The organism is Bacillus sp. HY001, assembly GCF_007558965.1.
Taxonomy (GTDB): domain Bacteria; phylum Bacillota; class Bacilli; order Bacillales; family Bacillaceae_G; genus Bacillus_A; species Bacillus_A mobilis.
This window is the reverse complement of the sequence record NZ_VLTE01000054.1, coordinates 1-56,757: the sequence shown is the minus strand read 5'-3', so window position 1 is coordinate 56,757 and position 56,757 is coordinate 1. Positions and strand designations below refer to the sequence as shown.

Annotated in this window: 66 protein-coding genes, 1 pseudogene and 1 other annotated feature (1 of these 68 only partly in view); of the genes and pseudogenes, 24 read left to right on the top strand and 43 right to left on the bottom strand. The window is 36.9% G+C overall.

What is annotated here, in order from left to right:
• Positions 1-301: the 3' portion of a hypothetical protein gene (locus FOT98_RS22600; RefSeq protein ID WP_063260722.1), read on the top strand. The gene continues 125 nt to the left of window position 1, outside the view; only the last 301 of its 426 coding nucleotides appear in the window; its start codon lies beyond the left edge, outside the window; it ends in the stop codon at positions 299-301.
• A gap of 51 nt (positions 302-352) precedes the next feature.
• On the opposite strand, the gene ald is transcribed toward FOT98_RS22600, so the two are convergent.
• Entirely contained in the window at positions 353-1,486 is a 1,134-nt protein-coding gene (gene ald, locus FOT98_RS22595) for an alanine dehydrogenase (protein WP_061677019.1), read from the bottom strand.
• A gap of 213 nt (positions 1,487-1,699) precedes the next feature.
• Positions 1,700-2,491: an SDR family oxidoreductase gene (locus tag FOT98_RS22590; RefSeq protein WP_063260730.1), complete on the bottom strand. Its 792-nt coding sequence runs from the start codon at positions 2,489-2,491 to the stop codon at positions 1,700-1,702.
• A 147-nt stretch (positions 2,492-2,638) separates the two neighbouring features.
• Here FOT98_RS22590 and FOT98_RS22585 point away from each other — a divergent pair, with 147 nt between their 5' ends.
• Entirely contained in the window at positions 2,639-3,097 is a 459-nt protein-coding gene (locus FOT98_RS22585; protein ID WP_063260721.1) for a universal stress protein, read from the top strand.
• A 203-nt stretch (positions 3,098-3,300) separates the two neighbouring features.
• Here FOT98_RS22585 and FOT98_RS22580 read toward each other — a convergent pair whose 3' ends face one another.
• Together FOT98_RS22580 and FOT98_RS22575 are read right to left on the bottom strand one after the other, a co-directional pair.
• Positions 3,301-3,723, bottom strand: coding sequence for a VOC family protein (locus FOT98_RS22580; protein ID WP_063260720.1), 423 nt, complete (start codon positions 3,721-3,723; stop codon positions 3,301-3,303).
• 69 nt (positions 3,724-3,792) lie between these two features.
• Positions 3,793-4,488, bottom strand: a complete 696-nt coding sequence (locus FOT98_RS22575) for a hypothetical protein (protein ID WP_063260719.1) — start codon at positions 4,486-4,488, stop codon at positions 3,793-3,795.
• Between the two features lie 94 nt (positions 4,489-4,582).
• Between FOT98_RS22575 and FOT98_RS22570 the strand changes: the two genes are divergently transcribed.
• Positions 4,583-4,762 (top strand): ProA domain protein, encoded by a 180-nt coding sequence (locus FOT98_RS22570; RefSeq protein ID WP_144291151.1) that lies wholly within the window; start codon positions 4,583-4,585, stop codon positions 4,760-4,762.
• A gap of 76 nt (positions 4,763-4,838) precedes the next feature.
• Here the strand turns inward: FOT98_RS22570 and argH are convergent, their stop codons facing one another.
• Both argH and FOT98_RS22560 read right to left on the bottom strand, forming a co-directional pair.
• On the bottom strand, positions 4,839-6,227 hold the full coding sequence (gene argH, locus FOT98_RS22565) for an argininosuccinate lyase (RefSeq protein WP_063260718.1): 1,389 nt from the start codon (positions 6,225-6,227) through the stop codon (positions 4,839-4,841).
• Positions 6,224-7,429: an argininosuccinate synthase gene (locus FOT98_RS22560; protein ID WP_061679881.1), complete on the bottom strand. Its 1,206-nt coding sequence runs from the start codon at positions 7,427-7,429 to the stop codon at positions 6,224-6,226. Before FOT98_RS22560 ends, argH begins: the two co-directional genes overlap by 4 nt.
• 475 nt (positions 7,430-7,904) lie before the next feature.
• Between FOT98_RS22560 and FOT98_RS22550 the strand changes: the two genes are divergently transcribed.
• Together FOT98_RS22550 and FOT98_RS22540 are read left to right on the top strand one after the other, a co-directional pair.
• Positions 7,905-9,260 carry an RNA-guided endonuclease TnpB family protein gene (locus FOT98_RS22550; RefSeq protein WP_063260717.1) on the top strand — a complete coding sequence of 452 codons (1,356 nt, stop codon included), beginning with the start codon at positions 7,905-7,907 and terminating at the stop codon, positions 9,258-9,260.
• 323 nt (positions 9,261-9,583) lie between these two features.
• The gene (locus FOT98_RS22540) at positions 9,584-9,901 is read left to right on the top strand and encodes a hypothetical protein (protein WP_063260716.1); all 318 of its coding nucleotides are present in this window, start codon (positions 9,584-9,586) and stop codon (positions 9,899-9,901) included.
• 28 nt (positions 9,902-9,929) lie between these two features.
• Here FOT98_RS22540 and FOT98_RS22535 read toward each other — a convergent pair whose 3' ends face one another.
• Positions 9,930-10,124: a hypothetical protein gene (locus FOT98_RS22535; protein WP_000910292.1), complete on the bottom strand. Its 195-nt coding sequence runs from the start codon at positions 10,122-10,124 to the stop codon at positions 9,930-9,932.
• A gap of 854 nt (positions 10,125-10,978) precedes the next feature.
• Here FOT98_RS22535 and FOT98_RS22525 point away from each other — a divergent pair.
• Positions 10,979-11,641 (top strand): YitT family protein, encoded by a 663-nt coding sequence (locus tag FOT98_RS22525; protein WP_063260715.1) that lies wholly within the window; start codon positions 10,979-10,981, stop codon positions 11,639-11,641.
• A gap of 31 nt (positions 11,642-11,672) precedes the next feature.
• Here the strand turns inward: FOT98_RS22525 and FOT98_RS22520 are convergent, their stop codons facing one another.
• Positions 11,673-12,506, bottom strand: coding sequence for an EcsC family protein (locus FOT98_RS22520; RefSeq protein WP_063260714.1), 834 nt, complete (start codon positions 12,504-12,506; stop codon positions 11,673-11,675).
• A gap of 137 nt (positions 12,507-12,643) precedes the next feature.
• Here FOT98_RS22520 and FOT98_RS22515 point away from each other — a divergent pair, with 137 nt between their 5' ends.
• Together FOT98_RS22515 and FOT98_RS22510 are read left to right on the top strand one after the other, a co-directional pair.
• Positions 12,644-13,279 carry a DUF1796 family putative cysteine peptidase gene (locus tag FOT98_RS22515; RefSeq protein WP_063260713.1) on the top strand — a complete coding sequence of 212 codons (636 nt, stop codon included), beginning with the start codon at positions 12,644-12,646 and terminating at the stop codon, positions 13,277-13,279.
• 72 nt (positions 13,280-13,351) lie between these two features.
• Positions 13,352-13,786, top strand: coding sequence for an NUDIX hydrolase (locus tag FOT98_RS22510; protein ID WP_063260712.1), 435 nt, complete (start codon positions 13,352-13,354; stop codon positions 13,784-13,786).
• 25 nt (positions 13,787-13,811) lie between these two features.
• On the opposite strand, the gene ackA is transcribed toward FOT98_RS22510, so the two are convergent.
• The 5 genes from ackA to FOT98_RS22485 form a co-directional block, all read right to left on the bottom strand.
• Positions 13,812-15,005, bottom strand: a complete 1,194-nt coding sequence (gene ackA, locus FOT98_RS22505) for an acetate kinase (protein WP_063260711.1) — start codon at positions 15,003-15,005, stop codon at positions 13,812-13,814.
• Between the two features lie 299 nt (positions 15,006-15,304).
• Positions 15,305-16,291 (bottom strand): class I SAM-dependent methyltransferase, encoded by a 987-nt coding sequence (locus FOT98_RS22500; RefSeq protein WP_000084362.1) that lies wholly within the window; start codon positions 16,289-16,291, stop codon positions 15,305-15,307.
• Between the two features lie 199 nt (positions 16,292-16,490).
• Entirely contained in the window at positions 16,491-16,991 is a 501-nt protein-coding gene (tpx, locus tag FOT98_RS22495) for a thiol peroxidase (protein ID WP_000024525.1), read from the bottom strand.
• Between the two features lie 134 nt (positions 16,992-17,125).
• Entirely contained in the window at positions 17,126-17,518 is a 393-nt protein-coding gene (gene ytfJ, locus FOT98_RS22490; protein ID WP_063260710.1) for a GerW family sporulation protein, read from the bottom strand.
• A gap of 12 nt (positions 17,519-17,530) precedes the next feature.
• A complete protein-coding gene (locus FOT98_RS22485) occupies positions 17,531-18,169 on the bottom strand; it encodes a DUF2953 domain-containing protein (RefSeq protein ID WP_063260709.1) in 639 nt (212 codons plus the stop codon).
• 204 nt (positions 18,170-18,373) lie between these two features.
• Here FOT98_RS22485 and FOT98_RS22480 point away from each other — a divergent pair, with 204 nt between their 5' ends.
• Positions 18,374-19,177, top strand: coding sequence for an NAD kinase (locus tag FOT98_RS22480; RefSeq protein ID WP_063260708.1), 804 nt, complete (start codon positions 18,374-18,376; stop codon positions 19,175-19,177).
• A gap of 104 nt (positions 19,178-19,281) precedes the next feature.
• Here the strand turns inward: FOT98_RS22480 and FOT98_RS22475 are convergent, their stop codons facing one another.
• From FOT98_RS22475 to FOT98_RS22440, 8 genes and pseudogenes are all read right to left on the bottom strand, one after another.
• Positions 19,282-20,850, bottom strand: a complete 1,569-nt coding sequence (locus FOT98_RS22475; protein WP_063260707.1) for an amidohydrolase — start codon at positions 20,848-20,850, stop codon at positions 19,282-19,284.
• 70 nt (positions 20,851-20,920) lie between these two features.
• Positions 20,921-21,352: a VOC family protein gene (locus tag FOT98_RS22470; RefSeq protein WP_063260706.1), complete on the bottom strand. Its 432-nt coding sequence runs from the start codon at positions 21,350-21,352 to the stop codon at positions 20,921-20,923.
• A 91-nt stretch (positions 21,353-21,443) separates the two neighbouring features.
• A complete protein-coding gene (mbcS, locus tag FOT98_RS22465; protein ID WP_063260705.1) occupies positions 21,444-23,030 on the bottom strand; it encodes an acyl-CoA synthetase MbcS in 1,587 nt (528 codons plus the stop codon).
• Between the two features lie 329 nt (positions 23,031-23,359).
• Positions 23,360-23,557 carry an alpha/beta-type small acid-soluble spore protein gene (locus FOT98_RS22460; protein ID WP_000091640.1) on the bottom strand — a complete coding sequence of 66 codons (198 nt, stop codon included), beginning with the start codon at positions 23,555-23,557 and terminating at the stop codon, positions 23,360-23,362.
• A gap of 80 nt (positions 23,558-23,637) precedes the next feature.
• On the bottom strand, positions 23,638-24,852 hold the full coding sequence (gene thiI, locus FOT98_RS22455) for a tRNA uracil 4-sulfurtransferase ThiI (protein WP_063260704.1): 1,215 nt from the start codon (positions 24,850-24,852) through the stop codon (positions 23,638-23,640).
• 6 nt (positions 24,853-24,858) lie between these two features.
• On the bottom strand, positions 24,859-26,001 hold the full coding sequence (locus tag FOT98_RS22450) for a cysteine desulfurase family protein (protein WP_063260703.1): 1,143 nt from the start codon (positions 25,999-26,001) through the stop codon (positions 24,859-24,861).
• Between the two features lie 168 nt (positions 26,002-26,169).
• Entirely contained in the window at positions 26,170-27,882 is a 1,713-nt protein-coding gene (ezrA, locus tag FOT98_RS22445) for a septation ring formation regulator EzrA (protein ID WP_063260702.1), read from the bottom strand.
• A 216-nt stretch (positions 27,883-28,098) separates the two neighbouring features.
• Positions 28,099-28,932 (bottom strand): annotated as a pseudogene (locus FOT98_RS22440) (LysR family transcriptional regulator); the annotation flags it as partial.
• A 124-nt stretch (positions 28,933-29,056) separates the two neighbouring features.
• On the opposite strand from FOT98_RS22440, the gene FOT98_RS22435 reads away from it, so the two are divergent.
• Positions 29,057-30,001, top strand: a complete 945-nt coding sequence (locus FOT98_RS22435) for a DMT family transporter (protein WP_063260700.1) — start codon at positions 29,057-29,059, stop codon at positions 29,999-30,001.
• 11 nt (positions 30,002-30,012) lie between these two features.
• Here FOT98_RS22435 and refZ read toward each other — a convergent pair whose 3' ends face one another.
• A complete protein-coding gene (refZ, locus tag FOT98_RS22430; protein WP_063260699.1) occupies positions 30,013-30,651 on the bottom strand; it encodes a forespore capture DNA-binding protein RefZ in 639 nt (212 codons plus the stop codon).
• 147 nt (positions 30,652-30,798) lie between these two features.
• On the opposite strand from refZ, the gene FOT98_RS22425 reads away from it, so the two are divergent.
• On the top strand, positions 30,799-31,278 hold the full coding sequence (locus FOT98_RS22425) for a GAF domain-containing protein (RefSeq protein ID WP_061679866.1): 480 nt from the start codon (positions 30,799-30,801) through the stop codon (positions 31,276-31,278).
• A gap of 61 nt (positions 31,279-31,339) precedes the next feature.
• Here the strand turns inward: FOT98_RS22425 and megL are convergent, their stop codons facing one another.
• Positions 31,340-32,515 (bottom strand): methionine gamma-lyase, encoded by a 1,176-nt coding sequence (gene megL, locus FOT98_RS22420; protein ID WP_063260698.1) that lies wholly within the window; start codon positions 32,513-32,515, stop codon positions 31,340-31,342.
• A gap of 400 nt (positions 32,516-32,915) precedes the next feature.
• On the opposite strand from megL, the gene rpsD reads away from it, so the two are divergent.
• Positions 32,916-33,518 (top strand): 30S ribosomal protein S4, encoded by a 603-nt coding sequence (rpsD, locus tag FOT98_RS22415; RefSeq protein WP_000135322.1) that lies wholly within the window; start codon positions 32,916-32,918, stop codon positions 33,516-33,518.
• 54 nt (positions 33,519-33,572) lie between these two features.
• Here the strand turns inward: rpsD and FOT98_RS22410 are convergent, their stop codons facing one another.
• Entirely contained in the window at positions 33,573-33,701 is a 129-nt protein-coding gene (locus FOT98_RS22410) for a hypothetical protein (RefSeq protein WP_000050944.1), read from the bottom strand.
• Positions 33,702-33,851: 150 nt separating this feature from the next.
• On the opposite strand from FOT98_RS22410, the gene FOT98_RS22405 reads away from it, so the two are divergent.
• Positions 33,852-34,154, top strand: a complete 303-nt coding sequence (locus tag FOT98_RS22405) for a YjdJ family protein (RefSeq protein ID WP_063260697.1) — start codon at positions 33,852-33,854, stop codon at positions 34,152-34,154.
• A gap of 78 nt (positions 34,155-34,232) precedes the next feature.
• On the opposite strand, the gene tyrS is transcribed toward FOT98_RS22405, so the two are convergent.
• The 7 genes from tyrS to acsA form a co-directional block, all read right to left on the bottom strand.
• On the bottom strand, positions 34,233-35,489 hold the full coding sequence (gene tyrS, locus FOT98_RS22400) for a tyrosine--tRNA ligase (RefSeq protein ID WP_000512075.1): 1,257 nt from the start codon (positions 35,487-35,489) through the stop codon (positions 34,233-34,235).
• A gap of 70 nt (positions 35,490-35,559) precedes the next feature.
• Positions 35,560-35,789 (bottom strand) — a binding site (T-box leader).
• A 77-nt stretch (positions 35,790-35,866) separates the two neighbouring features.
• Positions 35,867-36,112: a hypothetical protein gene (locus FOT98_RS22395; protein ID WP_063260696.1), complete on the bottom strand. Its 246-nt coding sequence runs from the start codon at positions 36,110-36,112 to the stop codon at positions 35,867-35,869.
• Positions 36,093-36,638 (bottom strand): RNA polymerase sigma factor, encoded by a 546-nt coding sequence (locus tag FOT98_RS22390; protein ID WP_063260695.1) that lies wholly within the window; start codon positions 36,636-36,638, stop codon positions 36,093-36,095. Before FOT98_RS22390 ends, FOT98_RS22395 begins: the two co-directional genes overlap by 20 nt.
• Positions 36,619-37,074 carry a hypothetical protein gene (locus FOT98_RS22385; RefSeq protein WP_063260694.1) on the bottom strand — a complete coding sequence of 152 codons (456 nt, stop codon included), beginning with the start codon at positions 37,072-37,074 and terminating at the stop codon, positions 36,619-36,621. The genes FOT98_RS22390 and FOT98_RS22385 overlap by 20 nt, the downstream gene beginning before the upstream one ends.
• 66 nt (positions 37,075-37,140) lie before the next feature.
• Complete coding sequence (locus tag FOT98_RS22380) at positions 37,141-37,698, bottom strand: maltose acetyltransferase domain-containing protein (protein WP_063260693.1); 558 nt, start codon at positions 37,696-37,698, stop codon at positions 37,141-37,143.
• Positions 37,699-37,777: 79 nt separating this feature from the next.
• Positions 37,778-38,326 (bottom strand): GNAT family N-acetyltransferase, encoded by a 549-nt coding sequence (locus tag FOT98_RS22375; RefSeq protein ID WP_063260692.1) that lies wholly within the window; start codon positions 38,324-38,326, stop codon positions 37,778-37,780.
• A 66-nt stretch (positions 38,327-38,392) separates the two neighbouring features.
• The gene (acsA, locus tag FOT98_RS22370; protein WP_016130337.1) at positions 38,393-40,111 is read right to left on the bottom strand and encodes an acetate--CoA ligase; all 1,719 of its coding nucleotides are present in this window, start codon (positions 40,109-40,111) and stop codon (positions 38,393-38,395) included.
• A gap of 176 nt (positions 40,112-40,287) precedes the next feature.
• Here acsA and acuA point away from each other — a divergent pair, with 176 nt between their 5' ends.
• From acuA to FOT98_RS22350, 4 genes are all read left to right on the top strand, one after another.
• Entirely contained in the window at positions 40,288-40,920 is a 633-nt protein-coding gene (gene acuA / locus FOT98_RS22365; RefSeq protein ID WP_061680131.1) for an acetoin utilization protein acetyltransferase AcuA, read from the top strand.
• A gap of 17 nt (positions 40,921-40,937) precedes the next feature.
• Positions 40,938-41,582: an acetoin utilization AcuB family protein gene (locus tag FOT98_RS22360; protein WP_063260691.1), complete on the top strand. Its 645-nt coding sequence runs from the start codon at positions 40,938-40,940 to the stop codon at positions 41,580-41,582.
• Entirely contained in the window at positions 41,579-42,745 is a 1,167-nt protein-coding gene (acuC, locus tag FOT98_RS22355) for an acetoin utilization protein AcuC (protein ID WP_080467559.1), read from the top strand. Before FOT98_RS22360 ends, acuC begins: the two co-directional genes overlap by 4 nt.
• Before the next feature lie 175 nt (positions 42,746-42,920).
• On the top strand, positions 42,921-43,760 hold the full coding sequence (locus FOT98_RS22350) for an alpha/beta fold hydrolase (RefSeq protein ID WP_063260689.1): 840 nt from the start codon (positions 42,921-42,923) through the stop codon (positions 43,758-43,760).
• A gap of 220 nt (positions 43,761-43,980) precedes the next feature.
• Here the strand turns inward: FOT98_RS22350 and FOT98_RS22345 are convergent, their stop codons facing one another.
• The 3 genes from FOT98_RS22345 to FOT98_RS22335 form a co-directional block, all read right to left on the bottom strand.
• A complete protein-coding gene (locus tag FOT98_RS22345; RefSeq protein ID WP_063260688.1) occupies positions 43,981-44,253 on the bottom strand; it encodes a hypothetical protein in 273 nt (90 codons plus the stop codon).
• A 140-nt stretch (positions 44,254-44,393) separates the two neighbouring features.
• Positions 44,394-45,083, bottom strand: coding sequence for a response regulator transcription factor (locus FOT98_RS22340; protein ID WP_000821764.1), 690 nt, complete (start codon positions 45,081-45,083; stop codon positions 44,394-44,396).
• A 1-nt stretch (position 45,084) separates the two neighbouring features.
• Positions 45,085-46,539, bottom strand: a complete 1,455-nt coding sequence (locus tag FOT98_RS22335; RefSeq protein ID WP_063260687.1) for a sensor histidine kinase — start codon at positions 46,537-46,539, stop codon at positions 45,085-45,087.
• Between the two features lie 149 nt (positions 46,540-46,688).
• On the opposite strand from FOT98_RS22335, the gene FOT98_RS22330 reads away from it, so the two are divergent.
• From FOT98_RS22330 to mscL, 3 genes are all read left to right on the top strand, one after another.
• A complete protein-coding gene (locus FOT98_RS22330) occupies positions 46,689-47,369 on the top strand; it encodes an ankyrin repeat domain-containing protein (protein WP_063260686.1) in 681 nt (226 codons plus the stop codon).
• Positions 47,370-47,448: 79 nt separating this feature from the next.
• The gene (locus FOT98_RS22325) at positions 47,449-48,375 is read left to right on the top strand and encodes a Gfo/Idh/MocA family protein (protein ID WP_063260685.1); all 927 of its coding nucleotides are present in this window, start codon (positions 47,449-47,451) and stop codon (positions 48,373-48,375) included.
• A 128-nt stretch (positions 48,376-48,503) separates the two neighbouring features.
• Positions 48,504-48,902, top strand: coding sequence for a large conductance mechanosensitive channel protein MscL (gene mscL / locus FOT98_RS22320; RefSeq protein WP_063260684.1), 399 nt, complete (start codon positions 48,504-48,506; stop codon positions 48,900-48,902).
• 49 nt (positions 48,903-48,951) lie between these two features.
• On the opposite strand, the gene FOT98_RS22315 is transcribed toward mscL, so the two are convergent.
• Entirely contained in the window at positions 48,952-49,224 is a 273-nt protein-coding gene (locus tag FOT98_RS22315) for a DUF3917 domain-containing protein (RefSeq protein ID WP_063260683.1), read from the bottom strand.
• A gap of 300 nt (positions 49,225-49,524) precedes the next feature.
• On the opposite strand from FOT98_RS22315, the gene dhp61 reads away from it, so the two are divergent.
• The 3 genes from dhp61 to FOT98_RS22300 all read left to right on the top strand — a co-directional run bounded on the left by dhp61 (position 49,525) and on the right by FOT98_RS22300 (position 50,502).
• Positions 49,525-49,821, top strand: a complete 297-nt coding sequence (gene dhp61 / locus FOT98_RS22310) for a protein Dhp61 (protein ID WP_063260682.1) — start codon at positions 49,525-49,527, stop codon at positions 49,819-49,821.
• Between the two features lie 80 nt (positions 49,822-49,901).
• Entirely contained in the window at positions 49,902-50,138 is a 237-nt protein-coding gene (locus FOT98_RS22305) for a DUF3949 domain-containing protein (RefSeq protein WP_000637907.1), read from the top strand.
• 1 nt (position 50,139) lies between these two features.
• Positions 50,140-50,502 carry a DUF4288 domain-containing protein gene (locus FOT98_RS22300; RefSeq protein WP_002073192.1) on the top strand — a complete coding sequence of 121 codons (363 nt, stop codon included), beginning with the start codon at positions 50,140-50,142 and terminating at the stop codon, positions 50,500-50,502.
• A 34-nt stretch (positions 50,503-50,536) separates the two neighbouring features.
• Here the strand turns inward: FOT98_RS22300 and ccpA are convergent, their stop codons facing one another.
• From ccpA to FOT98_RS22275, 5 genes are all read right to left on the bottom strand, one after another.
• A complete protein-coding gene (gene ccpA / locus FOT98_RS22295) occupies positions 50,537-51,535 on the bottom strand; it encodes a catabolite control protein A (protein WP_001103291.1) in 999 nt (332 codons plus the stop codon).
• 405 nt (positions 51,536-51,940) lie between these two features.
• Positions 51,941-52,093 carry a hypothetical protein gene (locus FOT98_RS32505; RefSeq protein WP_161491767.1) on the bottom strand — a complete coding sequence of 51 codons (153 nt, stop codon included), beginning with the start codon at positions 52,091-52,093 and terminating at the stop codon, positions 51,941-51,943.
• 50 nt (positions 52,094-52,143) lie between these two features.
• Complete coding sequence (locus FOT98_RS22285; RefSeq protein ID WP_063260681.1) at positions 52,144-53,160, bottom strand: CamS family sex pheromone protein; 1,017 nt, start codon at positions 53,158-53,160, stop codon at positions 52,144-52,146.
• Between the two features lie 117 nt (positions 53,161-53,277).
• A complete protein-coding gene (gene ytxJ / locus FOT98_RS22280) occupies positions 53,278-53,604 on the bottom strand; it encodes a bacillithiol system redox-active protein YtxJ (RefSeq protein ID WP_001057490.1) in 327 nt (108 codons plus the stop codon).
• Positions 53,604-54,116 (bottom strand): DUF948 domain-containing protein, encoded by a 513-nt coding sequence (locus FOT98_RS22275; RefSeq protein WP_001197726.1) that lies wholly within the window; start codon positions 54,114-54,116, stop codon positions 53,604-53,606. Before FOT98_RS22275 ends, ytxJ begins: the two co-directional genes overlap by 1 nt.
• A 187-nt stretch (positions 54,117-54,303) precedes the next feature.
• Here FOT98_RS22275 and FOT98_RS22270 point away from each other — a divergent pair, with 187 nt between their 5' ends.
• On the top strand, positions 54,304-55,419 hold the full coding sequence (locus FOT98_RS22270) for an aminopeptidase (protein WP_000654740.1): 1,116 nt from the start codon (positions 54,304-54,306) through the stop codon (positions 55,417-55,419).
• Positions 55,420-55,458: 39 nt separating this feature from the next.
• On the opposite strand, the gene FOT98_RS22265 is transcribed toward FOT98_RS22270, so the two are convergent.
• The 3 genes from FOT98_RS22265 to FOT98_RS22255 are packed head-to-tail and all read right to left on the bottom strand — an operon-like array spanning position 55,459 to position 56,492.
• Positions 55,459-55,893: a hypothetical protein gene (locus FOT98_RS22265; RefSeq protein WP_063260680.1), complete on the bottom strand. Its 435-nt coding sequence runs from the start codon at positions 55,891-55,893 to the stop codon at positions 55,459-55,461.
• Between the two features lie 15 nt (positions 55,894-55,908).
• Positions 55,909-56,091 (bottom strand): hypothetical protein, encoded by a 183-nt coding sequence (locus tag FOT98_RS22260; protein ID WP_063260679.1) that lies wholly within the window; start codon positions 56,089-56,091, stop codon positions 55,909-55,911.
• Entirely contained in the window at positions 56,088-56,492 is a 405-nt protein-coding gene (locus FOT98_RS22255; protein WP_063260678.1) for a PH domain-containing protein, read from the bottom strand. Before FOT98_RS22255 ends, FOT98_RS22260 begins: the two co-directional genes overlap by 4 nt.
• Positions 56,493-56,757 lie beyond the last annotated feature (265 nt).

Below are 56,757 nucleotides of genomic sequence, written 5' to 3'. Positions count from 1 at the left end.
ATACATACTCTTAGCCTTGATACTATTCGTAGTGAAACGGATATTCTTTAAGAAAAAAAAGAGCGATTCCGAGAAGTATCCATTACCTGAAATGGATGAAAGAATCGAGAAGATGAGTTTAAAACTTATGGCGCAAATTTTCGGCCTCTCTCATTTAATCGGTTCTGCGATACTATTTATTTTATATATCACTGACAAAAATTCGATGATACGAGTTGAGTATGCCTTGTATTACTTGTTCGGCATTCTTTTCTTTACAATGATGTTCGGATTAAGAATCGTAAAGAAACTAGACAATTAGCTCAAATAAAAAGCCCCTCCTTATCAAAGGAGGGGCTTACATGTATTTCTATTATGATAAAGCAGGAGCTTTTTCAAGAAGCTCTTTCGCATCAGCATATTGTAAGCCGTGCGCTTCTGCAACTGCTTCGAATGTTACATATCCGTCTAATGTGTTAATACCTTTTAGTAATGCAGTATTGCCTAGGCAAGCATCTTTGTAGCCTTTGTTCGCAATTTGCACTGCATATGGTACTGTTACATTTGTTAATGCAAGAGTTGATGTACGTGGAACCGCACCTGGCATATTAGCAACTGCATAATGAACAACGCCATGTTTTTCGTAAGTTGGGTTGTCGTGAGTTGTAATACGGTCAGTTGTTTCGAAAATACCACCTTGGTCAATCGCGATATCTACAACGACAGAACCTGGTTCCATTGATTGAATCATTTCTTCTGTTACAAGTTTTGGCGCTTTTGCACCTGGAATTAATACCGCACCAATAACAAGGTCAGATTCTTTTACAGCTTCTGCAATGTTGTATGGGTTAGACATTAACGTTTTTACTTGGTTACCGAAAATGTCATCTAGTTGACGAAGACGTTCTGCGCTTAAGTCGATGATTGTTACATCTGCACCTAAACCTACTGCAATCTTCGCTGCGTTTGTACCAGCTTGACCACCGCCGATAATTGTTACTTTGCCGCGTTTTACCCCTGGAACGCCCGCAAGTAAAATACCTTTACCACCTTTGTTTTTCTCAAGGAATTGTGCACCGATTTGTGCAGACATACGACCAGCTACTTCACTCATAGGTGCAAGTAATGGTAGTGAACGATTGTCTAATTGCACTGTTTCGTATGCAATTGATACAACTTTGTTATCAATTAATGCTTTCGTTAATTCTGGTTCTGGAGCTAAGTGTAAGTATGTGAATAAAATTAAACCTTCGTGGAAATAACCATATTCACTTGCAACTGGCTCTTTTACCTTCATAACCATATCCTGATTCCATGCTTCTTCAGCAGTTTCAACAAGTTTCGCACCAGCTTGTACGTATTCTTCATCTGTAAAGCCTGATCCTATACCTGCTCCTTTTTGAACAAAAACTTCATGACCATTGTGTACTAAATGTACTGCTCCCGCTGGCGTCATTGCCACGCGGTTTTCATTGTTTTTAATTTCTGTTGGAATACCGATACGCATTATTAGTTCCCCCTTGAGTTATGAAATGACCCCTGAATCATTTTTTAAAGCGCTTTCTACGCTCTTATATTTTAACATAATATCTCAATATTTGACAAAAAATAATACAAGTTTTCCGATAGATTTAATTTTATATTAAAGGACAGTATTATCCGCACCTCTCAGCGTACAGGATAAACTGTCCAATTATTCGAAACTTCACTTCATTTCACTCTATCGATGTCTATGAATAACATCTACTGCACCAGTTACTTCAATAATTGTACCGGTAATCATATCGGAATCGTCCTCACATAAAAACGAAATCGTTCTTGCGATATCTTCACCTGTTCCAGATCTACCAATTGGTGTGTTCTGTTCTTTCAACTGACGTGCTTCTTGAATTGTCGCTTCTTTCATTTCACCAATAATATCACCAGGGCATACCATGTTTGCAGTGATACCATATTCTGCTTCTTCGTAAGCAACTGTTTTCGTTAATGAAACAAGTCCTACTTTCGCTGCTGCAAAAGCTGAACGATAAATCCAGCCCGGTGCGCTATCTGCTCCTTGGAATCCGTAATTAATAATACGACCAAAGTTCTGTTTTCTCATAACAGGAACGACAAGTTTCAACAAATGAAACACCGCTGTTAAATTACCCTGAATCATCTCATTCCATTCGTCTTCTTCATAATCGACTAACTTTTTCCGTTCAAATACATATGGACCAGCATTATTAATTAGAAAGTCAATTTTGCCAAAACGGCTTATCGCTGCTTCTACTATTTTATGTAAATCTTCCTTTTTCGTGACATCCGCTTGCACGAATTGTAGACGCTCTTCCATATTTTTATATGCTTCTTTCATCGTTTCCATAGCCGCTATATCGCTATGATATGTTACTGTTACTGAATATCCTTTAGCCAATAGCTTTTCTGTTACTTGCTTTCCTAAACCTTTCGTACCGGCTGTAATGAGCGCGTGTCTCACAAACATGCCTCCTTTTAAATTGCTATACTTCATATGTAACAAGTTCTCGCACCAATTACAACTAAAATGAATTGAAATAAAGTTTTCAAAATTCTGTAACGTTTCGGACAAGCACATTACCAAAATTTGTTTTATAATAAAGTTGTAAACGGTAATAAAAATGATTGGGAGGAATTTACTATGAATAATACATATACAAATATTTTAATCGCGGTGGACGGTTCTAAAGAAGCAGAAAAAGCCTTTAAAAAAGCAATTCAAGTCGCAAAACGAAACGATGCAACATTAACAATTGCTCATATCGTTGATGTAAAAGCATACTCAGCAGTAGAAGCTTATAGCCGTGCAATTGCTGAACGTGCAAATCTATTTGCAGAAGACTTATTAGAAGACTACAAAAAAACTGCGCTTGAAGCTGGCCTTGAAAAAATTGAAACTGTATTAGAATTTGGTAATCCTAAATCTAAAATTTCAAAAGAAATCGCTCCAAACCATAAAGTAGATTTAATTATGTGTGGTGCAACTGGTTTAAATGCTGTTGAGCGTTTCCTAATTGGTAGCGTCTCTGAACATATTATTCGCTATGCGAAATGCGATGTCCTTGTTGTTCGTGGTGATGAGGAGCAAGGTGATCTTTAATTCATAAATAAAACACCAAGTCCACTTGTTTTACTGAAGGATAAGGGAAATGAAGCTTGAGGCTCGAATGAACGATAAATACATGTTGTTAAACAATGATAAGAAAAGAAAAAAGGAGTGGGTAATTCACTCCTTTTTTTCACGACATGGATTTTAAAATCCTCATTTTTCAATTGATTGTTTAATCAAGTTTAAACTGTATTCTACTTAATTCTTTGAGCGATTGGATGGTTATCTTTTAGTTGTAATAAATCCCATAAATTACCATACAAATCCTTAAATACTGCAACTATTCCATATTCTTGCTCTTTCGGCTCTCTCACAAATTCTATTCCTCTTGAAATCATTTCATTATAATCTCTCCAAAAATCGTCAGTATTTAAGAAAAGAAAAACTCTGCCGCCTGATTGGTTACCGATAAAGGAATCTTGCTCAGGTTTAGATGCTCTAGCCAGTAATATTGTGGTGCCGACTGAACCAGGAGGAGATACCACTACCCATCTTTTGTTTTGCTCTGGCTGATATATATCTTGGACTAATGTGAAATTTAGTTTCTTTGTATAGAACTCTATTGCCTCATCGTAGTCTTTTACTACTAATGCAATATGAACTATTGATTGAACCATTATTATCCCTCCTATTATTACTGAATAAGCAAATTATAGTATAACATTAACACAGGCTCTTGTTTTTCTTCATTTCACATACTTCACTATAAATACAAGACAAACAACCACTACAACAGCTACTGCCAACACATATGGCGGTAAGAACTTCAAAGACCATAATGCCATCATGATAGTCGCAACCATTAAATACGATTGTCGTGCATCTTCTGTCATTTTTTTACGAAGCAAGAATACATACAAATAACCGATTGGCGGCGTAATAAAGCAAAGAACATATATAATTTTAGATTTCAAATACCATTTTTGTTCCCCGAGCTTCTGTATATCTTCTTCTATTCTCTTATGCTCTTGCTCTCTCGCTTCTTCTACAAGCGGATCTTCCTCTTCTCCTCGCTTTTCTTTCATATAAGGAAGAAAATGCATAAAAAAATAACATGCAAATACGATTGTCCAAAATTCAATATCCAATCTTTCTAGTAGAATATGCTCACTAAAAAATGCAGCAGCAATCGCTAAAGAAAAACAATACGTCGTCATCCAAAATGAACGTTTTCTCTTTTTCCGTTCCATTTCTTTTTTATCTTGTACATGTTTTCTTTTCGAAAGCCATATCGAAATACAGCAATCTACTACAAATAGAATAAAGATAAATATCCCAACGTGTACTGTTTCTACATCCTCAAATGAAAAGATATTTGGGAATGCAACATGTAATACAATTAGCGTGTACAAAATTATCCCTATAAAATAAATACGTCTCATTTTCCATTCCTTTCTTATTTCCTAACTTTAAGTTAACATACATTTTTCGGAAATAGACGGACAAAATATATATGTTAAAAAAGGAGGATGCTATATGAATGATTCTGAACGTATTATTTTAGATGTGAACGGGAAAGAGCTCGAAATGTTAGATACAATCCGGACACATTTTAAAGAGAAACATGGTGCGGAACTAAGTAATGGTGCATTACTTAGAGATTTGATGGATATTGAGTATATTCGAATTACGGAAGATCGACATAAGTATGATTAACTTTAAGTTATAAAAATCACAAAAAAGGTACGCTTCTCTCTACTAAGATTCGCGTACCTTCTGCCCTATAAATCAATCAACTTCCAACAAACTCTCCAACTAATCCCTTCGCCTTCTCCAAAGCTTTCTCAATTTGCTCAAACCCTGTCCCGCCAGCACTGTTACGACGCTTTACAGCTGCATATGGTGAAAGAACTTCATACAAATCTTCTTCAAATAATAAGCTCATTTCTTTATATGTTGCGAGTGGTACATCTAATAAATAAATTCCTTTTTGTGTACAGTGTAGCACTAGCTTCCCAACAATTTCATGAGCTTGACGGAATGGTAGTCCTTTGCTTGCTAAGTAGTCAGCAATTTCTGTTGCGTTTGAGAAATCTTGCGTTACAGCTTGCCCCATCTTTTCTTTGTTGACAGTCATCGTCTCTAGCATGCCTGCCATAATATGAAGGCAGCCTTCTACTGTTTTCACTGTATCAAACATTCCTTCTTTATCTTCTTGCAAGTCTTTATTGTAAGCGAGCGGTAATCCTTTCATGACTGTAAGTAAACTAAATAAATTACCGTATACTCTGCCTGTTTTACCACGAATAAGTTCCGCCATATCCGGATTTTTCTTTTGCGGCATAATGCTGCTTCCCGTTGCGTATTGATCGCTCATTTCAATAAATTGAAACTCTTGGCTACTCCATAAAATAAGTTCTTCGCAAAAGCGTGATAAGTGCATCATAAGCATAGATGAGTTACTTAGGAACTCCAGTATGAAATCACGATCGCTTACTGCATCTAAACTATTTTCATAGATTCCATTAAATCCAAGAAGCTCCGCACTATATTCTCGGTCAATCGGGAATGTTGTTCCTGCTAACGCTCCTGCCCCTAATGGCGAAATGTTAATACGCTTTAACGAATCTTCATAACGATTCACATCACGCTCTAACATCCAAAAGTAAGCAAGAATATGATGAGCAAATGAAATTGGCTGGGCGCGCTGCAAATGCGTATAACCAGGCATAATGGTTTCAATATTATTTTCTGCTTGATGAACAAGAACAGTTTGCAATTGTTTTGTAGCTTTTATAATATGTTCTACTTTTTCTTTCAAATATAAATGCATATCAGTCGCTACTTGATCATTACGACTTCGTCCTGTATGAAGTTTCCCTCCTACTTCACCAATTCTTTCAATTAACATCTTTTCAATATTTAAATGAATGTCTTCCGCTTCAACTGAAAATTGAAGCTTATTCTCTTTTGCTTCTTCTAATAAATACTGAAGACCTACCTTTATTTTCTCTGCTTCTTCTTTCGTAACGATGCCTTGCTTCGCTAGCATCGTTACGTGTGCAATACTCCCGTTTATATCTTGATTTACTAATTGTTGATCGAAGGAGATGGACGCTCCGAACTCTTCAACCCATGCTTCCGCTTCTTCTGTAAAACGTCCGCCCCAAAGTTTGCTCACGCTTCCACCTTCTTTTGATTCACTTGGCTGTATACTTTCGTCGGTAAACCGAATAATGAAATGAACCCAACTGCTGCATCATGATTAAATTCGTCCTGGGCAGTATATGTTGCTAGTTTTTCATCATATAAAGAGTACTCAGATTTACGTCCTTCAACAATCGCATGGCCTTTAAATAATTTTACACGTACTGTACCTGTTACATTCTTTTGCGTTTCTTGTAAGAATGCATGAAGTGCTTGTTTTAAAGGAGAGAACCATAAACCGTTATAAATAAGTTCTGTTATTTTCTGCTCAATCACCGGTTTAAAATGCGCTACTTCTTTTACGTGCGTTAAATCTTCCAGCTCTTTATGTGCTGTGATTAACGTCATTGCAGCTGGACATTCGTATACTTCACGCGATTTAATACCCACGAGACGATTTTCTACGTGATCAATACGTCCAACGCCATGCTTTCCAGCAAGTGCATTTAACGTTTTAATTAGTTCTGAAAGTGAATATGCAGTACCATTTAAAGTCGTTGGTACGCCTGCTTCAAATCCAATTTCTACAAACTCTGGTTTATTCGGTGTATCTTCTAAAGCTAATGTCATCTCATATGCATCTTCTGGCGGTGCTGCCCATGGATCTTCTAAAATTCCACATTCGTTGCTGCGTCCCCATAAATTTTGATCAATTGAAAACGGGCTATCTAAATTAATCGGAATTGGTACATTGTTTTCTTTTGCATAGGCAATTTCTTCTTCACGTGACCATTTCCATTCACGTACAGGCGCAATCACTTCTAAGTAAGGATTTAACGCTTGAATAGAAACTTCAAAACGAACTTGATCATTCCCTTTTCCTGTACATCCATGTGCAACTGCAGTCGCTCCTTCTTGTTCTGCAATTTCAACTAATTTCTTCGCGATAAGTGGGCGTGATAACGCTGAAACGAGAGGGTATTTCCCTTCGTATAACGTGTGCGCTTGCATCGCCATCAATGCATATTCATTTGCAAATTCTTCTTGAACATCAATCATATATGATTTAATTGCACCTACTGAAAGTGCCTTTTCTTTTACAAATGCTAAGTCTTTACCTTCCCCTAAGTCTAAACAAAGCGCGATAATATCATAATTCTTCTCTTGTAACCATTTAATTGCAACAGAAGTATCAAGACCTCCGGAATATGCTAATACCACTTTTTTCTTCTCCATTTTGCATCCCCCTAAAGAATAAATATTCATTTTCTTTTATAATAATACACACTTTAACACCTTTTACAAAATGTATCAAGAGTCATTTTCAAATTTTTTCAAACAATTTCGTCGAACTTCCTTCTGTTTTTATCCCTTTCGGCAAGAAGACTCCATCTGATTTGTGTTAAGGGGGAAACCCAACAATTCAGGTGGAGATGAATTGCCATCAGAAGGTAGGCTGAACTCTTTTGTTTCGTTCATAACAATTTTTTGATAGCAAATATTTACTTCTTTTTATCTTACGATATAATCTTTCGTAGATAAGGAGGGAATAGATTGTAAGACAACGAAATTGGATAATGACCATCATTCGGTTACTTGAGCCAAAAGGAATTACGATGAAGAACACGTTCACATTTTGTTCCGTTTAGTTTCAAATATTGATTTGTCAAAAATACTTTTAATGAGCCCTCTAAGAAAGGTGGTGAACACAATGATTAAAAAGAAAGCAGCGAAAGTATTACGTAAACAAAAGAAAAGAGAAAATCTGCAACGACTCACTCAGAAACAGAGTATCGGACGAGCTTGCCTCACAGCTAAAGAATTCCGTTTACTCCAGCGCATGTCACATAATTCAAAAGCGTTGCGGAATGTTGGATTGTACACGATTAAACAAAGTTATTTGAACCATAATAAAATGGCTACTGTAAAAGAAGTGGACACTGCTATGCAAGCCGATACGAACTACTCGGGCATTCAATCAAACTCTGTTCAAGCGATTCGTAGAGCCTTATATACAGAAGTGAAGAGCTTTTTTAAAGCGTTGGAACAGTGGAAGAAAAAACCTGAAACTTTCACAGGTCGTCCTAAGTTTCCGAATTATTCTCGTTCAACTGATAAACGAATTATTGAAATCTATCAAGTTCCAAAAGTGGATGATACCGGGTATTGGATGATTCCGATGAATGCTGCATTCAGAAAAAAATTCGGTTCCATTAAAATACGTATGCCTAAAAACTTAAGAAATAAAAAAATCTCCTACATTGAGATTGTACCGAAGCAAAAAGGTCGGTTCTTTGAGGTGCATTACACATATGAGATGCACGTTTCTCAAATGAAGAAACCATCCACGACTACGAGTAACGCTTTGAGTTGTGATTTAGGTGTAGATAGATTAGTAAGTTGCGTGACAAATACAGGTGATACATTCTTAATTGATGGGAAAAAATTAAAATCCATTAACCAATACTTCAGCAAAATGATACGTAATCTGCAACTGAAAAATATGGAAAATGGACTTTCAAAACGTGTTGTAACGAATCGAATGGCTGCACTTTGGCATAAACGGGAAAGACAAATAAACGGTTACATTTCACAAACTGTAGGCCTGTTGTTTAAAAAAGTGAAAGCAGGTAACATAGATACTGTTGTCGTAGGGTATAACGCTGGTTGGAAACAAAAATCTCATATGGGAAAAAAGAATAATCAAAAGTTTGTTCAAATCCCATTCCATAAACTGATTGCAGCGATTCAGAATAAATGTGTAAAAGAAGGTATACGATTTTTAAAACAAGAAGAAAGCTATACTTCAAAAGCTAGTTTTCTTGATAAAGATAGGATTCCAGTTTGGTCTAAGGATGATAGAACGCATTATCGCTTTAGTGGCAAACGAATCACTCGTGGTCTGTACCAAAGTAAAGTAGGAACATGTATCCATGCTGATATTAATGGTGCATTGAATACATTGCAAAAATCAAGAGTTGTAGAATTGGATGACAATCTCAAAGTGAAAACGCCGATTCTATTAGAAGTGCAAAAACGTAAGGCTGTTGCTTCGCGCATAGCTTAGTGGGTGTGTCAACCATCCATGTGTACTCGACTTGTCGGGGCTTGTAGCACACGCCGGATTCATCTGAGTGGTGGCTTCTTCCATAAAGAAGAACTGCTCTTTTTCGAAAGGGTGGTGCAAGTGGGAAAGCAATCGTTTGTTGCCAGTACCAACCAAAAACATACTTGGGGTGTTACCGTAAGGTGGCATGAATGCTAGAGCGTCAAACTGTCTAGCGATAGACGAAAAGACCTAGCGTTCTAACTCATACTCCTACTGAAACGTTTCACATCTCAGTGCGGGTAGTTGACGTACAATATAAGCAGGACAACGGGGGTGAACTTATGGAAAAATATTTCTTATACGATAATCATCTAGGAATTGAAATTCCTCATTTACAAGAAGATTGGGAAGATATCCCCGAAAAAATGCAGCATGCTATTTTATTGAAATGGGAACAAGTTCGCGGAAAGATTCCTGATCGAATAAAAGAACTCGAGCACACTATTAATACAAAACAGCATCATTTAAATAACGAAGAAGACTTCGAAATTTCTTGCAAACTGAATTCAGAAATTGCCGATCTCGCTTCCATCATTAATGATCTTTGGCTTTGGTATCGACTCACTCAAAATGTATCTGAGGGGAAAGCACACCAATGAAAAAAGCATGCCCCTCAATTACTTTGGGTCATGCTTTTTTGTCGTAACACGATTTACAATATATTTCTTGTGCTGTTTTCGCCAAACACACATCAAACGGACCAACTAATATACTTCTTTCTTTCGGTAACTTTACAAAGGCAACTAACTCTTCTTCATATTGAATCTTTTTCTGACATGAAACGCATGTTAATTCTTTTCTTTTAAACATGTCTTTTAGCATATCTTCATTCTCCCTTTCATCTATCTATATTAATATACTCTCATAATAGTTAAGACTTGTAAAAAAATGACACATTCCAAAGTGAACGATTCATATACTGTGTACAAAAGGAGGTCTAAAATTTATGCGCGCTTTCGTTATTATCGCTTTAACGTTTTTAAGTGTGATTAGCTGGGATACGTTTTTTAAAGATAAAAGTGATGAAAAGAATACAACTGAATAAAAACTCTTTTTTTCTTACTTATTGGACAAACTAAAAATACTGTCCGACTTAGCGAAATAACTTAGGCTTTTCTACAAAAATATTTAAACATAACAATTTTTGTAGATTCCCTCCGTTTATTGTCGGTTTCCATCCGCATACATTTTTTGAAAGTATGATATAATAATATAAATCTTGAAGGAAGGGATTTTGATATCATGATCGCTCGAAGGAGCATGTGGCATCGTATTGACGAATCATACACGTAGCGTATTTTTCAGCTCAGATACTTTAGTCTAGCGAAAAAAATACGAGAGTGGGGAAATTATGATTGCCCGAAGGATAATTTGGCAAAAAAAAGACTCTTCTTACACATAGCGTTTTGTTTAGGACTTAATTGTTACTAGCTAAACAAAACAAAGAAGAGAAGGATTGCTAAATGAAGAATCCTACTCCACGTTTTGTTTAGTCGTTTTAAGACTTAAACTAAAACGAAGGTAGGGAGAATTGATGGACGAGAGGATTATTCGTTATTTCTTCAGCGACATATAGCGTAGTTAGTTTTTTCGTAAACTAACTGAAAGCTACATGTGAGCTCGTAGTTAGTTTACAACACAAACAGGACTACTAACTACGGAAAGAAGGAATAACGATGAGGAACATCCAAAGTCGACAAATTATTAAAGAAATTTTTATGGTTTTAATCGGTTCATTTATTTTAGCAGCAGCGCTATATCACATTCACTTCCAAAACCACTTAACAGAAGGTGGCTTTGTAGGAATTGCACTATTCATCCAAAATTTTTATGATATTTCACCATCTATTTCAACTGTAATTATGGATATCCCAATTATTTTACTATGTGCTTCATTTTTAGGTAGAAAAATGGTTGGCTATTCATTCCTAGGTTCGATTTCATTCGGAGTATTTTATTCTCTTATGGAAAATTATTCTCCATTTACGGTCGATTTATCAAACAATTTATTTATAGCTGCAGTAGTTGGCGGTGCATTAGCTGGTATTGGACTCGGTTTTATATTGCGATTTGGCGGTGCAACCGGCGGGGACGATATTTTAACAATTGTATTAAGTAAACGAACTCGTTTTACAATTGGGCAAATTTTCTTCGTCTTTGACGCGATTGTTCTTGCGCTTTCATTATATTATTTAAATTGGACAGAAATTGCTTTTACTATTCTTTCGATTGCCGTACAGGCAAAAACATTGGATTTAATTTATTATCCAAAAACAGAAAAAGCAGAAGAAAAGCAACCAGTATCTATTCCAATGTCCAAAAAGCATGCAACAAATTAAAAAAGCGAAAGGCTTCGGCCTCTCGCTTTTTTTACGCTCTTTTTTCCTTCTCGACTATGTGGCGCACTTGATAAAATCTATTTGCAAATTCAGTAACGTTTCTTGTTAAACGATAATTCACTGTAGACCCAATTGCCATTCCAATTACCGGAATACCTTGGAATAATTTACGACGAAGAGCATAAATCGAAAATGTTTTCAAAATTTGTTTTAACACAACTTCAGTAGAAGCTGGTTGTAATACCGCTTCGTCTCCTTCATAGAAGAACGAATCTTCTTGCTCTAACTCTTGCAGTAAATTGTACCATGCATATTGCTGAAGTCTTCCTGGTAGTAATGACGCATGAAACACCTTTAACGCAAGCATCATTTCATAAGGCTTGTTCACATCATGTCCAAACGATGTGGCAATAAGTTGGACAGCCTTCACATTTAACGCAAGCATAACTGGAAAATCAGCCGTTAATAATAATAAACCTCCAGCACCCGTTGCTCCGCCTTGTACGAATGAATATAAACGATGTCGTGCTGTTTGCTGCTCTGCTATGTATGTTAACTGATCAATAGATAACGCTTTTAAATCTTCTAGTTGCTCAATCGATTCATCAAACAATCTCGACGTTCCTAAAATACGATTACGCGCATCTAACTGTGATTGTGAACTTTGAATTAATGCATGCAAATGAAAGAGCCATCCATCTGCTTTCGTAAAGAAATCTTTTCGCTTTTTCTCAGGTAATTTCGCAATTGTCGTATGTACCCATTTATCAAACATTTTTTGAAAGTCAGTCGCTTCTTGCTCAACTAATTGCAATTCCCATTCTTTTATATTGTCTAAAATGGCTTGTTCTCGCTTCGATCGCATCGTAACAACCACCTCGTTCGATTTTTTTCTATTGTAACATATTTCTGCTTATTCTTTGCAAATATGCTTGTCTATCTTGATTCACATACCATTTTTTAATGACATAAAATATTAACAAAAAGGATGAGATGAACCACATGAATCTATCCAATATAAAAAAAGAATATAATGCAGTATTTAGCTTAGGGCAAAACTGCTGGCCTGCTTGGGCTTTATATCAATTCAAATTATCACCATTTTTTGGTGTTATCGATTTTATGCTAAGCCCTTCATTAGAAAAAGTGAATGTATTATTACAAAATCGATTTGACCGTTTTTTACAGTTCGAAAACTTATCATTCATCTCATTTTGGGATGATGGTGCGAAATTAAGACTCCGTGATAACTTATATGAAATCGACTCCTGCCATGATTTTAAAACAGATGTAAACACACCAACTTCTTGGCCTTCTTATACAGAAATTAAGTTAAACTATGAGCATCGAATTCATCGTTTTCTAACTACAATTGAAACGGAAGAATCCATATTGTTTATTCGAACTGGAGGAACATACGAAGAAGCTCGTTCCTTGGAACACATTTTATCTCAAATAGTTAAACATACATTCTCTGTCCTATTACTCATTCCTGAAGATGTACCAACTGTTGTAGAAGAAGATTGGGGATTACAAAATATTTGCGCTATAAAATGCCCTATTATGGATGTATTTCAGTACAATGAAGCATTTTGGAATGACTTATTTGATGGGATAACGATTAGACCACAGGCTTAAATACACGACACCTTTTATTACAAAACACATTATAATCATCCTTATACAAAATAAATAAGGAGTGATTGCAATATGTATCCACGTGCAAAAGCTTTTGGTCTTGCTATACATCAAGATCGCCTTCTCGTACAAGAATATCATACAGGCGATGAAACATTTTACCGACCTCTTGGTGGATCAATTGAACTTGGTGAAAAATCAGCACATACCGTTATTCGTGAATTTCAAGAAGAGCTTCATACAGAAGTGGAAATCACCAATTATTTAGGCTGCTTAGAAAACATCTTTCATCTTGATGGAGAAATTGGTCATGAAATCATTCAGCTATATTTTTTACGCTTATTAGACACATCACTATATGAAATGGAAAAAATGAATATACAAGATGAGCAAATAGTATCGTATGCGAAATGGATTCCCATTACGGCATTCATTCAGGAGAAAAAAGTACTCTATCCAGATGGAATGTTAAACTATATCCAACAAAAAAAAGACGAAATCCTATAGGATCTCGTCTTTTTTATATAGTATATTAACCAATATTTCCAAGACGTAGTACGTCACGAGCAATCATAACTTCTTCGTCAGTTGGAATTACAATAATTTTTACTGGAGAGTGTGGGAAGCTGATGAATGCTTCTTCACCGAATACGTTATTACGTTTTACGTCGAAGTATACGCCCATGTACTCAAGGCCTTCTAATACGCGCTCACGAATAATTGCACTGTTTTCACCTACACCAGCTGTGAAGATGATTGCGTCTACACCTTTCATACGAGCAGTGTAAGAACCGATGTATTTGTGGATACGGCTTACGAATACATCAAGTGCTACTTTCGCACGGTGATCGCCTTCTTCTTCTTTCGCAATGATGTCACGTAGGTCACTAGAGTAACCAGTAAGACCTAACATACCACTCTTCTTGTTCAATACGCTAACTACTTCTTCTACTGTTTGGCCTGTTTTTTCCATGATGTATGGAATTAACGCAGGGTCAATGTTACCAGAACGTGTACCCATTGTTACACCAGCAAGTGGAGTGAAGCCCATAGAAGTATCGATAGATTTACCGCCTTCTACTGCTGCGATACTTGCACCGTTACCTAAGTGACAAGAAAGTAAGCTTAAGCTTTCAAGTGGACGACCTAATAATTCAGCCGCACGCTCAGTTACGTATTTATGAGAAGTTCCGTGGAAACCGTATTTACGGATGCCGAACTTTTCATAGTACTCATATGGTAAGCTGTATAGGAATGCAGATTCCGGCATTGTTTGGTGGAATGCTGTATCGAATACTGCTACTGCTGGTACGTTTGGTAATACTTCTTGGAATGCTTTAATACCAACAAGGTTTGCTGGGTTATGAAGTGGTGCTAAATCGCTTAATTCTTCGATATCAGCTAATACTTCATCAGTAATTAAAACAGAGTCAGCAAATTTTTCGCCGCCGTGAACAACACGGTGACCGATACCGCCGATCTCATCTAGAGATTTAACGATTCCGTTTTCAGTTAATTTTTTAAGAAGCATATTAACTGCTACTGCGTGATCTGGAATGTTTGTAATTTCTTTTTGTTTTTCGCCATCTACAGTAATAGTGAAGATACTATCTTCTAAACCGATACGTTCTACTAAACCTTTTGTTAATACTGTTTCACTTGGCATTTCAAATAATTGGAATTTTAAGGAAGAGCTTCCTGCGTTAATCGCGATGATTTTTGACATCTAGTCTTTCGCCCCTTTTTCTCTTGGTAGTTGTGTGGATGTTTCCACAAACCGCTCGATTTTATCTAATTAAATTCACTACATATGAAAACGTTTCATCATTAGCAAATTTTATACTCACGATTTTAATTTAAACATCGTCCGACATATATTTCAAGTGAAAAAATTGTAACACCAAGAAAAAATATATATTACAGATTTCAAAAAAATTCAGTTAAATCTAGTATATATTTAAAAATATGACATATCATATAAAACTGTACTACATGAATTACTAACCCTGTTACATATACCTAGCCTTATTTATGCGTTGCAAACCAAGTATTTAATTGATCCATAATGTTCTCCATCGCCTTCATGTTGGAGAATTTAGGTAACTCCACTAATAACGCCTGTTTTGGCATCGTTACACTAGGGCCTTTCTTTTGGAGAACAAATATACTTTTTGCATTTTTCTCGTTTTTAAACATGGAAACAGGTAGCTGTAATAACCCCTGAATAAAACATGTTTCTTTAATAAATGCATGTAATTTTGGTGCTTGGTCACTTTCAAAGATGAAGTTTGGCACTAGGAAGAATAAGTACCCGCCTTCTTTCGTATGTTTCACACTTTGTTCAATAAATAAGTGGTGAGCATATGACATTCCTTCATCTGCTTTTAACTTATATTCACTTGCACCGATTTCATTTGGATAGTAACCAATCGGTAAGTCTGAAACAACTGCATCAACCGGATCGATATAAAGTGGCGCTAGTCCATCTTGATGGAAGAATTCGATTGCATGCTTTTGTAAATTCGCATTTACTAAAGCAAGTTTAATTAGCACTTCATCCACTTCTACACCAAACCCACTCATTGCTAGTCCTTCTTTGGCGCTATTAAACACTGTAGTCATTAAGTTACCTGTTCCAATTGCAGGGTCTAACACCGTAATTTCGTTTTGACCTTGCATAAATTTATGGAATAAGTAGCTCATGAACATGCCAACTGCATCAGGCGTCATTTCGTGATTCGCTTGTACGCCTTCTTTCATTCCTTTTAAAATGGCTAACTGAAATGCTTTACGAATTTCTTCACCTTTATATGTTTCTTCATTAAACGTACTATATTCACGATTCAGCCTTTCAATTGCTGACTCAGATAATTCCTCTTGTAAAATCGCTCCTTCAAACAAGTTATCACCTGTTTCTACAAGCGCCTCTAAATATGTTACATCTAATTCTTTACGTAAAACTACCGCAGAAGAATCAAAAATAGAAAATAATGTTTCTACTGTCTGACTCACGTACATTCCTCCTTCTCTCTTTTACACATAACTTATATCATACCACAAAGTGTTTTTTTCCAAAAAGAAAAAGCGACCTCCTGCAAAGAGCTCCCCTTTCAGTTATATATGATATAACGTTTTTTCTCATATATTGGTACCGTTACGCAGCAATATATGAGAAAAAATGACCTCTTTATAAGAGGTCATTTCCTTCACATTATTTTGCAGATTTAGCTGCTTCTAATGCTGCTTCATAGTTTGGATGGCTTGTACCTTCGCTTACGTACTCTGCGTAAACTACTTTGTCGTTGCTATCTACTACGAATACTGCACGAGCAAGTAAACGAAGCTCTTTCATTACTAAGCCGTAAGCTTCACCGAATGAAAGGTCACGGTGGTCAGAAAGTGTTACAACATTTTCTAAACCGTTTGCTGCACACCAGCGTTTTTGAGCGAATGGTAAGTCAGCGCTAATTGTTAATACTTTCGCGTTTTCAATACCTGCTGCATCTTGGTTAAAACGACGTGTTTGTGCATCACACACACCTGTGTCGATTGAAGGTACAACACTAATTAATTTCACTTCGCCTTTGTATGTTTCTAAACTTACTGGAGATAAGTCGTTTGCTAATACTTGGAAGTTTGGCGCTTGATCGCCAACTTTAACTTCTGTTCCAACTAAAGTCATTGGATTACCTTTAAAAGTTACGTTTGCCACTTGAAAATCCTCCCTTATTTAAACAAAATATGTACAATGTAAATGATAGTTTGTCCCTATCGATAATGCAAATAAAATCGCTTTATTTACAAAAAAATTAAAGAAGCCAATCCATTGATCAGCTTCTTTATTTGTTAAATTTGAAATTCAGGATCGTCTTCTTTTCGTTTATCCATCATTTCCTTCACTTTATCAACAGCTTGTGGCGCTAATTCAATTATTTTATCGATGACGTGTGTTTGCTTATCTAAATGCAACACTTTTACACCGTCTCCATTTATAACAAGAAAAGCAACAGGATTAATAGAAACTCCTCCTCCACTTCCCCCGCCAAATGGATGACGGCCTGCTTGTTCTTTACCAAATTCACTTCCACCAGCGGCAAAGCCGAAACTAACTTTCGAAACGGTAAGAATTACACTTCCATCTGCCGCTTTAATCGGATCACCAACAATTGTATTTACATCAGTCATTTGTTTTAAATGCTGCATTGCGGTTGTCATTAAACCTTGAATTGGATGGTCCATTCTATATCCCCCCTATGCTTGAACAGATTTTTCTGTCACACCAGATTTTTGCTTTCTCATAAACATGAGCAATTTCACCGCTGTTTTTACAGTACGGAATATACGAAAGGATGCTGTTAACTCACATCTTGACGCAAATCCTTTCCCTTGAAAAACAGGCGTAATTTCAAATTCAGGTACATCGACAATATGCATATATTGTCCTACAACTCCAGCAGCCATTCCTTTTGTCCCCCATGCATATCCAGTGACAATTCCAGTACTAGCTGCATCACCTGCACCAATTTGCGTATGCCATCTCCAACCATTGATTTTCACTCGTTTGAGAAAATCTTTAACAATAGTATGAACTTCTTGCAGCTTTTTTATCAGCTCCCCCATACTATCAAGTTGCGCTATAATTTTATTATCTAATCCGCCGTCCTCTTCAGCTTTCTCGATCTTTTGTCCTGTCTTCTTCTGTTGCTTTTCAATTCTTTCCAATACATCGAATGTATATCGAATCATCCATATTTTCACTTGAAACAAACATTGCTTTTCCATTTCTGAATATAAAAATGTCACTTTAAGCTTTATTTTCGACAATAGTATAAGCAAAATAAAAAGGAGAAGAATTATTATTCCAATTACGAACCACTGCATACGTATCATCCTTTCACTCCGTACCCATTATCGACAAGTTTATTCATCATTAAACAGAACCCCATAAGATTGAATATAAAAATTTTTCTAAAAATAAAAAGGGATTTTGACATTTTATATCGAAATATATTATTTGAACATATCATCGAGAACGGACTCTAATGATATGTAGCACGAAAAACAGAAAATTTAACTGCAGTGGAGGGATACATAATGGCAGATCGTCGCAATTTATTTTTCTTTTATGGTGATGACAAAGCAACGCTCGTTGAAAAAATGAACCCAATCTATCGTATTTTAGAAAAGAATGGATTTACCATATTAGATCATCCAAAAAATGCAAACGCTATCGTCAGTGTTGGAGATGATGCAACCTTCTTACAAGCCGTTCGTAAAACTGGTTTTAGAGAAGATTGCTTATACGCAGGGATTTCTACGAAAGATGAAATTTCGTTCTACTGTGATTTCCACATTGATCACATCGATACAGCCCTTCAAGAAATTACAAAAAACGAAATTGAAGTGCGCAAATATCCAACAATTCAGGTAGATGTAGATCACGGTACATCTTTCTATTGTTTAAATGAGTTCTCATTACGTTCTAGCATTATTAAAACATTTGTTGTAGATGTTCACGTTGATGATTTATACTTCGAAACATTTAGAGGGGACGGTTTAGTAGTTTCTACCCCAACAGGAAGTACAGCTTACAACAAATCATTGCATGGTGCAGTTGTTGATCCGCTTATCCCATGTTTCCAAGTAAGCGAACTAGCATCATTAAATAACAACACATATCGTACGCTCGGTTCACCGTTCATTTTAAATCACGAACGTACACTAACTTTAAAACTAAGACCAGACGGTAACGATTATCCTGTTATTGGTATGGATAATGAAGCACTTAGCATTAAACAAGTCGAAAAAGCTGTTGTACGCTTAAGCGATAAACAAATTAAAACAGTTAAATTAAAAAACAATTCCTTCTGGGAAAAAGTACAGAGAACGTTTTTATAACATGAAAAAAACCGCCGCATTATGATATTCCATAATGCGGCGGTTTTTTATTTTTCTCGCTATCGACCAATATTGGTAGCTTTTGTCGGTAAATCGATATATTTTCACACGTCTTTCCTATACACAATCTTCCCATCAATTACAGTCATTTCTGCTTGCACTTCTTTTATTTCTTCTGCCTCTATTTCAAAAATATTGCGATCTACTATCGTAAAGTCCGCTTCATATCCTTTCGCGATTTGTCCTCGCTTCGATTCTTTTCCAATTGCATAGGCACTTCCTGTTGTAAATAAAGAGACAGCTTCATATACCGTTAATCTCTCTTCCGGCATATAACATATACCGTCAATAAAACTTCTACGTGTAACAGCGCTATATATGCCTAAAAACGGATTCACTTGTTCAATTGGCGCGTCAGATCCACCGTTGCAATGTAATCCCGCTTCCAGTAACGTCTTCCAAGCGTACGCATAACGAAGACGATGCTCTCCTAGTTTTTCAATGACGGATGGAAAATCTGATGAAACAAAAACTGGTTGTATATCAATAATGGCTTGCAAGTTTTTCATTCTCTCAACCAACTCTTCACGAGCGAGCTGACAATGAATAATGCGATCACGCAATCCTTCTGCTGGTGGATATAATTCAAGTGCATCAATGACATATTCTAACGATAAGTCACCGATTGTATGAATCGCTACTGGCATATGTAAATCTCGTGCTTTTTTCACTAACTCCGCAAGCTCTTCGCGTGAGAAGATTGCCACTCCATTTGTTTCCTGCGCATCTTTATACGGTTCACTTAATAAAGCTGTTCTTCCGCCAAAAGAACCATCAGAAAAAATTTTCATCGCCCCAAATTCAATATAATGCTCATTTTCATATTCTTTTCGTTCATGTGCTACTTCATGGTGAACGAGTAAATGTGCTTTAAATGGCATTTCCTTTATAACATGAGAAAACGCATTGTGCGTTTTTCTAAAACCACCGTAATAATTTAAATCTTCCGTATGCCCACCAACGAGCCCATATTGCCAGCAGTCTTTAATCGCTGTTTGCAAAGCTCTTTGTAAATAAACTTCATCAATTTCTGGCTGCACATGTTTAATTAATTCTTGCCCTTGTTCATATAAAAGTCCTGTTAAATTATTTGACGCATCACGACCAATTTTTCCGCCTTTCGGGTCTTGCGTCGCTTCTGGTATGTTCGCTTCTTGCAGTATGTATGAATTCACCCATGTCACGTGACGACAAACACGCTTTAATAAAATGGGGTGTTCTTTCGAGATTTCATCTAAATCTTTCACATGAACATCTTTCGTATCTATAAAGTTATTTTCATTCCATCCTTCTCCAATAACCCAAGAACCCTTTGGAGCTTCTTCCACTCGCTTCCGCACGAAAGTCAGCACTTCACTATAAGATGTGCAGTTTGATAAATCTAGACGGAGTAACCTCTCTCCATGCCCAATAAGATGCATATGACTATCAACGAGACCTGGAATCATCGTTCTGCCTTCTAAATCGTGCAATTTAACCGCAGCATATCGGTCTCCTAACTCTTCTTTACTCCCGACATCAACGATCATACCGTTTTCAACATAAACAGCGTCTACTTTTTCATTTTCTTCTCGCATCGTGTAAATGGTGCCGCCATACCAAATTTCTCCCATATATCCCATCTCCTTTGTTTTTATTGTATAAAAAAAAGCACCATTTCAAAACATGGTGCTTTTCTAAAAATTACTTTTGTTCAGTAGGGTTCGTTGTGATTTGCCATTCAATGCTAAATTTATCTTTAAGTTGTCCGTATGCTGGGCTCCAGAATGTTTCTTGAAGTGGCATAATAACTTCTCCGCCCTCTTGTAACTTTTCGAATACTTCTTTCGCTTTTCCTGCATCACTAATTTGAATTGCAATTGTTACTTGAGATCCGATTGCATGCCCTTTACCTGGGAATGTATCAGAAATCATAAGGTCCGTATTACCAACTTTTAAAGTAGCATGTAAAACGCGCTCTTTTGCTTCAGCTGGAATCGGATATTCTGGATTTTCAGGCATGTCACCAAAAGTTTGCATGACTTCTACTTTTGCATCTAACGCCTCTTTATAAAACTGTACAGCCTCTTGCCCACCACCATCTAAAACTAAGTACGGATTAATACCTAAAATCATACGGACACCTCTTTTTCCAATTTATAAAATCGAACTTACGTTCGTCTTTATAATACCATACGGTTTACAGTTCATTCAACTATTTTCGAAATTATTTTGACGGAATCTCCATCTCTTGTTTTCTAAGTTCAATACGGCGAATTTTTCCGGAAATCGTTTTTGGTAGTTCATCTACAAATTCAATTTTGCGAGGGTATTTATATGGTGCAGTGAGTTCCTTGACGTGTTGTTGGAGTGCTGGAATTAATGTTTCTTCGTTCTTGTCTATATTCTCTCTTAATACGATAAATGCCTTCACGACACTGCCGCGAATTTCATCAGGGCTTGCAACAACTGCGCACTCTCTTACGTAAGGATGTTTTACAAGTGCATCTTCTACTTCAAACGGTCCGATTGTATAACCAGAGCTAATAATAATATCATCACCGCGCCCTTCAAACCAGAAATAGCCGTCTTCATCTTTCTTCGCTTTATCACCGGTAATATAATAATCACCGCGAAATTGCATTGCTGTGCGCTCATCGTCTTTATAATATTGTTTAAAGAGAGCCGGTGTTTCAATGTGAACTGCAATATCACCAACTTCTCCTACCTGTACCGGAATACCTTCCTCATCTACAATATCAACGTGGTTGCCTGGCGTTGGTTTTCCCATTGATCCCGGTCTAATATCCATCCCTTTCATTACACCAACAAGTAATGTATTTTCTGTTTGCCCATAGCCGTCTCTCACTGTAATATTAAAGTGCTTTTGGAATGTTTCAATGACTTCTCTATTTAACGGCTCACCTGCCGATACAGCGCTATGTAACGCCTCTAAATTGTACTCACTTAAGTTTTCTACCTTTGCCATTAATCTATACTCAGTTGGCGTACAACAAAGCACATTCACCTTATTATCGTCTAATAAATTTAAATATGTTTTCGGTTCAAATTTACCGTTGTATACAAATCCTGTTGCACCTGAGCCGAGAGTTGCTAAAAATGGGCTCCAAATCCACTTTTGCCAGCCTGGACTAGCCGTTGCCCATACAACATCATTCTCTTCAATTCCGAGCCAATTTGGAGCGCTCGTGCGTAAATGAGCGTATGCCCACGCATGCGTATGAACAACACCTTTTGGATTTCCTGTCGTCCCTGACGTGTAAGATAAAAAGACCATATCTTCTTTATCTGTCTTCGCCATTTCTAACAGGTCACTTTCTGTTTCTAACGCTGTTTTTAAATTAATCCACCCATCTACTGACTGCTCGCTCAGAACGAACTTTTGAAGGGATTCCATCGCTTCTATATCATCAAACTGTCCAATGTAGGGTTCATAACTGACGATCGCTTTTACTTCCCCGTGCTCGATTCGATATTCAATATCTTTTTTACGTAACATCTCCGAACTCGGAATTACGACAAATCCTGCTTTAATTGCAGCGATATACGTCATGTACGCTTCAATTAAACGCGGCATCATGATAAGAAGCTTGTCCCCTTTTTGTAGACCACTCTTTATAAAAGCGTTTCCAATTTTATTCGCACCTTGCATTAACTCAGTGTATGTAACTTCTCGTCTATTCCCTTTATCATCTTGCCAAATTAAAGCAAGCTTCTCTTTATCACCTGTATATTTCTCTATTTCAGAAACTAAATTATAAGACGGCGGCGCCAACAATTCTTCTCTTTTCATACAATATCCTCCTCCATTTCTATGCCTCCCTTATATAATAAAGAATTTTCAGTTAATTTTGAACCCTCTTCTTTTGACAAATTTTTTATGTCTATGTCGAAATAAAGTGAAACTTTAATCAGTGGGGGTTTTCTTCATCCCCCACTGATTATCAGCCCTCACCAATCGGACTTTTATGGGCAGCCCGACCCCCACCTAACTTCTTTGCTTTCGCTGAATTTCGAGGTCGGGGTCTTACTGCCCATTAAAGCGGGATAAATGTATAACGGTGCAAACAACAAAAAGAAAGAGCGGGAGAACCCGCTCTTTCTAAGCCATCATATATGGGATTATTTTTGGTAACCGCCTAATTGTTGCTCAGCTAGTGAAACTAGACGTTTAGTGATTTCACCACCAACAGAACCGTTAGCGCGAGCTGTTGCATCCGCTCCAAGTTGAACACCAAACTCTTGAGCGATTTCGTATTTCATTTGGTCTAATGCTGATTCAGCACCAGGAACCGCTAATTTATTTGTGCTACGTGACATGTTATATCACCTCCTTGTGAGTATAGAGTGTGATAAATAACATGACTTCATACACGTTTTAGATATGGTAATTTATGGTTTTAGAAAAGTTCTTCGAATTTTTCTTCTTCCGCCACTACTTCTACCGTTTGTAATACCATTGTTTCTTTGTTCGCTACAGCTTCATCGATTAATGGTGTGAAATCATATTTCGCTTCAAAACGATTCGCTTTTTCACGCTTCGGCTTCGTCGCTGGGCTTGCTGGTGTGAATACTGTACAGCAATCTTCGTACGGACGAATTGAAATATCATATGTGCCGATTTCTTCAGCGATTTTAATAATTTCTAATTTATCCATCGTAATAAGTGGACGAATAACTGGATAGTTTGTTACTTCGTTAATTGTATGCATACTATCTAATGTTTGGCTTGCTACTTGTCCAAGACTTTCACCAGTCGTGATTGCAAGTGCATTACGCTCTTCTGCGATACGCTCTGTAATACGCATCATCATACGGCGCATAACTGTCATTGAATAGCTAGATGGAATTTCTTTATTAATCGTTTTTTGCACTTCAGTAAATGGAACAAGGTGAAGCGTTACACGTTTACAGTACTTCGTTAACTCTTGTGCTAAATCGATTACTTTTTGTTTTGCACGCTCGCTTGTGAAAGGTGGGCTATGGAAGTGAACTGCTTCCACAGACACGCCGCGTTTCATAGTTAAGTACGTTGCTACTGGGCTATCGATACCACCAGAAAGAAGTACCATTACTTTTCCGCCAACGCCTACTGGTAAACCGCCAGCTCCCATATGCTCACCGCACATAATATATGTGTAACCACTGCGAATTTCTATACGTACATTCACATCTGGATTATGAACATCTACTGTGATATCCTCTGTGTTTTCTAAAATGTGCCCACCGATTTCTGGAAGTAACTCCATCGTCTTCATCGGGAAGCGTTTATCAGAACGGTGCACTGTAATTTTAAATGTTTTCACATCGCCTTTTACTTGTAAGAAAGCTGCTAATGCACCTTTTTTAATGTCTTCTAATTCTGATGGTACTTTCATCGCTAAGTTAAACTTATGAATACCAAATACATCTTTCAATCTTTCAGAAATTGCTTCATGGTCTTCGCCATTTAATTGGATGTACATACGATCATGTGTTGCATCGATTTTAATATTTGGAAACTTTTTCAGTTTGAACTTTACGTTATCTTTTAATGTGCTTACAAATTTAGAACGGTTCTTACCTTTAGTCGTCATTTCTCCATAACGAACTAAAATATATTCATATGTCATCATATTCCTTTACCTCATCACTTCATGTAATTTTGGCATCGTCTCTTTCACAATACCTTCAAATTGTTTTACTTCTTCCATCGTGTTTTCTGGTGCCAAACTAATGCGAATAGCACTTGCAGCAGCGGCATGTGGTACTCCCATTGACACTAACACTCTGCTCACTTCATTTGCTTTTGAAGAACAAGCAGACTTCGTCGATACATATACACCGTGCTCTTCTAAAGCATGAACGACCACTTCTGGTTTTAAACCAACAAATGATACATTTAAAATGTGCGGTGCTGCATATGCAAGCGACGTATTGATCGTTACATCTTCCATCTCTTTAAAGAAACGGACAAGCTCTGTTTGTAAATTGTGCAAATGAGCTATCTTTTCCTTCACTTGTTCCATTGTCATGCGAAGTGCTTTCACCATCGCTACAATACCAGGTAAGTTTTCTGTACCAGAGCGATACTTAAGCTCTTGTTGACCACCTGATAAAATTGGATCTAACCTTACGCCATCACGCACATAAAGAAGACCCGTTCCTTTTACACTGTGGAATTTATGTCCAGATATTGAGCAAAGATCAATATGAGAAGCATATAAATCAAGCGGTACTTTTCCTATCCCTTGTACATGGTCCACATGGAATCTTATTTTCGGATAGTTCGATAATAACGTTCCAATTTCAGCAACAGGCTGAATTGCTCCAGTCTCGTTGTTCACGTGAATAATTGACACAAGAATCGTATCTTCACGAAGTGCTCGTTTTACATCCTCTACCGATACAACACCATGCTCATTAACCGGTAAATATGTTACATCAAAACCGAGATCTTCTAATTGTTTATATGCTTCAAACACAGACGCGTGTTCAATATTTGTTGTAATGATATGTTTACCGCGCGAACGATTCCTCATCGCTATTCCTTTAATCGCAAGGTTATTCCCTTCCGTTCCACCTGATGTGAAAATAATCTCAGAAGGTTTAACGTGAAGAAGCTGCGCTGCAATCGTTCTTGATTGTGTTAATAGACGCTCTGCCTCTCCTCCAAGCGAATGAATAGAAGAAGGGTTTCCAAAATATTTTCCAGCAACCGTTACGTACGATTGAAGGGCTTCTGGATATGGCTTCGTCGTCGCACTATTATCAAAATAGATCATCGTTCTTCCCCTTTCAGCGCTATCACATCATATAATCATATCACAAATACGTGTCATTACGCTAAGACTACTAAAAGGTTCCGTTATATTTTAAAACGAATAACCTTACTGTATTCCGCTATTCATTATAGCAACATCGTCCCTAAAATTACACAAAAAAACAAACCCTTATGAAAGGGTTTGTTGATTGTCTACATATTCAGCTATTTTTTGAACAACGCCAGGTTCAAGTTGCTCTAGTACAGAAGCCGCTTGTTCTAAAGCTGCATCGTATTGATATTCACGGAATAATTTCTCCGCATAATTTAAGCTCTCTGCAAGGTTCTCATCATGACTGCGGTAACGATTACCGTATTGAATTAATTTTTCAACTAAATACGCTTGTCCAATTAACTCTTCTGTCATTTCAGCTACACCATTAACAGTTGTGTACGCTTCTTCTAAACTGCTATTTACAGCGTTCATATTTAACGGTTTCACTTCTAGCTGTTCATATACAGCTTGCATTGCCATTTGTCCTCTTTTTAAATCTTCCATAATGCTTTCTGGAAGACCTGGCAAATTCGACTTTTGCATAAAACGTTTCGTTTCAAAAATGATATTTCGCATTTCTTGCAACTTCTCACGCGCTTCAAATTCCTCTTTACGCATCGTTTGCAGCATTTCTTTATATTCTGCATGAAGTACTTTTAACGTTTCACATTGCTCATAAACCTCTTCTAGTTCCTCACGAATAATAGAGAAGGCAATATCTTGTTCCGCAACGCGTAATTGCAGCATTTCAAAACGTTTCGTTAAAATATGCATTTGCTTTTCAATTACTTTTTGAGACTCAATGTCCTTATCTTGTAGCTGATAACTTTGTTTCACAAGTTGTGTTTCTGCTTTTGTTTCAATCGTTTCAGTACGAATTTCTTCTAAGTCTTCATAAACAGAAAGTGTTTTTTGCTCCACATAATGTCTCGCATGTACTTCTTGTTCCAGTTGATCATAGAAGCCATCTAAACGCGTTTTTAAGTTTTCTACTTTTTCAGCTGCTTCTGTTATATGAAGCTCCTGTATATCCATTAAACATGTGTGTAGTTGTGTCGTCATATCGCGAACTTCTTTAGGGACTTCCAAATACTCTAATACATAACCTTGTCTTACCATATCATTATGTCCGTGTAATAAATCTTCCAGCTGAACTGGTAACGTCGCTTGACACTCTACCAATAAATCTGGAATTTGGTGAATAATGATTTCTAAGCTTGCCAAACCTTCTTCTAAACTAATAACAATTTCTCTCGCTTTTAAATAGTCACCATTATCTGTTGCCTCTTCAAAGCTTTTAAATTTATTAGATTCAGCGTCTAGCATCTCTTCAATTTTCTGCTCTGCTGCTCCATACATATGTCTATGAGCAAGAACACTCTTCTTCATACTACGATATGTATCACGTAACTCTTCAATTTCCGAGCTATTTTTTTCATGGCTTTCTAACAATTGCTGTAATTCATTTAAAATGTCTGTAATACGATTATCAGCGTCATCTAAACCACTTATGGATTCATTCATCGCATGCTTTGCTTTTCGGAAGGAGAATTGCGAGGCGAATTTTCGCGCTTGCGCTAAATCTTTGTCAGCTTTCGGAAGGGTTGTTGATACAATCTCATCCCATTCTTCACGCCATTTACCAAACAGTTCTTCTGTTTGACCCGTCATGTTTAAATCTTTCACCCGTTTTAGTTCATCTGCCACAGGTTTATCTTTTATCTCTTGTTTCCACTGCTCAAGTGCTTCAATATCTTTATATGAACGATTTCTTATCACAAGCTCTATCATGAGCAGCACTAGAATAGAGCTTACTACAATGATAACGATCGTCAGGATAGAATCCATGCAAAAAAGCCTCCTAGTTATATCTCTTTTTTTGTCCGTTCCGTTTATGAAATGGAAGGCATTATGTATAAAAAGGGAATTCCCCTATATTTAACAACTAACAATGTACTAATCATACCATGTAATGGCTTGTTTTTGACCTAGTTTTTTTTAAAATTTCATGTTTCTTTCAATGCAATTGTAATCTTTCTCAATCTTCTGTTTGGATTGGCTTCCATCATCAAATGATTGCAATAACAGGTTCTCTTCCATATGGGATACGAAATAAATTTTGCGTGCAAGTGGTGGTTCAATAGAAATCGCATGCACATTCCCTTGCTTTACCGCTTGCTTTACTGACATTGCTGGAAGTAACGTAATACCAAGTCCAGCTCCGACCATCGCAAGCATCGGTTCTGCATAAGAAGTTTCAAATGCAATGATTGGTTTCGCACCTATCCCCTGAAACATATTCGTAATCATTTTCCTTACATCACAGATTTCTGGGTATACGATTAACTTTTCATTTTGCAAATCTTCCATTCGGATCACTGTTTTCTCTTTATAAAGATGATCATTTGAAACGACACAAACAATTTTTTCTTCTCGCATTTCTTTTATACACGTAGCGCCTTCTACTACTGAATCGACGAACATCGCTTCAATCTTCCGTTCTTTAAAGAGTCCCATTAGTACTTTCGTATGCTCAATTTTCCATTCTACTTCGAATTCTTCACCTAATACATCTTTACATTTTGATATGTAATGAGCTGCTAAACTTGGTAATATACCTATAGAAATTTTCCTCTTCTCTTGAAAAGTCTTCATTTCGGCTTTCACTTCATATATGTGTTTCAAAATCGGTAACATTCTTGTTATAAATAACTCTCCAGCCTTTGTTAACTCCACTCCTTGCGCGGAACGCTTCAGTAAAGTAACCTCTAAATCCGCTTCTAATCTTTGAATTTGCTTACTAAGCGCCGGTTGAGAAATATGTAAAAGCTTACTCGCCTTCGATAAACTTCGCGTATTCTTTACTTCAATAAACGATCGTACTGCCTCCAAATCCATCGTACACACCTCTAACCAAAAGTTATAACTGTCATAAAAAATCGATATTTCCTTCTATAAACAATTACTCTTTATACTTATTTCATCAACTTACTATAACGAAATATAAAGGGGAATGAAACTCTTGAACAAAAAACAAATGCTACTCGGATCCCTCCTATGCCTACTTGCCGTAACGGCTTGGGGATTTATGTTTCCTGTCATGGCAAATGCCCTACAGTTTATCGATCCGTTCTTCTTCACAACTATCCGGTACGGATCAGCAGCTATAATTTTTCTTATTTTGCTATTCATTACTGAAGGAAAAACTTCACTCCGCTTAGAAAAAAGAACACTTTCGTTATTCTTTTACGGAACGGTCGGCTTCGCTGGATACGGTTTTCTCGTTTTTTACGGTCAACAACTTGCCGGACCTTCTGGAGCCATCCATGCCGCGATGATCCAGTCTCTTATGCCACTCATCGCTTTATTATTGCAGTGGCTAACAAAAAATAAACGTCCACAAAACTACACATTCCTTTGTATGTTCGTTGCATTGCTCGGTGTTATGCTTGTCATTTCAAAAGGAAATATTCACTTATTATTTGGAGCTGCCAGTCACCTCTCAACAAATATACTTATGCTATGCGGCGTTACTTGCTGGGTCATTTATACAAACGGCGGTGCTCGTTTTCAATCTTGGTCACCACTCAGGTATACGACGTTAACTTGTCTATTCGGCTCAATTTCACTCATCGTTATCGTCACTTTCTTCACTTACACAAACGTCATTACTGTACCTTCACTACGTACAATTATGAACGTTCGTTTTGAACTCTTGTATATGTCGATTATTGCAGGTGTTATCGCTGTATTTTGCTGGAACACAGGAAATCGCTATATTTCATCTATTAACGGCATATTATTTATGAATTTAGTTCCTATACTTGCACTTATCGGTTCCATCTTTCGAGGTTATACAGTCGACAAAATTGAAATTTCCGGAGCCTCTTTAACAATTATCGCGCTAATATGCAACAATGTATGGCAAAGAAAAGAAAGCACAAAAATCCCCACCTCGGTTCGTTAGGTGGGGATTTTTCACATATGAACAGCTCTTGGCCATTCCTGATACATATTCGTTATACATAATGTTTGTTCCATCCATTGTTCAATTTCCTTCGTGTACATTTCTATGAAAAATGTCTCAGACGGAAAAGAATGCAGCACTTCTGATATATATTGCGGATATAAAAACGGCATATTCATCATGCCTTTTAATTGTGTCATAAACATTGTAAAAGATACCTTTTTGAATTCTCGTTTCATTTGTCCTTGCTTTATGATTTGCTCTACATAATATCTTTCTTTAGAAAAATAAATGGTCATCACTTCGCGAATTAATGTCGTATCCAGTGAAAGCTCTCGGTAGAAGAAACGTGTCAGTTCCCTATTTTCAAATTGATATCGTAAAATCCCACGCACCATTTGCACCATTACATCTTTAGCCGACAAATACTCTCTCTGTTCAAAGGACGTTTCAATCACATGAATATACCCTTCTAAAAAATCCGTAATAAGCTGCTCTAATAGGCCTTGCTTTCCAGCAAAATAATATGAAATATTCGCTACATTCACATCCGCTCGCTTTGCAATGTCTCGCACCGACGTTCCATCATAACCTTTCGTGTTAAACAACGATATTGCCGCATCAATTACTTTTTGTTTCGTCTGTTTCATGCGCTCACTTCCTCTCACTGAACAGCTATAGTTTAAATTTCTTGACTTTTAAGACAAATTCCTTTAATTTTCTATCGACAAAGTCATGTGAAATACATCGTATTTTGCTAATATTTTACACATCTCGATAAAAAAGGGGCTGTTTCCATGTTTACTAAAGAAAGTTATGCAGGATCTCGTGAAGAGCAATATGAGACAGTAATTAAACAACTGGATGCATTATTAACTGGCGAATCAAACGTAGTCGCAAATTTATCAAATGCGTCCGCACTATTAAACCAATTTTTTGATCGTGTGAATTGGGTTGGCTTTTATGTAACAGAAGGAAATCAGCTTGTTCTTGGACCATTCCAAGGAATGCCTGCTTGCGTGCGCATTCCATTTGGAAGAGGCGTTTGCGGCGTTGCAGCTGAAACAAAAACAACGCAGCTTGTAGCAGACGTTCACCAATTCCCAGGACATATCGCTTGCGATAGTGCTTCGAATTCAGAAATCGTTGTACCGATTGTGAAAGAAGAAACTGTCATTGGTGTACTTGATATTGATAGCCCTGAAAAAAATCGTTTTGATGAAGTAGATCAGCGCTATTTAGAAAAGTTTGTGGAAACACTCTTAAAACATATTTAAAAAGAAAAGAGCGAGTTATCGATTGCGTACATCACGTACGAAACCGATAGCTCACTCTTTTTTATTGATTCACAGTAGATATTTTCTTTAACGCCTGCTCTAGATCAGACACGATATCTTCCCATGATTCTAAACCGACAGATAAACGTATTAAATTATCATAAATGCCCATTTCTTGTCTTAACTCAGCTGGAATCGCAGCGTGCGTCATCGTTGCCGGATGCTGAATTAACGTTTCTGTATCCCCTAAACTTACGGCAATTGTAATAAAATGAAGGTCATTGATAAACGCTTGCGTCTCTTCTTTTCCGCCTTTTACTGAAAAAGAAATCACACCGCCGCCTCGTTTCATTTGGCGAGATGCTAACTCACCTTCTGGATACCAAACACCTTCTACCGCATCATGATTTTTCAGGAACGATACAATTTTTTCGGCATTATCACAATGGCGGTCCATTCTTACTGCTAACGTCTTTAATCCGCGTAACAATAACCATGCATCAAACGGCGCCATAATACCGCCAATATCTTTTCGCATCGGGCGAATTTTTTCAGCTAACGCTTTCGTTTTACAAATCGTTACACCCGCCACAACATCGCCATGACCGCCAATATATTTTGTCGCACTATGCACAACTGCGTCACAACCAAGCTCAAGCGGTCTTTGTAAATAAGGTGAACAAAACGTATTATCAACAACGACAAGTAAGCCATTTCGCTTCGCAACCCGAATAACTTGTTTTAAATCGATTAATTTCATCGTTGGATTAATCGGTGTTTCAACGAAAATAACCTTTGTATTTGGACGGATTTTATTTTCGACATCACCCTCTGTCTCCATATCACAAAACGAATGCGTAATCATGAACTTCTCTTCTAATACTTCTAAAAAACCGTACGTGCACCCGTATAATCCATTTGAACAAATAATATGATCTCCAGCTTTTAGAAAACCAATTAATGTTGCGGAAATAGCTGCCATACCAGATCCAAAGGCAAGAGCTTCTTCTCCTCCTTCTAACACCGCCATACGTTCTTCAAATAATTTTACGGTTGGATTTCCAAGTCTTGAGTAAATATAAGACGGATCCACTCCCGCAAAACTCGCCTCCCCTTGCTGCGCAGTCTCAAATGTAAATGTAGACGTTTGAAATAACGGTGGTGTCAAACTTCCTTTATGTTCCTCAGATGTATAACCGTGATGAATTAACGCTGTCTCCATATGCTTCTTTTTCATAAAAACATCCCCTTTTATGTTTTTATTTCCGCATGTTCACCAACAAAAATTTGATGAATGTTTTTTACTACATTTTATGTAAGCGTTTTATTTGTGTTTCTATCACTTCTTTTATATCGTTTTAAATTCCTTCTTGTTAATTTCCAAAATTTATATGCATAAAACAAAAACGTACTCGCTTGACGAAACTCTGGGTAAAAGATATAATAGCGTTTGTGTAAAATAAAAAGGCAGCCTTGTAATGTGAGTTTATCGTTTGTATTTTGTTCCTCTACGGAGGTGTATCTCGTAACTCCCTGCTGCTGGAGCGAAGGTACATGAAAACAAAATGCCCGTAAATATCGATTACGTCTGTTTTTATTTTACGTAAATAAAAACATTTTTAAAGGAGGAGTCAACTATGGCTCGTTATACAGGTCCAGCTTGGAAACTGTCTCGTCGTCTTGGAATCTCTCTAAGCGGCACAGGAAAAGAATTAGAAAAACGCCCTTACGCACCAGGTCCTCACGGTCCTAACCAACGTAAGAAACTTTCAGAATACGGTTTACAATTACAAGAGAAACAAAAACTTCGTCACATGTACGGCATGACTGAGCGTCAATTCCGTCGCACATTTGACCAAGCAGGTAAAATGCCTGGTAAGCACGGCGAAAACTTCATGATCCTTCTTGAAGCTCGTCTTGACAACTTAGTTTACCGTATGGGCTTAGCTCGCACTCGTCGCGCAGCTCGCCAATTAGTAAACCACGGCCACATCACAGTTGATGGATCTCGCGTAGATATCCCATCTTACCGTGTAAAACCTGGTCAAACAATCAGCGTTCGCGAAAAATCTAACAGCCTTGTTGTTGTTAAAGAAGCGATCGAAGTTAACAACTTCGTACCAGAATACTTAACTTTCGATGCTGATAAATTAGAAGCTACTTACACTCGTCACGCTGAGCGTTCTGAGTTAGCAGCTGAAATCAACGAAGCATTAATCGTAGAGTTCTACTCTCGTTAATGACAAAAAGCCAATCCTCTGGATTGGCTTTTTTCGTTTATATATAAAATAAAATTATTTATTTTCCTCTTTCTGAACATATACATAAGCATCTTTCTGCTCTTTATGTACATCCACCTTCGAATTCTCTGCAAGCTGACCCGCGTTTAGCAAAGAAAAAATAATGAGCGCTTCTAGTGACATTTTGTTTTACCACTCCTTTCTAGTTGTTATACATTTATCATACCGCTTACATGTGATTTCCGTATGAACTCGAAAAGGAGATTACAACAAAAAGGTTACAGGAATACGAATGCACGCTATAATAACCATAAAATAGGAGGTTGATTCATTTTGACAATAAACCAAATGGTTCAATTGGGTAGTGCATGTATGTTCTTTATTACTTCCGCACTTATTAATTGGTATCAGGGGAGTAATTTAATAGATGATCCTGATGAATGGAAATATAGCGCTAAGTTTACAAATTACTTTAAAGGCACCGTTTCAAATTACGAAGATATTTATCAAATCGATTTCTTTATATATGCGGCAAAATTTTATCCAACAGCATTTGTTGTTATGCTCATTAGCTTACTTTATCTGCTCATATTAATTCTTCATATTCTATTTACAAGAACTCGTAAGGCAATCTAAATTTATACATAAAAACCCCGAATCATAAACTTTTCAGCCTACAATCCGGGGTACTATTTGTTTTATATTCGTTTCTGATTAGTAACGAATTAAGAAATATTTCTTTTTACCGCGGCGAATGATTGTGAATTTACCTTCGATGCGGTCGTTTTCTGTTACAACGTAGTCTAATGCTTGTGTACGCTCTCCGTTTACGTAGATTGCGCCGTTCGTTACATCTTCACGTGCTTGACGTTTTGATGGAGAGATTTTGCTTTCTACAAGTAAGTCAATTAATACTGTATCTTCTGCAGTACGTTCTACAGATGGTACGTCTTTGAATCCTTGTTCGATTTCGCTTGCAGTCAGTTCTGCTACAGAACCACTGAATAATGCAGCTGAAATTTTAATCGCTTGTTCTAATGCTTCTTCGCCGTGAACAAGTTTAGTCATTTCAGAACCTAATGCTTTTTGTGCTGCACGTTTTTCTGGTGCTTCAGCTACTTGCTTTTCAAGCTCAAGAATTTCTTCATGAGATAAGAATGTGAAGTATTTTAAGTATTTAACAACGTCGCGGTCATCTGTGTTAATCCAGAATTGGTAGAACTCGTAAGGAGTTGTTTTCTCTGGGTCTAACCAAATTGCGCCGCCTTCTGTTTTACCAAACTTCGTACCGTCAGATTTCGTAACTAGTGGAATTGTTAAACCGAATGCTTTCGCATCTTCTTCTGATTTACGGATTAATTCAAGACCAGCTGTAATGTTACCCCATTGGTCACTACCACCGATTTGCAAGCGACAATTATGGTTTTGGTATAAGTTTAAGAAGTCGTATGATTGTAAAATCATGTAACTAAACTCAGTGAATGAAATACCAGTATCTAAACGAGATGCTACTGTATCTTTTGCTAACATATAGTTTAAACCGAAGTTTTTACCGATATCGCGTAAGAATGAAATGACATCTAAGTTACCAAGCCAATCATAGTTATTAGCCATCGTTGCTGGGTTGTCCACGTTTTCAAACTCTAAGAAGTTTGAAAGTTGGTTTTTAATGCTTTCCGTGTAGTAAGCAACTGTATCTTTCGTATTTAATGTACGCTCTGCTTTTTTACCACTTGGGTCACCGATCATACCAGTACCACCGCCAACAAGTGCGATTGGTTGGTGACCAGCTAATTGGAAACGACGTAACATTAATACTGGTAACATATGACCGATGTGTAAGCTATCCGCTGTCGGATCGAAACCACAGTATAATTTAACGCTTTCTTTTTCTAATAATTGCTCAAGTCCCTCAGCATCTGTTTGCTGATTAATTAGACCGCGAAATTCAAGATCTTGTAAAATACCCATATCCTACATACTCTCCTTTAAGTTCATTACTGGCGTGAAGGTTGAAAACATAAAAAAATCGCCCCTTTAAATAAGGGACGATTTTGATTATCGCGTTACCACCCTAGTTGCAGGCAAAAAAAAGCCTACCACCTTATTTACATAACGGCTTAGCACCGTCTTTTCCCTTTTGAATACAATCCAATCGAAAAAAGATGCTCTAGGGGCGTAATTCGCGATCATCTATGTGCTGATTTTCACCGGCCATCAGCTCTCTAAAACAGGGAAATGATCACTACTTCTCCCTTTCCACGCTCAATTATTCATATACTTTTCTTTATACCATCATTTACATAGGCGTGTCAAATAGAGGTCGGATTTCTCTCCTTGCCAATCCTTTACAACGTCGCAAAGAGTATCGTAATAAGAGAAAGAATTGGAACCCCAACTAATAACGATACGTGAAACACAACTGATAAATCATTCCCAATCGTCGCCTCCACAGGATCTTTCGCTGGAGAACCAAGAAAGCCAATGAATCGTTCGAAGCGACTTACCGTTTTTGGAAAATCCGGTATTTCTACATGGTCACTATCTAAATGCTGTTTTAATTGATATTCACTCTTAAAGGGATTTTCGCTCAATTTCATCCACCTCCAGCAATTGTTTCAATTTCTTTATCCCGTTATGGAGTCTCGATTTCACTGTTCCAATCGGAATGTTTAATACCTCCGCAATCTCTTTTTGCTGCATATCATGATAATAAGAAAGAATAAGGACAGCTCGTTGCTCTTCCGGAACTTTCAAAATCGCTTCTCTTACTGTGAGCCGATCTTCGTGAGAAAATTCTTTTTCCTGGATCGGCACTAAAAACGGCAAAAGCGTACGCCACTTTTTTCTTCTATTTAATTTATTAATCATAAGACGATAACCAATTTGAAATAAATACGTTTTTATTTTACCTTTTTCAAGTTCATACATATGTTTCTTACGCTCTAACGTCAAAAACGTATCTTGCACAAGGTCGATACTTAATTGTTCATCTCGGTTAAATCGATACAAAAATGTGTATAGCGCTGGTTTGATTAAAACATATAGTTTTTCCCCCGCCTGTTTATCTCCACTTTGATACGCAAGCATGAGTTCCTCCTCAATCCCAATCTGCGCCATGATTTTTGATCTCCTTTATTCCTTTTAACGTTAATGAAATGCGGGAAATTAAATATGCACTTGCGACAATAATCCATACTTGTGATTGATTCGTAAAAAATTGAACATACGGGCTTTGTATTGTCTGTCCCGTTGAAACTAAAATATTTAATGCTTGCACACATATGCATGCATACACTGCAAGACAAGCCGAAATCGTATCAAATACATTCCAGCGAAAATACACTTTTGTTTTTGTAAAATCAATTTTATATCCTTTTTTCCGTACTATATGTTTTCTATCAAACGGAATGATGATGGAGAACATAACAATCATCATAACCCCAGCTGTAATCATTGATACTTTAAATCCGATTGGCATCGGTAATAGCAAACCACAAGAAAATACGACTATAATTCCAAGTAAAGCAAAAGTAAGAAGTAATTTATTAGACATAAAAAAGCCTCCCTCATCTATTCTTTCATAAATGTATACAGACGAGGAAGGCACTTCGTTCAAATATTATTTTATTTTTTTAATAATCTTTGCAGGATTTCCGCCAACTACTACATTGCCCGGCACATCTTTCGTTACGACAGCACCAGATGCAATCACCGCATTGTCCCCAATTGTTACACCAGGATTAATAATCGCTCTTCCGCCAATCCATACGTTATCACCAATTGTAACTGGTTTTCCATATTCTGATCCGCTTATGCGCTCTACTGGGTCAAGCGGGTGTGTTGCTGTATAAATGTGAACACCTGGAGCTAACATACAGTTCACTCCGATTGTCACCGGGCATACATCTAAAATTGTACAATCAAAGTTCGCGTAAAAATTTTCACCAACGTGAATGTTATAACCGTAATCACATCTGAAAGAAGATTCAAGATGAATGTTATCTCCTGTCGTTCCGAATAGTTCTTTTACGATTTCGCTACGCTCTTTTAATTGTACTTCTGGCGTTTCATTTAATTTTCTCGTTAGTATACGAGCTTGCTCCCTCTCTTGAACCAAAACAGGATCAGCTGGTATGTACATTTCCCCTAGTATCATCTTTTCTTTTTCTGTTTTCATTTCCTTCTCCCCTTTAACTCGTATGTATAAGTTTTGCTTTTATTTTACATCAACAAATATTTTTTTCAACCATAATCTTTTATACAAGCCAGTCCTTTTTAAATAGCACATAATGGTTTTCCAAAAATATTTTATCGTATTTGGGAAATGAGCGTTTCACTTGTTTCTCTAATTTAAATCCGGTTTTCTCCATAGACCTGCATGAATTTATATTATTATCCCAAGCTTGCGCATGAACTTCATCCACTTCTAAAGTTAAAAAGATATAATTATATATCAAATTTCTTGCTTCTCGATTGACACCTGTACGCCAGAACTTACGTGCAATCCGCTGAGCCTCTGAACTTACAATTAACTTTTTATTTTCATTCATCGTTGGCATAGAGATCCAATATGTCCCTATCATTTCCTTTGATTGTTTCATTATAATTGACCAAGCCATAATATTTTTCAAATCTTTATAAGTTTGTAACAGCTCTTTAATCTCATTACTATCTTTCGGGATTGTATTCCCTGTCCAATGATGCATATCAGGATCTTTCATTACCTCATACCACTCGGTGTAATCTTTTTCGGGTTCTATTGAACGTAAATACACTATGTCTCCTTCTAAAATTGGTATCTTCATCTACCTTATCTCCCTGATTATTTACAAAAAAAGGCCTGAACGTTATTTCGTTCAGACCTTCCTCTCTTAATCTTCCATCGTTGATAAATCACCTGTTGGTAAGTTTAGCTCCCACGCTTTTAATACGCGGCGCATAATTTTACCACTTCTCGTTTTTGGTAATTTATCTCTAAATTCAATTTGTCTTGGCGCTGCATGAGCTGCTAGGCCTTTCTTTACAAATTGACGAATTTCTTCTTTTAATTCATCAGATGGCTCGTATCCTGCACGAAGCGCGATAAATGCTTTAATGATTTCGCCGCGCACTGGATCAGGAATACCAATTACACCAGCTTCTGCAACAGCAGCATGCTCGATTAATTTACTTTCTACTTCAAACGGACCAACGCGCTCACCTGACGTCATAATTACATCATCAATACGCCCTTGGAACCAGAAGTATCCATCTTCGTCCATATATGCTGAGTCACCTGATACGTACCAATCTCCCGGCATGAAGTAAGATTCATATTTTTGCTGGTTATTCCAAATTCCACGCATCATCGCTGGCCAACCTTTACCAATTGCTAAGTTACCCATTGTGTATGGAGGCACTTCATTTCCTTCATTATCAACAATCGCTGCTTTCACACCTGGAATTGGTTTACCCATTGAACCTGGACGGATTTCCATACACGGGTAGTTACAAATAACTTGTCCACCTGTTTCTGTCATCCACCACGTATCATGAATACGAAGTCCAAATGCGTTCATACCCCAGCGAATTACTTCTGGATTTAACGGTTCACCAACGCTTAATACGTGACGCACTTGTGATAAATCATATTTTTTAATTGCGTCTTGTCCAGCACCCATTAACATACGGAATGCTGTTGGCGCGCTATACCAAACTGTTACGCCGTAATCTTGCAACGCTTCATACCACGCTTCTGGACTAAAGCGCCCGCCTAAAACAACATTTGATGCCCCAACTAACCACGGTGCGAAAATACCGTAAGCTGTTCCAGTTACCCAGCCTGGGTCAGCTGTGCACCAATATACATCGTCTTCTTTTAAATCCAATACCCATTTCGCCGTTTGATGGTGCTGCACCATTGCATTTTGCGCATGAAGCACACCTTTTGGCTTACCAGTAGAACCAGACGTGTAATGTAGAATTAAACCGTCTTCACGACCTAACCATTCAATATGTAATTCTTTTGAAGCTTGTTCAAATAAAGGATTGAACGCTACCGTTTTACCGCCTTCTTCTACATTATCTCCAACAAGGAAGACTGTTTTTAAAGCTGGTAAATCATTTAATGGTACGCGCTCTAACAATTCAGGCGTTGTAATTAACACCTTTGCTTCGCTATCTTCTAAACGATCGCGAACTGCGCCTTCCATAAATGCTTCAAATAGCGGACCAACGATTGCCCCTAATTTCACTGCACCTAAAAGCGCAAAATATAATTCTGGAGAACGCGGCATAAAAATAAAAACGCGATCGCCTTTTTCTACATCGCCATAATTTTTCAGGACGTTTCCTGCTTTATTAGAAAAATCCTTCATTTCCTTAAATGTATACTTCTCTTTTCGCGATCCATCTTGATAATAAAGGGCTACTTTATTCTTTCGATCGGATTTCGCATGCTTATCAATTGCCTCATACGCCATATTTACTCGGCCTGTCTCATTCCAAGTAAAATTTTTATTAACCTCTTCCCAGTTAAAATTCGCGTATGCCTCATCATAATTCGGCAAATTATTTTCTCCTTTAATGACAGGAAGCGTTTCTACTTTCATACTTTACATCCCCCTCCTATGTATTCTATTATCTATTATAATAATATTATTTAAAATTTTCAGTATATTTGTTGATTTTTAGACAAATTTTTAATGACAAATTTCGATTCACATCGCATATATTATAAAGTACGATATGAATAGATTCACAAACCCTCAAGGTGGTGAGCAATACATTGATTCATAAAAAAATATATAATGCTAGAAACTTAAAAACAGCGAAAGGCACTTTAATTATTGAAGGTCCTGTCTCTACACATAACTTAGAAATGTATGAATTTCATCCAGACTTAATTGCGTTTCGTCCTGCCGAGCAGCAATATAAAGCAATTGTCGAAATTTCTAAATTACCAGAAGCTCGTCTCATTATTGCTAGACATGACCAAACGATTGTTGGATATGTTACATACCTGTATCCTGATCCACTCGAACGATGGTCAGAAGGAAAGATAGAAAACTTAATTGAACTCGGGGCGATTGAAGTTGTCCCTGCCTTCCGCGGTTGCGCTGTCGGAAAGAACTTATTAGAAGTTTCAATGATGGACGACCATATGGAAGATTACATTATATTGACGACTGAATATTATTGGCACTGGGATTTAAAACAAACAGGCTTAAATGTTTGGGAGTACCGAAAAGTAATGGAAAAAATGATGAATGCTGGTGGCTTACAATGGATGGCTACAGATGATCCTGAAATTTGTTCGCATCCTGCTAACTGTTTAATGGTCCGCATCGGTAAACGCGTTGATACGGATTCTATTCAAGCATTTGATCGTCTACGTTTTCACAATCGTTTTATGTATTAATAAAGGGGGCAACTGGAATGATTGTAGAAGAAATTATGAATCAAGATGTAGTGACACTACATCCAAACGATACAATCGAAACAGCAATCCGAACGATACGCACGAAAGGCATTCGGCACATTCCAATTGTCGATCAAAATAATCATGTCGTAGGCATTATTTCTGATCGGGATGTAAGAGATGCAAGTCCGTCTATTTTAGATGAACAAGTTTCACTCGAGATGCTGAAGCAACCACTTGAACTGATTATGAAACACCCTGTTATGACTTGCCATCCTCTTGATTTCGTTGAGGAAATTGCTACTTTATTCTTCGAAAATAAAATTGGCTGTCTTCCTGTTACAAAAGCAGGAAAGTTAGTAGGAATCATCTCTGAATCTACTGTACTGCACACGTTAGTGAAATTAACAGGAGCACATCAACCGAGTTCACAAATTGAAATTCAAGTAAAAAACGAACCTGGTATTCTCGGGAAAGTCGTTGCCATTTTTAGTGAGTTACAAATCAATATCGTGAGCGTTCTCGTCTATCCAGCAAAAGATGAGAATGATAAAGTACTCGTTTTCCGCATTCAAACGATGAATCCGCTAAAAGTGATTGATGCACTTGAAGCAGAAGGCTACCGCGTATTATGGCCGAACATTATGGGGATGCAAGCATGAGTAGCGCATTTATTTATTCGGATGACTTTCGGGGCTATTCGTTTAGCCCTGATCATCCTTTTAACCAACTGCGCGTCACACTCACGTATGATTTATTACAAAAGGGCGGTTTTATCTCTCCTTCCCAAATCATCTCACCACGGATGGCTACAGATGAAGAGATTGCCTACGTTCATACAGAGGAATACATAAATGCGGTAAAACGTGCTGGAGAAGGTAATTTAGAAAAATCAATTGCGATGACATATGGACTCGGAACAGAAGATACACCGATGTTTCCAAATATGCACGAAGCAAGTGCATTACTCGTTGGCGGTACATTAACCGCTGTCGATGCTGTTCTTTCCGGGAAAGTAAAACACGCGCTTAATTTAGGCGGTGGCTTACATCACGGCTTCCGCGGCAAGGCATCTGGCTTTTGTATTTATAACGATAGTTCCATCGCAATGAAATATATTCAGAAGAAATACGGTTTACGCGTCTTATATATTGATACAGATGCTCATCACGGTGATGGTGTACAGTGGTCTTTTTACGACGATCCTAACGTATGCACCATTTCACTACATGAAACTGGTCGTTATTTATTCCCTGGAACTGGCGCTGTAAATGAACGTGGACAAGGTAATGGCTACAGTTATTCTTTTAACGTTCCACTCGATGCTTTTACAGAGGACGAATCGTTTTTAGATTCATATCGAACTGTCGTAAAAGAAGTTGCCGCCTACTTTAAACCGGATATTATTTTAACGCAAAATGGCGCTGACGCACATTATTACGACCCGCTTACACACCTTTGCGCAACGATGAATATTTACCGTGAAATACCGAAGCTTGCTCGCGAAATCGCTAACGAATATTGCGAAGGTCGTTGGATTGCTGTCGGCGGTGGTGGCTATGATCACTGGCGCGTCGTCCCAAGAGCTTGGGCACTCATTTGGCTCGAAATGAACAACATCCAAAACATCTCAGGTTATCTTCCTCCAGAATGGATTGACGCTTGGAAAGGACAAGCCGAAACAGAACTTCCCCTCACATGGGAAGATCCAGACAACATGTATAAACCTATCCCCCGCAAACCAGAAATTGAAGAAAAGAACGCATTAACTGTAACGAAATCCCTTGAAATAATTCGGAATAATATGACAAAATCTTTATACTAAACGAAAAGGAGGCTCGTTTTTGAATAGCCTCCTTTTATTTATAGCTTGCTAGTATTGTCGTTTTCTGTCGGTAAGTCGATATATTTTAATAATCGCCGATATATTTCGATAATCGCTGATATATTTTATTTCACAATTAATCGGTCCAATTTTTAAGAGAAAAGGTCGTGATATTATGTGGAAGCAACAAATGGTCCCCACAAAACGTGGCACATTTGAACTCTTTACAAAAGGAAATGGCGAACCACTTTGCATTACACATCACTATTCACAATTTAATGAAACTGGTGATTACTTTGCGGATGTTTTCACCGCTACGCATCGTGTATTCCTTATTAACTTACGAGACGCTGGTAATTCTGAAAAAGCCAATTCTGAAAAAGAATTAAGTATGATTGAAACAATTCACGATTTAGAAGCTATACGAAAAGCTTTACAACTTCCAACATGGCATTTCGCCGGTCATTCAACAGGTGGTATGCTTGGACTTTTATATGCAATTACATATCCAAGTTCCTTACAATCATTAGTCGTGGCCGGAGCTGCAGCAAGTAATTATACCGAAACATCATTTTGCATTTATCATCCAGCACATCCACAGTTCCACTATATGCAACAGCTCATCGAAAACTTAAAAATCCCTCACCTTACAAATGCAGAAAGAAAAGAACTGTCTACTAAGAGAACAAAATTATCATTGTATAAACCGGAAAACTACAACTCTTATTTTTGTAAATCAATCCAAAAAACTATGTCCGTTAGCCGGATGAACGCTTTCGCCAATGAATATCCGTCATTTGATTTAAGAGAATCTTTACCTTCCATCCAAACAAAGACACTTATTATATGCGGAAGACATGATGTACAGTGCCCGATTCAATATTCTATCGAGATGCATGATGGCATACGTAATTCTATCTTTGCGACATTTGAGGAGAGTAACCATTATCCTTTTTTAGAAGAGGCTGCTCAGTTTACTTCTACTACTCAGACATTTTATAAAGTGAAACTTTAATCAGTGGGGGGGTTTCTTCATCCCCCACTGATTATTAGCCCTCACCAATCGGACTTTAATGGGCAGCCCGACCCCCATCTAACTTCTTTGCTTTCGCTGAATTTTGAGGTGGGGGTCTTACTACCCATTAAAGCGGGATAAATCGTTACACTAGTACCGCTATTATTAAGGAAAGCTCACAGTCTCTATAAGACTATGAGCTTTTTTCAAAAGAAATATTTCAACTAGTAACAATTAAAAGAAGAACACACAAAATCACTAAACCTAAATCAATAAATACTGCCTTTTTATCTCCTTCTTTTAAACTTATTATAAAACTAGAAATTATTTTAATTCCAAAAAAGACCATCATAAATAAACCACCGAAATGATCATTTGTAGGGTCTTCATCATAAAACATTTGTATGGCACCGATGATTAATAAGATAAGTACGATATTCGTTCCAATCTTTAAAGCTTTGTTTGATTTAGTATTCTTTAATTCGGCCCACAAAATCTAGCACTCCCTCTCAAACTATCGTGTGTGTTAGCAAAACAAAGATGTTTCATCTATATATACCTTAACATAAATTACCTATTATTTCCTTTTCGTTTGAATAACATAAAAAACCTGCCAATTACTCGGCAGGTACGTTACACGTTAAAACGATAACCAGCTCCCCACACCGTTTCAATATATTGCGGGTGGGCAGGATCTCTTTCAATTTTTTCACGTAGCTTTCTAATGTGAACAACGACAGTGGCTAAATCGCCAGCTGAGTCTAGTCCCCAAATACGTTCAAATAACTGTTCTTTATTTAATACTTGGTTTGGATGCGTTACAAAGAATGTTAATAAATCAAATTCCTTCGTTGTGAACGCGATTTCTTCATTATTTATAAAAACTTTTCTCGCTCGCTGATCAATAGAAATTCCGTGAATGTATAACGTATCGCGTTGCTTACTCACATTTCCTGATAATCTTTCATAACGAGAAATATGCGCCTTTACTCTTGCGACTAATTCACTTGGACTAAACGGTTTCGTTATATAATCATCCGCCCCTAAACCGAGTCCGCGAATTTTATCTATATCTTCCTTCTTTGCTGAAACAAGTAAAATCGGAATGTCTTTTATAGCACGTATTTGTTTACAAATTTCAAATCCATTCATCTTCGGAAGCATAATATCCAAAATAATTAAGTCGTAGTCTTCCTGAAGAGCCATTTGTAGACCTATTTCTCCTGAATGTTCTACATCGACTTGAAAATCACTAATTTCTAAATAATCTCGCTGTAATTCTGCAATACTTATTTCATCTTCTACTAGTAAAATTCTCTTCATTCTACTCACCACATTCCTGTACTTTTTTCAATGAGAAGAAAATACTTGTACCTTCTCCAAGCTTACTTTCCGCCCAAATTTCTCCGCCATGTTCTTCAACAATTTGCTTCGCTATCGCTAAGCCAAGTCCACTTCCACCTGTGCTAGAATTTCGCGATTGCTCGGCACGATAAAAACGCTCAAATATATACGGCAGCGTATCAGTTTCTATACCTGACCCATTGTCCATCACTTTCACAATGACAGTATTGTTATCACTCAATACTGTTACAGTAATTTTCTTCTCTTCTTTATCCATGTATTTCACACTATTATGAATTAAATTGGATATCACTCTATTTATCTTTTCACAATCGGCCGTTACATATAGCTGTGATGGATGTAATTGTAAGTGAACTTCTATACCTTCCTCACTTAAATCCATCTGCATCTCTTCTAATAATTCTTGCATAAACATGTTTAATTCTATCGTTTCAAACTGAAAGGGAACTCGATTCAAATCAAGCTTCGAAAATAAAAAGAGTTCATCAATGAGTGTATCCATATGTTTTGCCTTCGTATGAATGGTCGTTAAATACTTATCCATTTTTTCTGGCGTATTTGCGACTCCATCTTTTATGCCTTCTACATATCCAATAATAGAAGTAATCGGTGTCTTTAAATCATGAGATATATTTGAAATGAGCTCTTTTCGATTTTCTTCATACTGCGTTTGTACTTCAATCGATTCTTTTAACTTCTTCCTCATTTCCTCAAACCCTTGATTTAATTGCCCGATCTCATCATGAGATGTAACTGGAATTTGAAAATCTAAATCCCCTTCTTTAATTCTACCAGTCGCATCTTTCAATACAAAAATTGGTTTTATCACACTTCTTGAGACGAAATAACTTACTAATCCAATGAGTAATATCGCTAGCAGTAAAAGCGCTCCGAATAAAATCGGAAATAATTTTTGTGTAAGATCAACAAATGAACTTTGCCTTTTTAGTACAAATATACTCCCTTCTTCATCTCCGGGAAAATAAAAATCAAATTTTACATATCGATAAAATGTATCGCCTAGTTCCGCTGTACCACGACTATTAATATTTGCTGATTCAAATTTCGGAAGAGCTTCTTTTAAAGATATACTTTCCAATATTTTTGTAGCATAAGAAATGGTTTCTCCCTTTCTTACAACTATTTTCACACCTTCTTTTTCAAGCGATGAAACGAAAGATTCATCTAATAATTGTGATTGATTTTTCTTTGCCGCTAATTTCAATTCAATATACGCATTTTCTTCTTCTGGCGTAAGCGGTTTTTGAATATAGGAACTTTTATAGAAATTTTTCACTGATTCCAAGTCTCCTGTTATAGAAAAAACAATTAAAAATCCCGCGACTAATATGAGCGTGATGGAAACGAGAATAACAGCAATATAAGAGAATAAAAATCTTGTTTTAATAGACATATGTTACATCCTCACTTTACCAAACCTTATTACTCATAAGCATAAAAATATATGTTCAAATACTCAAGCGATTTTATAGTAATTTTAGCGTCATTTTATAAAAATTTAATGTTCTTCTTTTACAGTTGAAATGAGGAGGTTGAAATTCTATGTTCAAAAAAACAGTAAGCATGATCTGTTGCGTAATTTTTTTGCAAGGATGCTCGCAAGAACAAGAAGTAAAAAAGGAGATGACAAACATGGAGACAGCGCTACTAGCAGCTACTGAGAAACAAGAAACGAATACTATTATATCGTTACTCAAAAAAGGGGCTAACATAAATATAAAAGACAATAAAGGACGTACTCCTCTTATGATTGCTACATACAAAAATGATGTAAAAACCGCAAAAGCGCTTATCGAAGCTGGTGCTGACGTAAACATCCAAGATGATATGAAAAATAATCCTTTTCTATACGCCGGTGCTGAAGGTTACTTGGATATTTTAAAACTAACGATTGATGCTGGCGCAGATCCATCACTTACGAATCGTTACGGCGGAACAGCTCTTATCCCTGCCTCAGAACATGGCTATATCGATGTTATTAAGGCACTCCTTACGCGAACAACTATTGATGTTAACCATGTAAATAATCTCGGATGGACTGCTTTAATGGAAGCCATCGTACTAAGTAACGGAAACGAAACACAACAACAAGTTATTCGCCTTCTTATTGAACACGGTGCAGATGTAAATATTCCAGACAACGATGGTGTTACCCCGCTAGAGCATGCGCGCGCCCATAACTTTGAAGAGATAGAGAAGATTTTATTAGAAGGACGTAAGTAAAAAGCTAATTTTTGCCTTCCTCCCTCGCCCTATGCTACATTTAACCCGTTACATCAATATTAATAGGGTGGGAATAGACATGAACAAACCTAAAATTGGGATGATTGGACTTGGAAGTATTGCGCAAAAAGCCTACCTTCCAACACTTACAAAAGAAACAGATTGGAATTTTGTCGGGGCGTTTACACCTAACGCGGAGAAAAGGAAACAAGTTTGTCAGCAATACCGGATGCAAGACTTTCATTCTATTGAAACGCTAGCTTCGGAATGCGATGCAATCTTCGTTCATAGTTCAACTGCTACACATTATGAAATCGTTTCTGAACTTCTGAAAAAAGGAATCGACGTTTATGTTGATAAGCCGCTAGCAGCTACAGTGGAACAGGCCGAGCAACTAGTCGAGTTGAGCGAAAAGTATAACCGAAAGTTAATGGTCGGATTTAATCGCCGCTTCGTTCCTATGTATGTTGCTGCAAAAGAGCAAGCTCATGACATTTCATGGATTCGAATTGAAAAGCACCGCACAAATAAAGTAGGACCATATACGTACGACTTTACTATGTTAGATGATTACTTACATATTGTAGATGCTGCTCGCTGGTTAGCTAACGATGACCTTAATGTCGTTCATAATATGATGCAAATGAATGAAAAGAATGAACTTCTTTACGGACATCATACATATACAACGCCAAGTGGAATGTTACTTTCTACTGCGATGCATCGCCATGCCGGTACAAATTTAGAACAAATTGAACTTGTAACGACAGGAAAAATCATTCGTGTAAAAAATATGAACACATTTGAAGTTGAGCAGGATAATACAGTTTCTCTAATCGGTTCACCATCATGGGATACGACGTTAAAGCAACGTGGTTTTGAAGATGCTGTTCATCATTTTATTGAATGTGTACACGGTGATACAAAGCCTGTTGTAGATGGATTAGAAGCATTAAAAACGCAGCAGCTGTTGCAATCTCTACTAAACGATGCAAATAAAAAGTAAAACGGATACATTTTTCAGAATTTACTTTCATTCCCATTTCCTCTTTATTTCTCTCGCAAATTTCTATAGAATATGTTGATAGGAATTATAAATTTCATAATGAATCGTGGAAGGGATGGGATTAACACATGTGGAACGAGTTTAAAAAATTCGCATTCAAAGGGAATGTAATCGATTTAGCTGTCGGGGTTGTAATCGGTGCTGCATTCGGTAAAATCGTTAGTTCTTTAGTAAAAGATATCATCACACCATTACTTGGTATGATATTAGGTGGCGTTAACTTTACAGATTTACATTTTGGATATGGTAAATCTGCTGTTATGTATGGTAACTTCATCCAAACTATTTTTGATTTCTTAATTATTGCAGCTTCTATCTTTATGTTCATTAAAGTATTCAACAAACTAACATCTAAAAGAGAAGAAGAAGAAAAAGAAGAACTTCCAGAACCAACAAAAGAAGAAGAACTTCTTAGCGAAATTCGCGACTTACTAAAACAACAAAACTCTTCTAAAGATAGAGCATAATTGAACGGATAAAAAGGCATGTCCCCTCGGGACATGCCTTTTCTATATGCTATAACGTTTCCGAATTCATATGAATAAATAAAATAATACCAGCAACCATAAGTACCATTACACTACCTGCAAATAGTGTAATACCCATGAACATTAAGCTTGTGCTCATGTCCACTGATACACTTTCAATAAAAATAGAAATTACATACGTGATAAGGGCAATTCCTGCAAGAATACTTCCTGGAACTAATCGCTTTAAGCCATTTTGTTTTAACGTCATATATGCAAAAATAGCAGTCATACAAAGCGTAATTATCCAAAGAACGATCATCTCTTTCCCCCCTCACAAGCCTTTTCTTTCTATTATACATGACATTGCCCTATAATAGTTAAATTTGCACTTATGTGACATATAACAAGGAATCATACAATCTATAGAGAAGTCTTCCAGATAAAGTGAAACTTTAATCAGCGGGGGTTTTGTTCATCCCCCACTGATTATTAGTTGAACCAATCGGACGTTTACGGACAGTTAATCTCCCACCTAACTTCTTTGCTCCAACTGAATTTTGAGGTGGGAGTTTTACTGTCCGTTAACGCGGGATAAGCTATATACTCGGGAGGGTTTCAATTGGAGGATGATATTGTAGGATACTTTAAACAAGTAGAGCGATTCGATTATATTACAATCGACTTAGACAAAAAGTTTTTTTATATCGAAGTTGTACAACTAGAAACAAATATAACTTTGCTAAAAGTATCACTTAACTTAGACAAGGATGAAACCATTATTGCCGGCAATGTGAAACAATACGATCCTTCTAGGTTAGAGCATTTAATACAAAATTTTACGCTCACTGCACAAACATGCCTTGAACATAATTTACGAAGTCCTGAAGAACTTTTTGCATTTTGGAAAGGAAATTGACCGCCAGGAAAATGGATATTTTTCATATAAATTGATATAATTACCATATATAAATATTCTTTATAAGGGAGTGTTTCATAATGATTTGGATTTCACTAATCGTATTAGCCTATTTCCTCATTCTCGTCCCAATACAATATAACTATATTAAGATGCTCAAGACAAAACAGAAAAAAATGAACATGTCACAAAACGAACTATATGACAACATGTCTTATGAAGAATCCCAAATACACTATCACTATCAAAGTAACGTATTTACAATACCTGCTTCGCTTGTCGCAAGTATTATTTATAGAGTGAAACATGCAGCATAATATGTATGCTGTAAAATTATTGTTTGAATCTGTTCATTCTGGTGAGCCTAATCCTACAAAAATGGATGAGCATTATGAAGGAAATCACGATACACTTTTTGAAGAAAGTATTATTCTTGTTAAAGCAAACAGTTTAGAAGAAGCACACAATCTAGGTGAAAAAATCGCTATGCAATCTGAGGATACGTACGATAACATGTATGATGAGCAAGTGAAATGGACATTTCGAAAAGTATTGCATGTGTTTGAATTAGACGATACACCATTTGAAACTGGAAAAGAATTATACGCAAGATTTTTACACGTTAAGAAAAATGAAACGGTAGATACAGTCGTACAAAAATACTATCCCGAATACGAATAAAAGCTCACAGCGAATGCTGTGAGCTTTTTTATACTTACTTCGTTGAATCTCTAAATTGGATACGGTGAGGTAAGATAACAGTGTGATCTTCCACTTTTTCTTTGTTCATATACTTTGTTAATAGACGCATTGCTACTGCACCGATATCATACATTGGTTGTACAACTGTTGAAAGTTGTGGACGAACCATTAATGCAAGGCGTGTATTATCGAAACCAAGTACTTCTACATCAGTTGGTACGTTTAGCCCAGCGTCTTGTGCTGCATGGATTACACCTAGTGCCATTTCGTCAGAAGATACGAAGATTGCTGTTGGCTTTTCATCGCTGCTCCAAAGCTTTTCGAATGCTTCGATACCTGAATCATATGTGTAATCTCCATCGATTATAAGATTTTCATCATATGAAATACCTGCTTCTTCTAAAGCTTTTTTATAACCTTGTAACTTCTTCGCGCTTCCCGCTTTATCAATGAAAGGACCAGAGACGAAACCGATACGCTTATGTCCTTGCTCAATAAAGTGCTTCATTGCGTCGTAAGCTGCTTGTGTATAATCAATATTTACTGATGGCGTTTCATTTTGCTCATCAAATGACGCTGCTAATACGATCGGTACTGGAGACTTTTTGAATTCTTCAATATGAATGTCTGTAATATCTTCACCCATGAAAACAATTCCGTCCACTTGTTTTCCAAGCATCGTATTTAATAAATGGAACTCTTTCTCTTTGTTTTGGTCAGAGTTACTTAAAATGATGTTATATTTGTACATTGTTGCGATATCTTCAATTCCACGAGCAAGTTCTGCATAAAACGTATTTGAGATATCAGGAATAATAACACCTACTGTAGTTGTCTTCTTACTTGCTAGTCCACGTGCTACCGCATTTGGGCGGTATCCTAAACGATCAATTGCTTCTAATACTTTCTTTCTTGTTGTAGGCTTTACATTTGGGTTACCGTTCACAACGCGTGATACGGTAGCCATTGAAACGTTCGCTTCGCGCGCTACATCATAGATTGTTACGTTCATCTCATCGCACACTCCTTCTATTTTTGTTATCTATTTTTATGTATCGGTTACTTGAATGAAAAAAAGACATCAACTCTATTTGCAGATGCCACCAATCGTCCCGAGTTCTTCCTTTTACTAATGATACGATAAAAACGCAGGCTCATACAATATTTTCCCGCAAAAGTTTCGAAAAAATTCGCTTCTTTTCTCGTATTTTCGTATTTTTTATGAAAAAAAGGGCATTTTTTGTAAAAATATAGATATTTCACACGGAAAAACCTTATTTTAAGCAGTACGATAGTAAATGAAATTTATATCGGCATTTTTTCGAATATATCGACCGCAACTCGAAATATATCATTGATTTTCCAAATATATCAACCACAACTCTAATTATATCAGCGTTTTTTTTGATATATCGACTTACCGAGAGAAGTCGACAATGATAGTCATTTGATGCGCTGGATTTGGAGATGCGTGGCGCCCTGTAGAATGCGTTATATCAAGAACGGAAGGGGTAACTATATTTCTTCCTTTATAATTGGCACAGCGGAAATATGACGCATTTTTTCCCATCGTACATTTCCACTTACAAGTAAAAAAGACAGTGTAAACACTGTCTTTTTTTATAAGAAGGAAACAAACGGTTTATCACTGTTTTTCTCTTTTATAATAATTGCCTCGATTTTACTCTCGGACTTGATCTGCAATTGCACTTTCGCATCTTTAGGTAATTTTTCTAACATACTTTGAGCAGCCATTTGGGTAAGGGCCATTAATTCTGTTTTACCGTTATATTTAATAACAATATTCATATTTAATGCATCCATTTGATTTTTCTTATAAGACACTTTAGCATTGACTGGGATAAAATCTGCCGGAGAAAAACCTTTCATTGCATCAGCAAATTCAGTTATTTTTGTATTATCTTCTCCATGTGCTTTTGTAAATTCATCAGAAGGATATGAATACGCTTGTTCATCAATCGTACTCCAATTTCCAAGGTTCGTATCATTCTTTTGAACAGTAGCACTAGCAATATACGTACCATTTTTTAAAGAACTTGTACTTTCTTGCTTAAAGATAGCAAATGTAATTGGAGATTTGTTATACTTGTCATTTTTATTAATCGCTTCAGTAAGTTGCTTAGCAACTTCAGCGCCCTTAGACATTGCTTCTTCATTCGATACACTTGAAGACATCGCTAGCCCAATCACCACACCAGATAAACTTAATTCATTTGAATTCTGCTTCCCGAAATAGTCTTGTTCTATAATATTTGTCAAAACTGGCGCTTCTACTTTCGCGACTAATTCATCAACTAATTTCTCAGGGATATACTGATTTAATTGCAGTACATGACTTTCTGTATCAAATTGCTCTTTTGCAATATTCATTAAACCATTTTCATACTCTGCTAAATCTAATTTAGAATTTGTTTTTATATTAGCTGTATTTATCACCTTTTGTTCTTTTAAAGGAATTACAGTTCTATAATAATCTTTAGAAACAGCAGTTCTCGGAATCATGCTTTTTTCTTTCGTATCCTTTTGTATAACTTCATCCTTCTTACTAATCGTATCATTACTACAAGCTCCTAGTAATAAACTTACGACCGCGAAGGATAATGCCATTTTCTTCATTACTTAAAACCTACTTTCAACAATCTAGTTATTTAATTTGAACTATTAACAGTGTACCATTAAATATATTTCAACAAAAACAAAAAAAAGAAGCAAGCACCTTTCGCTTGCTTCTTTTTACTTAATATTCTCTTCTAAAGCGTCTTTTTTAATGTTCCAATGAGACGTATTCCATACTACCATCCCATCTTTTATGTATAACACTTGCGGAGATTCATGTTTAATACTGTACTGTTCTGCAACACGATTCGAAACATCTCTCGCATCTTGTACGTATAAGTAATACGCTGGTACTGCTCTTTCTTCACTACAATACGCTTGAAATTCTGTATATGCACCATGACTAATCGGGCATGTCGTACTATGTTTAAAAAGAACATAAGGTTCATTTTTTTCTACTAATACTTCAAGCTCTTCAATTGTTTCAACTTTTGTCATATTCATCACGATTCACCTCTCATACGAAGTCTAGAGCGCTTCTCTTTCTTTTCAGCCTTTTTCTCAAGTCTTTCTAATTTACGCTCTTCTTTTTCAACCTTTTTCTCTTGTCTTGTCGCACGATAATGATTGTATACTTCAATTGCTGCGCTACTCCACTGTACAACTTGCGCTACTTTATCTGCATTGTTTTCAATTTCGTCTGTAACAGATTCTGATACATTACGAAGTTTCGTATTTAAAGAATGGATTGTCGTTCCAATTCCATCTACACCCGATACTACTTTGTTTAATGATTGTGACTTCTGTTGAATGTCATCAGCTAACGCATTTGTTTTATGTAATAATTGCTCCGTCTCTACGCTAATCCCTTGCATTTGCTTTTCTAAACCTTCTAACGTGCTCGCAACGTTTTCTAACGTCTTTTGAACCGATAACAACGTTCTGCATACATACACTACTAATACAGCGAAAGCAACCGCGATAATAGCCGCACTTACATATAAAAGAACTTGCATTTCATCACTTCCTTTATCTTTTTCATACTTTCTCCTATTATACAATCATTTTCCGTTTCGTTCTAATCCTTATCTTTTCATTAGAATTTTCATACTTATTTGTTAACTTTAACATAAATGATTCAACAAATTCCACTAAGTAGGTTACAATAGGAGAGGATACATAATTAGTAGGGAGGCTTTACATATGAAAGATCCACGCATTGAAAAGTTAGCATACAATTTAATTAACTACTCTATTCGCTTACAAAAAGGCGAAAAAGTATTAATTGAAAACTTTGGCTTACAAAAAGAACTTGTAACTGCACTTGTAAAAGAAGCATATGCAGCTGGTGGTTTCCCATTCGTTTCTTTAAAAGATCATCAAGTAGATCGCTCTTTATTAATGGGTGCTACTGAAGAACACTTCGAACAAATCGCTGCATATGAAGCAAGCGTAATGAAAGATATGGACGCTTATATCGGTCTTCGCTCTGGCGATAACATTAACGAACAAGCTGACGTACCAAGTGAAAGAATGCAAATTCACGGTCAAACAGTTGGTAAGAAAGTTCATAGAGACATCCGCGTTCCGAAAACGCGCTGGGTTGTTCTTCGCTACCCAAATGCTTCTATGGCGCAGCTTGCTAAAATGAGCACAGAAGCTTTCGAAGACTTCTACTTCGAAGTTTGTAACTTAGACTACGGTAAAATGGATAAGGCAATGGATAGCCTTGTTACATTAATGAATAAAACAGATAAAGTTCGTTTAACTGGTCCTGGAACTGACTTAACATTCTCTATTAAAGACATTCCAGCTATTAAATGCTCAGGTCATTTAAATATTCCAGACGGTGAAGTATACTCTGCACCAGTTCGCGATTCTGTTAACGGTACAGTTTCTTACAACACGCCATCTCCTTACAACGGTTATACATTTGAAAATGTACAACTTAAGTTTGAGAATGGCCAAATCGTTGAAGCAACTGCAAACGACACAGAGCGCATTAACAAAATCTTCGATACAGACGAAGGTGCACGCTACGTTGGTGAGTTCGCAATCGGCGTAAACCCATACATCTTACATCCAATGGGAGATATCCTATTCGATGAAAAAATCGATGGCAGCTTCCACTTCACTCCTGGACAAGCTTACGACGATGCATGGAACGGCAACAACTCGAACATTCACTGGGATTTAGTATGCATCCAGCGCCCGGAATACGGCGGCGGCGAAATTTACTTCGACGACGTACTAATCCGTAAAGACGGACGCTTCGTTGTATCTGAACTAGAAGCTTTAAACCCAGAGAACTTAAAATAATAAAAAAAAAACGCTCGGAATTTTCTCCGAGCGTTTTTTTTAATACTTTAATAAGTCTTTCGCCACATCTTCTGGCACTTTAAAACTCATCTTCTTATTTTTCATTTCAACTTCGACATAAGGGACATCTTTATATACTGTCATTGTACCAATTTCATGTAACTCTTTTTTATCTTTACTCGACTCTGATAATTTTGGTGTATCTTCTTGATACATTTTAAATGTTTTCCCTTGCGGAGTATCCATAGGAGCCGATTGCATTTCCCACTTATGCATTTTCATGACTTCAAACAGCTTTTCAATTTCTTTCTTATCGGTAATTACTTTTTTATCACTTGAATCTGTAAATGATTCAATCTCAACCTTTTGTGCCTTTTCAAAGTTCATATCAGCCTTTTCCTTCTTCGCACTACACCCTATTAAAAGAACGGATGCGGTTAGCAGAAGTAAAAATAACGTAAGGACTTTTTTCATTTCTAATCCTCCTAACTACATAGAACTACTTTTTTCGTTTTTGGTTTGCTGAAAATGAAAATAATATAACAGCGCCACTGCGATAGTACCTATTAATATCGGTTCATATAAGGGCAGATCCCATTTCATATATACTCTAGTACAAATAGCAAACACAAGCAAAATTTCCAAACAAAACAAAGGTTTTACATATTTCATTTCTTACCCACCATTTCTATTTTCACATGTGGATTTTCTTTTTCTACAAGCGATAAAAACTGCCCCATATGTTGCGGCATCGCAATCATATGTACTTTATATGCATTCGTCGTAATTTCAAGGGATTTCCCAACTTGACGAATGATTCTTATCTCTTTCAATACAACATCGTCATTTAAAATGCCGTACTTCAATACACCATTTTCTACTTTATGCTTTTTAATAAATACTTCCCAAACGAGTGGTACATTTACTAGGAAGCATAAACCCATTCCAATTAAAGCTGACATCCACTGCTCTTTATTCGCGAAAAGCATCACAAGTGGATATACGAACATAAAAACTAACGTGAGACAAACGAAAATTACTACCGACTTACTTCTTTGAATCGGAATGTTCATACACGCACCTCCTACCCTAAATTATACCATTTTTTCCGTTTCAGTTCATAAAAAAAGGCCATTTCTACATGACCTTCTTAAACAATATATCTTTGAACTACCCCCACTTAACACTCTAACGAGCTGTTTGAAGTGGGGGATTCCTACGAACACCAAGGTATCCCTCGGTTTTATGAGTAGGCAATCCCCGTAATCCCTACGGTTAGGAGCCTTATGGCCTCTTTTCTCAGATTTTCCGCTGCGTTCACATCTCTATCATGATACA

Bases quoted from the DNA above. Each gene is read 5' to 3' on its own strand.
- ald (WP_061677019.1), bottom strand. From the start codon at position 1,486: ATGCGTATCGGTATTCCAACAGAAATTAAAAACAATGAAAACCGCGTG.
- FOT98_RS22525 (WP_063260715.1), top strand. From the start codon at position 10,979: ATGAGGAACATCCAAAGTCGACAAATTATTAAAGAAATTTTTATGGTT.
- FOT98_RS22390 (WP_063260695.1), bottom strand. From the start codon at position 36,638: ATGGCGCAGATTGGGATTGAGGAGGAACTCATGCTTGCGTATCAAAGT.
- FOT98_RS22470 (WP_063260706.1), bottom strand. From the start codon at position 21,352: ATGATTTTAGGTATTAATCCGTACTTAGTTTTAGATGGTGGTGGGCAA.
- FOT98_RS22340 (WP_000821764.1), bottom strand. From the start codon at position 45,083: ATGAAGAGAATTTTACTAGTAGAAGATGAAATAAGTATTGCAGAATTA.
- thiI (WP_063260704.1), bottom strand. From the start codon at position 24,852: ATGATGACATATGAATATATTTTAGTTCGTTATGGAGAAATGACGACT.
- FOT98_RS22330 (WP_063260686.1), top strand. From the start codon at position 46,689: ATGTTCAAAAAAACAGTAAGCATGATCTGTTGCGTAATTTTTTTGCAA.
- FOT98_RS22580 (WP_063260720.1), bottom strand. From the start codon at position 3,723: ATGGTTCAATCAATAGTTCATATTGCATTAGTAGTAAAAGACTACGAT.
- FOT98_RS22265 (WP_063260680.1), bottom strand. From the start codon at position 55,893: ATGAAAAAAGTCCTTACGTTATTTTTACTTCTGCTAACCGCATCCGTT.
- FOT98_RS22560 (WP_061679881.1), bottom strand. From the start codon at position 7,429: ATGGAGAAGAAAAAAGTGGTATTAGCATATTCCGGAGGTCTTGATACT.
- FOT98_RS22325 (WP_063260685.1), top strand. From the start codon at position 47,449: ATGAACAAACCTAAAATTGGGATGATTGGACTTGGAAGTATTGCGCAA.
- FOT98_RS22590 (WP_063260730.1), bottom strand. From the start codon at position 2,491: ATGAAGTATAGCAATTTAAAAGGAGGCATGTTTGTGAGACACGCGCTC.
- FOT98_RS22485 (WP_063260709.1), bottom strand. From the start codon at position 18,169: ATGATACGTATGCAGTGGTTCGTAATTGGAATAATAATTCTTCTCCTT.
- FOT98_RS22275 (WP_001197726.1), bottom strand. From the start codon at position 54,116: ATGCAAGTTCTTTTATATGTAAGTGCGGCTATTATCGCGGTTGCTTTC.
- FOT98_RS32505 (WP_161491767.1), bottom strand. From the start codon at position 52,093: ATGGGAAAAAATGCGTCATATTTCCGCTGTGCCAATTATAAAGGAAGA.
- FOT98_RS22335 (WP_063260687.1), bottom strand. From the start codon at position 46,539: ATGTCTATTAAAACAAGATTTTTATTCTCTTATATTGCTGTTATTCTC.
- rpsD (WP_000135322.1), top strand. From the start codon at position 32,916: ATGGCTCGTTATACAGGTCCAGCTTGGAAACTGTCTCGTCGTCTTGGA.
- FOT98_RS22285 (WP_063260681.1), bottom strand. From the start codon at position 53,160: ATGAAGAAAATGGCATTATCCTTCGCGGTCGTAAGTTTATTACTAGGA.
- mbcS (WP_063260705.1), bottom strand. From the start codon at position 23,030: ATGAAAAGAGAAGAATTGTTGGCGCCGCCGTCTTATAATTTAGTTTCT.
- FOT98_RS22570 (WP_144291151.1), top strand. From the start codon at position 4,583: ATGAATGATTCTGAACGTATTATTTTAGATGTGAACGGGAAAGAGCTC.
- FOT98_RS22450 (WP_063260703.1), bottom strand. From the start codon at position 26,001: ATGATCTATTTTGATAATAGTGCGACGACGAAGCCATATCCAGAAGCC.
- ackA (WP_063260711.1), bottom strand. From the start codon at position 15,005: ATGTCAAAAATCATCGCGATTAACGCAGGAAGCTCTTCCTTAAAATTC.
- ytxJ (WP_001057490.1), bottom strand. From the start codon at position 53,604: ATGAATATGACAAAAGTTGAAACAATTGAAGAGCTTGAAGTATTAGTA.
- FOT98_RS22300 (WP_002073192.1), top strand. From the start codon at position 50,140: ATGTATGCTGTAAAATTATTGTTTGAATCTGTTCATTCTGGTGAGCCT.
- FOT98_RS22350 (WP_063260689.1), top strand. From the start codon at position 42,921: ATGTGGAAGCAACAAATGGTCCCCACAAAACGTGGCACATTTGAACTC.
- FOT98_RS22385 (WP_063260694.1), bottom strand. From the start codon at position 37,074: ATGTCTAATAAATTACTTCTTACTTTTGCTTTACTTGGAATTATAGTC.
- ezrA (WP_063260702.1), bottom strand. From the start codon at position 27,882: ATGGATTCTATCCTGACGATCGTTATCATTGTAGTAAGCTCTATTCTA.
- megL (WP_063260698.1), bottom strand. From the start codon at position 32,515: ATGAAAAAGAAGCATATGGAGACAGCGTTAATTCATCACGGTTATACA.
- FOT98_RS22540 (WP_063260716.1), top strand. From the start codon at position 9,584: ATGGAAAAATATTTCTTATACGATAATCATCTAGGAATTGAAATTCCT.
- FOT98_RS22315 (WP_063260683.1), bottom strand. From the start codon at position 49,224: ATGATCGTTCTTTGGATAATTACGCTTTGTATGACTGCTATTTTTGCA.
- FOT98_RS22480 (WP_063260708.1), top strand. From the start codon at position 18,374: ATGGCAGATCGTCGCAATTTATTTTTCTTTTATGGTGATGACAAAGCA.
- FOT98_RS22375 (WP_063260692.1), bottom strand. From the start codon at position 38,326: ATGAAGATACCAATTTTAGAAGGAGACATAGTGTATTTACGTTCAATA.
- FOT98_RS22520 (WP_063260714.1), bottom strand. From the start codon at position 12,506: ATGCGATCGAAGCGAGAACAAGCCATTTTAGACAATATAAAAGAATGG.
- acuC (WP_080467559.1), top strand. From the start codon at position 41,579: ATGAGTAGCGCATTTATTTATTCGGATGACTTTCGGGGCTATTCGTTT.
- acsA (WP_016130337.1), bottom strand. From the start codon at position 40,111: ATGAAAGTAGAAACGCTTCCTGTCATTAAAGGAGAAAATAATTTGCCG.
- FOT98_RS22360 (WP_063260691.1), top strand. From the start codon at position 40,938: ATGATTGTAGAAGAAATTATGAATCAAGATGTAGTGACACTACATCCA.
- mscL (WP_063260684.1), top strand. From the start codon at position 48,504: ATGTGGAACGAGTTTAAAAAATTCGCATTCAAAGGGAATGTAATCGAT.
- FOT98_RS22460 (WP_000091640.1), bottom strand. From the start codon at position 23,557: ATGTCACGTAGCACAAATAAATTAGCGGTTCCTGGTGCTGAATCAGCA.
- FOT98_RS22380 (WP_063260693.1), bottom strand. From the start codon at position 37,698: ATGAAAACAGAAAAAGAAAAGATGATACTAGGGGAAATGTACATACCA.
- FOT98_RS22585 (WP_063260721.1), top strand. From the start codon at position 2,639: ATGAATAATACATATACAAATATTTTAATCGCGGTGGACGGTTCTAAA.
- FOT98_RS22575 (WP_063260719.1), bottom strand. From the start codon at position 4,488: ATGAGACGTATTTATTTTATAGGGATAATTTTGTACACGCTAATTGTA.
- FOT98_RS22475 (WP_063260707.1), bottom strand. From the start codon at position 20,850: ATGGGAGAAATTTGGTATGGCGGCACCATTTACACGATGCGAGAAGAA.
- FOT98_RS22425 (WP_061679866.1), top strand. From the start codon at position 30,799: ATGTTTACTAAAGAAAGTTATGCAGGATCTCGTGAAGAGCAATATGAG.
- FOT98_RS22270 (WP_000654740.1), top strand. From the start codon at position 54,304: ATGAAAGATCCACGCATTGAAAAGTTAGCATACAATTTAATTAACTAC.
- FOT98_RS22305 (WP_000637907.1), top strand. From the start codon at position 49,902: ATGATTTGGATTTCACTAATCGTATTAGCCTATTTCCTCATTCTCGTC.
- refZ (WP_063260699.1), bottom strand. From the start codon at position 30,651: ATGAAACAGACGAAACAAAAAGTAATTGATGCGGCAATATCGTTGTTT.
- FOT98_RS22410 (WP_000050944.1), bottom strand. From the start codon at position 33,701: ATGTCACTAGAAGCGCTCATTATTTTTTCTTTGCTAAACGCGGGTCAG.
- FOT98_RS22550 (WP_063260717.1), top strand. From the start codon at position 7,905: ATGATTAAAAAGAAAGCAGCGAAAGTATTACGTAAACAAAAGAAAAGA.
- FOT98_RS22535 (WP_000910292.1), bottom strand. From the start codon at position 10,124: ATGCTAAAAGACATGTTTAAAAGAAAAGAATTAACATGCGTTTCATGT.
- FOT98_RS22260 (WP_063260679.1), bottom strand. From the start codon at position 56,091: ATGAAATATGTAAAACCTTTGTTTTGTTTGGAAATTTTGCTTGTGTTT.
- FOT98_RS22510 (WP_063260712.1), top strand. From the start codon at position 13,352: ATGTATCCACGTGCAAAAGCTTTTGGTCTTGCTATACATCAAGATCGC.
- ytfJ (WP_063260710.1), bottom strand. From the start codon at position 17,518: ATGGACCATCCAATTCAAGGTTTAATGACAACCGCAATGCAGCATTTA.
- FOT98_RS22515 (WP_063260713.1), top strand. From the start codon at position 12,644: ATGAATCTATCCAATATAAAAAAAGAATATAATGCAGTATTTAGCTTA.
- FOT98_RS22255 (WP_063260678.1), bottom strand. From the start codon at position 56,492: ATGAACATTCCGATTCAAAGAAGTAAGTCGGTAGTAATTTTCGTTTGT.
- tyrS (WP_000512075.1), bottom strand. From the start codon at position 35,489: ATGGGTATTTTACAAGATCTTGAATTTCGCGGTCTAATTAATCAGCAA.
- ccpA (WP_001103291.1), bottom strand. From the start codon at position 51,535: ATGAACGTAACAATCTATGATGTAGCGCGCGAAGCGAACGTTTCAATG.